Source organism: Eubacterium callanderi (genome assembly GCF_900142645.1).
In the GTDB taxonomy this organism is placed as follows: Bacteria; Bacillota; Clostridia; order Eubacteriales; family Eubacteriaceae; genus Eubacterium; species Eubacterium callanderi.
Window position 1 is genome coordinate 1 of the sequence record NZ_FRBP01000004.1, and the last position, 56866, is coordinate 56866.

General features: G+C 46.3%; 52 protein-coding genes, 8 tRNA genes and 1 riboswitch (1 of these 61 cut by a window edge). Of the genes, 43 read left to right on the forward strand and 17 right to left on the reverse strand.

Annotation, left to right across the window (positions count from 1 at the left end; translation table 11 throughout):
• Nucleotides 1-15 precede the first annotated feature (15 nt).
• The 6 genes from BUC22_RS05635 to BUC22_RS05660 all read left to right on the forward strand — a co-directional run bounded on the left by BUC22_RS05635 (nt 16) and on the right by BUC22_RS05660 (nt 650).
• Nucleotides 16-90, forward strand: a tRNA-Asn gene (locus BUC22_RS05635).
• A gap of 67 nt (nt 91-157) precedes the next feature.
• Nucleotides 158-232 (forward strand) — tRNA-Glu (locus BUC22_RS05640).
• Between the two features lie 17 nt (nt 233-249).
• Nucleotides 250-326, forward strand: a tRNA-Asp gene (locus BUC22_RS05645).
• Between the two features lie 30 nt (nt 327-356).
• Nucleotides 357-432, forward strand: a tRNA-Lys gene (locus BUC22_RS05650).
• A gap of 47 nt (nt 433-479) precedes the next feature.
• Nucleotides 480-555, forward strand: a tRNA-Thr gene (locus BUC22_RS05655).
• Nucleotides 556-565: 10 nt separating this feature from the next.
• A tRNA-Tyr gene (locus BUC22_RS05660) sits at nt 566-650 on the forward strand.
• Between the two features lie 115 nt (nt 651-765).
• Here BUC22_RS05660 and BUC22_RS05665 read toward each other — a convergent pair.
• A complete protein-coding gene (locus BUC22_RS05665) occupies nt 766-1035 on the reverse strand; it encodes a hypothetical protein (RefSeq protein ID WP_013379306.1) in 270 nt (89 codons plus the stop codon).
• A gap of 291 nt (nt 1036-1326) precedes the next feature.
• Between BUC22_RS05665 and fdhF the strand changes: the two genes are divergently transcribed.
• The 5 genes from fdhF (at nt 1327) to BUC22_RS05690 (ending at nt 5964) form a co-directional block, all read left to right on the forward strand.
• Entirely contained in the window at nt 1327-4014 is a 2688-nt protein-coding gene (gene fdhF / locus BUC22_RS05670) for a formate dehydrogenase subunit alpha (RefSeq protein ID WP_013379307.1), read from the forward strand.
• Nucleotides 4015-4078: 64 nt separating this feature from the next.
• Nucleotides 4079-4744: a molybdenum cofactor guanylyltransferase gene (locus BUC22_RS05675; RefSeq protein WP_013379309.1), complete on the forward strand. Its 666-nt coding sequence runs from the start codon at nt 4079-4081 to the stop codon at nt 4742-4744.
• Nucleotides 4683-5450: a formate dehydrogenase accessory sulfurtransferase FdhD gene (gene fdhD / locus BUC22_RS05680; protein ID WP_013379310.1), complete on the forward strand. Its 768-nt coding sequence runs from the start codon at nt 4683-4685 to the stop codon at nt 5448-5450. The genes BUC22_RS05675 and fdhD overlap by 62 nt, the downstream gene beginning before the upstream one ends.
• A 117-nt stretch (nt 5451-5567) precedes the next feature.
• Nucleotides 5568-5652: transfer RNA gene (locus BUC22_RS05685), tRNA-Leu, on the forward strand.
• A 237-nt stretch (nt 5653-5889) separates the two neighbouring features.
• Nucleotides 5890-5964, forward strand: a tRNA-Gly gene (locus BUC22_RS05690).
• Nucleotides 5965-6055: 91 nt separating this feature from the next.
• Here BUC22_RS05690 and BUC22_RS05695 read toward each other — a convergent pair.
• The 3 genes from BUC22_RS05695 to BUC22_RS05705 form a co-directional block, all read right to left on the reverse strand.
• The gene (locus BUC22_RS05695; RefSeq protein ID WP_013379323.1) at nt 6056-6907 is read right to left on the reverse strand and encodes an Mbeg1-like protein; all 852 of its coding nucleotides are present in this window, start codon (nt 6905-6907) and stop codon (nt 6056-6058) included.
• 43 nt (nt 6908-6950) lie between these two features.
• Entirely contained in the window at nt 6951-9140 is a 2190-nt protein-coding gene (locus BUC22_RS05700; protein ID WP_013379324.1) for a DNA topoisomerase III, read from the reverse strand.
• A gap of 83 nt (nt 9141-9223) precedes the next feature.
• Entirely contained in the window at nt 9224-10102 is an 879-nt protein-coding gene (locus BUC22_RS05705; protein WP_013379325.1) for a putative ABC transporter permease, read from the reverse strand.
• 152 nt (nt 10103-10254) lie between these two features.
• Between BUC22_RS05705 and BUC22_RS05710 the strand changes: the two genes are divergently transcribed.
• Complete coding sequence (locus tag BUC22_RS05710) at nt 10255-11148, forward strand: ribokinase (protein WP_013379326.1); 894 nt, start codon at nt 10255-10257, stop codon at nt 11146-11148.
• A gap of 53 nt (nt 11149-11201) precedes the next feature.
• On the opposite strand, the gene BUC22_RS05715 is transcribed toward BUC22_RS05710, so the two are convergent.
• Genes BUC22_RS05715 through BUC22_RS05725 form a run of 3 tightly spaced genes read right to left on the reverse strand, consistent with a single transcriptional unit; the run spans nt 11202 to nt 13274 of the window.
• A complete protein-coding gene (locus tag BUC22_RS05715; protein ID WP_013379327.1) occupies nt 11202-11480 on the reverse strand; it encodes a hypothetical protein in 279 nt (92 codons plus the stop codon).
• Between the two features lie 17 nt (nt 11481-11497).
• Nucleotides 11498-12589, reverse strand: a complete 1092-nt coding sequence (locus BUC22_RS05720) for a 3'-5' exonuclease (RefSeq protein ID WP_041689826.1) — start codon at nt 12587-12589, stop codon at nt 11498-11500.
• A 22-nt stretch (nt 12590-12611) separates the two neighbouring features.
• Complete coding sequence (locus tag BUC22_RS05725; RefSeq protein WP_013379328.1) at nt 12612-13274, reverse strand: TetR/AcrR family transcriptional regulator; 663 nt, start codon at nt 13272-13274, stop codon at nt 12612-12614.
• Nucleotides 13275-13471: 197 nt separating this feature from the next.
• Here BUC22_RS05725 and BUC22_RS05730 point away from each other — a divergent pair, with 197 nt between their 5' ends.
• Genes BUC22_RS05730 through BUC22_RS22045 form a run of 5 tightly spaced genes read left to right on the forward strand, consistent with a single transcriptional unit; the run spans nt 13472 to nt 17531 of the window.
• Complete coding sequence (locus BUC22_RS05730; protein ID WP_013379330.1) at nt 13472-14629, forward strand: uroporphyrinogen decarboxylase family protein; 1158 nt, start codon at nt 13472-13474, stop codon at nt 14627-14629.
• Between the two features lie 10 nt (nt 14630-14639).
• Nucleotides 14640-14786 (forward strand): hypothetical protein, encoded by a 147-nt coding sequence (locus BUC22_RS22040; RefSeq protein WP_013379331.1) that lies wholly within the window; start codon nt 14640-14642, stop codon nt 14784-14786.
• A gap of 29 nt (nt 14787-14815) precedes the next feature.
• On the forward strand, nt 14816-16192 hold the full coding sequence (locus BUC22_RS05735; RefSeq protein ID WP_013379332.1) for an MFS transporter: 1377 nt from the start codon (nt 14816-14818) through the stop codon (nt 16190-16192).
• Between the two features lie 25 nt (nt 16193-16217).
• Complete coding sequence (locus BUC22_RS05740) at nt 16218-17375, forward strand: uroporphyrinogen decarboxylase family protein (RefSeq protein WP_013379333.1); 1158 nt, start codon at nt 16218-16220, stop codon at nt 17373-17375.
• Nucleotides 17376-17384: 9 nt separating this feature from the next.
• Nucleotides 17385-17531 carry a hypothetical protein gene (locus BUC22_RS22045; RefSeq protein WP_013379334.1) on the forward strand — a complete coding sequence of 49 codons (147 nt, stop codon included), beginning with the start codon at nt 17385-17387 and terminating at the stop codon, nt 17529-17531.
• A 35-nt stretch (nt 17532-17566) separates the two neighbouring features.
• Here BUC22_RS22045 and BUC22_RS05745 read toward each other — a convergent pair whose 3' ends face one another.
• Genes BUC22_RS05745 through BUC22_RS05760 form a run of 4 tightly spaced genes read right to left on the reverse strand, consistent with a single transcriptional unit; the run spans nt 17567 to nt 22474 of the window.
• A complete protein-coding gene (locus BUC22_RS05745; protein ID WP_013379335.1) occupies nt 17567-18181 on the reverse strand; it encodes a response regulator transcription factor in 615 nt (204 codons plus the stop codon).
• On the reverse strand, nt 18159-19721 hold the full coding sequence (locus BUC22_RS05750; RefSeq protein ID WP_013379336.1) for a sensor histidine kinase: 1563 nt from the start codon (nt 19719-19721) through the stop codon (nt 18159-18161). Before BUC22_RS05750 ends, BUC22_RS05745 begins: the two co-directional genes overlap by 23 nt.
• A gap of 38 nt (nt 19722-19759) precedes the next feature.
• Nucleotides 19760-21721 (reverse strand): FtsX-like permease family protein, encoded by a 1962-nt coding sequence (locus BUC22_RS05755; RefSeq protein ID WP_013379337.1) that lies wholly within the window; start codon nt 21719-21721, stop codon nt 19760-19762.
• Between the two features lie 9 nt (nt 21722-21730).
• The gene (locus tag BUC22_RS05760) at nt 21731-22474 is read right to left on the reverse strand and encodes an ABC transporter ATP-binding protein (RefSeq protein ID WP_013379338.1); all 744 of its coding nucleotides are present in this window, start codon (nt 22472-22474) and stop codon (nt 21731-21733) included.
• A gap of 178 nt (nt 22475-22652) precedes the next feature.
• On the opposite strand from BUC22_RS05760, the gene proC reads away from it, so the two are divergent.
• From proC to BUC22_RS05820, 12 genes are all read left to right on the forward strand, one after another.
• Nucleotides 22653-23462: a pyrroline-5-carboxylate reductase gene (gene proC / locus BUC22_RS05765; protein ID WP_013379339.1), complete on the forward strand. Its 810-nt coding sequence runs from the start codon at nt 22653-22655 to the stop codon at nt 23460-23462.
• 19 nt (nt 23463-23481) lie between these two features.
• Nucleotides 23482-26103, forward strand: coding sequence for a glycoside hydrolase family 3 C-terminal domain-containing protein (locus BUC22_RS05770; protein WP_013379340.1), 2622 nt, complete (start codon nt 23482-23484; stop codon nt 26101-26103).
• Between the two features lie 83 nt (nt 26104-26186).
• Nucleotides 26187-26573 carry a MerR family transcriptional regulator gene (locus BUC22_RS05775; protein ID WP_013379341.1) on the forward strand — a complete coding sequence of 129 codons (387 nt, stop codon included), beginning with the start codon at nt 26187-26189 and terminating at the stop codon, nt 26571-26573.
• A 138-nt stretch (nt 26574-26711) separates the two neighbouring features.
• Nucleotides 26712-27404: a tRNA (adenosine(37)-N6)-threonylcarbamoyltransferase complex dimerization subunit type 1 TsaB gene (tsaB, locus tag BUC22_RS05780; RefSeq protein ID WP_013379343.1), complete on the forward strand. Its 693-nt coding sequence runs from the start codon at nt 26712-26714 to the stop codon at nt 27402-27404.
• 1 nt (nt 27405) lies between these two features.
• Nucleotides 27406-27849, forward strand: a complete 444-nt coding sequence (rimI, locus tag BUC22_RS05785) for a ribosomal protein S18-alanine N-acetyltransferase (RefSeq protein ID WP_013379344.1) — start codon at nt 27406-27408, stop codon at nt 27847-27849.
• Nucleotides 27842-28549 (forward strand): TIGR01906 family membrane protein, encoded by a 708-nt coding sequence (locus BUC22_RS05790; RefSeq protein WP_013379345.1) that lies wholly within the window; start codon nt 27842-27844, stop codon nt 28547-28549. Before rimI ends, BUC22_RS05790 begins: the two co-directional genes overlap by 8 nt.
• Before the next feature lie 12 nt (nt 28550-28561).
• A complete protein-coding gene (tsaD, locus tag BUC22_RS05795; protein WP_013379346.1) occupies nt 28562-29572 on the forward strand; it encodes a tRNA (adenosine(37)-N6)-threonylcarbamoyltransferase complex transferase subunit TsaD in 1011 nt (336 codons plus the stop codon).
• 110 nt (nt 29573-29682) lie between these two features.
• Nucleotides 29683-30942: an Nramp family divalent metal transporter gene (locus tag BUC22_RS05800; RefSeq protein WP_013379347.1), complete on the forward strand. Its 1260-nt coding sequence runs from the start codon at nt 29683-29685 to the stop codon at nt 30940-30942.
• Between the two features lie 201 nt (nt 30943-31143).
• The gene (locus BUC22_RS05805; RefSeq protein ID WP_013379348.1) at nt 31144-31845 is read left to right on the forward strand and encodes a type 1 glutamine amidotransferase domain-containing protein; all 702 of its coding nucleotides are present in this window, start codon (nt 31144-31146) and stop codon (nt 31843-31845) included.
• A 306-nt stretch (nt 31846-32151) separates the two neighbouring features.
• Nucleotides 32152-32436 (forward strand): co-chaperone GroES, encoded by a 285-nt coding sequence (gene groES, locus BUC22_RS05810; RefSeq protein WP_013379350.1) that lies wholly within the window; start codon nt 32152-32154, stop codon nt 32434-32436.
• A gap of 50 nt (nt 32437-32486) precedes the next feature.
• Complete coding sequence (gene groL, locus BUC22_RS05815; RefSeq protein WP_013379351.1) at nt 32487-34115, forward strand: chaperonin GroEL; 1629 nt, start codon at nt 32487-32489, stop codon at nt 34113-34115.
• A gap of 142 nt (nt 34116-34257) precedes the next feature.
• Nucleotides 34258-34953 carry a response regulator transcription factor gene (locus BUC22_RS05820; protein ID WP_013379352.1) on the forward strand — a complete coding sequence of 232 codons (696 nt, stop codon included), beginning with the start codon at nt 34258-34260 and terminating at the stop codon, nt 34951-34953.
• Nucleotides 34954-34970: 17 nt separating this feature from the next.
• Here the strand turns inward: BUC22_RS05820 and BUC22_RS05825 are convergent, their stop codons facing one another.
• Nucleotides 34971-36701 carry a hypothetical protein gene (locus BUC22_RS05825; protein ID WP_013379353.1) on the reverse strand — a complete coding sequence of 577 codons (1731 nt, stop codon included), beginning with the start codon at nt 36699-36701 and terminating at the stop codon, nt 34971-34973.
• A 38-nt stretch (nt 36702-36739) separates the two neighbouring features.
• On the opposite strand from BUC22_RS05825, the gene BUC22_RS05830 reads away from it, so the two are divergent.
• The 4 genes from BUC22_RS05830 (at nt 36740) to BUC22_RS21730 (ending at nt 41751) form a co-directional block, all read left to right on the forward strand.
• Nucleotides 36740-38752: a sensor histidine kinase gene (locus tag BUC22_RS05830; RefSeq protein ID WP_013379354.1), complete on the forward strand. Its 2013-nt coding sequence runs from the start codon at nt 36740-36742 to the stop codon at nt 38750-38752.
• A gap of 140 nt (nt 38753-38892) precedes the next feature.
• Nucleotides 38893-39807, forward strand: a complete 915-nt coding sequence (locus tag BUC22_RS05835) for a hypothetical protein (RefSeq protein ID WP_013379356.1) — start codon at nt 38893-38895, stop codon at nt 39805-39807.
• A gap of 162 nt (nt 39808-39969) precedes the next feature.
• Nucleotides 39970-41220 (forward strand): Glu/Leu/Phe/Val family dehydrogenase, encoded by a 1251-nt coding sequence (locus BUC22_RS05840; RefSeq protein WP_070081200.1) that lies wholly within the window; start codon nt 39970-39972, stop codon nt 41218-41220.
• 243 nt (nt 41221-41463) lie between these two features.
• Nucleotides 41464-41751: an arsenic metallochaperone ArsD family protein gene (locus BUC22_RS21730; RefSeq protein WP_158308580.1), complete on the forward strand. Its 288-nt coding sequence runs from the start codon at nt 41464-41466 to the stop codon at nt 41749-41751.
• A 45-nt stretch (nt 41752-41796) separates the two neighbouring features.
• On the opposite strand, the gene BUC22_RS05850 is transcribed toward BUC22_RS21730, so the two are convergent.
• Complete coding sequence (locus tag BUC22_RS05850; RefSeq protein WP_038354041.1) at nt 41797-42027, reverse strand: hypothetical protein; 231 nt, start codon at nt 42025-42027, stop codon at nt 41797-41799.
• An 88-nt stretch (nt 42028-42115) separates the two neighbouring features.
• The gene (abc-f, locus tag BUC22_RS05855) at nt 42116-44053 is read right to left on the reverse strand and encodes a ribosomal protection-like ABC-F family protein (protein WP_013379361.1); all 1938 of its coding nucleotides are present in this window, start codon (nt 44051-44053) and stop codon (nt 42116-42118) included.
• A gap of 167 nt (nt 44054-44220) precedes the next feature.
• On the opposite strand from abc-f, the gene BUC22_RS05860 reads away from it, so the two are divergent.
• The 6 genes from BUC22_RS05860 to BUC22_RS05885 all read left to right on the forward strand — a co-directional run bounded on the left by BUC22_RS05860 (nt 44221) and on the right by BUC22_RS05885 (nt 49912).
• Nucleotides 44221-44913 (forward strand): DUF1538 domain-containing protein, encoded by a 693-nt coding sequence (locus tag BUC22_RS05860; protein WP_013379363.1) that lies wholly within the window; start codon nt 44221-44223, stop codon nt 44911-44913.
• On the forward strand, nt 44910-45674 hold the full coding sequence (locus BUC22_RS05865; RefSeq protein WP_013379364.1) for a DUF1538 domain-containing protein: 765 nt from the start codon (nt 44910-44912) through the stop codon (nt 45672-45674). The genes BUC22_RS05860 and BUC22_RS05865 overlap by 4 nt, the downstream gene beginning before the upstream one ends.
• Nucleotides 45675-45741: 67 nt before the next feature.
• Nucleotides 45742-46092, forward strand: a complete 351-nt coding sequence (locus tag BUC22_RS05870) for a P-II family nitrogen regulator (protein ID WP_041689827.1) — start codon at nt 45742-45744, stop codon at nt 46090-46092.
• Nucleotides 46093-46250: 158 nt separating this feature from the next.
• The gene (locus BUC22_RS05875; protein ID WP_013379366.1) at nt 46251-46895 is read left to right on the forward strand and encodes a redox-sensing transcriptional repressor Rex; all 645 of its coding nucleotides are present in this window, start codon (nt 46251-46253) and stop codon (nt 46893-46895) included.
• A gap of 97 nt (nt 46896-46992) precedes the next feature.
• Nucleotides 46993-47079, forward strand: a riboswitch (cyclic di-GMP riboswitch).
• A gap of 16 nt (nt 47080-47095) precedes the next feature.
• Nucleotides 47096-49219, forward strand: a complete 2124-nt coding sequence (locus BUC22_RS05880; RefSeq protein ID WP_013379367.1) for a sensor domain-containing protein — start codon at nt 47096-47098, stop codon at nt 49217-49219.
• Between the two features lie 150 nt (nt 49220-49369).
• Nucleotides 49370-49912: a GNAT family N-acetyltransferase gene (locus BUC22_RS05885; RefSeq protein WP_013379368.1), complete on the forward strand. Its 543-nt coding sequence runs from the start codon at nt 49370-49372 to the stop codon at nt 49910-49912.
• 135 nt (nt 49913-50047) lie between these two features.
• Here the strand turns inward: BUC22_RS05885 and BUC22_RS05890 are convergent, their stop codons facing one another.
• The 3 genes from BUC22_RS05890 to BUC22_RS05900 all read right to left on the reverse strand — a co-directional run bounded on the left by BUC22_RS05890 (nt 50048) and on the right by BUC22_RS05900 (nt 53561).
• A complete protein-coding gene (locus BUC22_RS05890; RefSeq protein ID WP_013379369.1) occupies nt 50048-51022 on the reverse strand; it encodes an EamA family transporter in 975 nt (324 codons plus the stop codon).
• 29 nt (nt 51023-51051) lie between these two features.
• Nucleotides 51052-52077 (reverse strand): EamA family transporter, encoded by a 1026-nt coding sequence (locus BUC22_RS05895; protein WP_013379370.1) that lies wholly within the window; start codon nt 52075-52077, stop codon nt 51052-51054.
• Between the two features lie 74 nt (nt 52078-52151).
• Entirely contained in the window at nt 52152-53561 is a 1410-nt protein-coding gene (locus tag BUC22_RS05900) for a trimethylamine methyltransferase family protein (RefSeq protein ID WP_013379371.1), read from the reverse strand.
• Between the two features lie 282 nt (nt 53562-53843).
• On the opposite strand from BUC22_RS05900, the gene BUC22_RS05905 reads away from it, so the two are divergent.
• From BUC22_RS05905 to BUC22_RS05920, 4 genes are all read left to right on the forward strand, one after another.
• The gene (locus BUC22_RS05905; RefSeq protein ID WP_013379373.1) at nt 53844-54773 is read left to right on the forward strand and encodes a DMT family transporter; all 930 of its coding nucleotides are present in this window, start codon (nt 53844-53846) and stop codon (nt 54771-54773) included.
• 129 nt (nt 54774-54902) lie between these two features.
• Nucleotides 54903-55571 carry a cobalamin B12-binding domain-containing protein gene (locus BUC22_RS05910; protein WP_013379374.1) on the forward strand — a complete coding sequence of 223 codons (669 nt, stop codon included), beginning with the start codon at nt 54903-54905 and terminating at the stop codon, nt 55569-55571.
• Nucleotides 55564-56268, forward strand: coding sequence for a GntR family transcriptional regulator (locus tag BUC22_RS05915; RefSeq protein ID WP_013379375.1), 705 nt, complete (start codon nt 55564-55566; stop codon nt 56266-56268). Before BUC22_RS05910 ends, BUC22_RS05915 begins: the two co-directional genes overlap by 8 nt.
• 11 nt (nt 56269-56279) lie before the next feature.
• Nucleotides 56280-56866, forward strand: the 5' portion of a protein-coding gene (locus BUC22_RS05920; RefSeq protein WP_013379376.1) for a GntR family transcriptional regulator. 112 nt of this gene lie beyond the right edge of the window; the window shows 587 of its 699 coding nt (coding positions 1-587); the start codon lies at nt 56280-56282; its stop codon lies beyond the right edge, outside the window.

Genomic DNA, 56866 nt, shown 5'->3' on the forward strand with positions numbered 1-56866 from the left:
CGGGGTCTTAAATAATCCTCAGTAGCTCAACGGTGGAGCACTCGGCTGTTAACCGATAGGCTGTAGGTTCGAATCCTACCTGGGGAGCCATTTAAAGACAAACGGATATGGAGAAGCAGAAACTTTCCATATCCGTCTTTTTAAGCCAAAGTAATTTGGCCCCTTGGTCAAGCGGTTAAGACACCGCCCTTTCACGGCGGTTACGGGGGTTCGAATCCCCCAGGGGTCACCATTTTTATAACGTCATGCGGCCTGGTAGTTCAGTTGGTTAGAATGCCAGCCTGTCACGCTGGAGGTCGAGAGTTCGAGTCTCTTCCAGGTCGCCATTTTTTTATTTTAATATTACCATTTTATGTGACCCATTAGCTCAGTTGGTAGAGCATCTGACTTTTAATCAGGGTGTCGGGCGTTCAAGTCGCCCATGGGTCACCATTTTTTTATTTGTTTTAGGTTTTATAATTCAATAAGTTTATCATTAAGCTGATGTGGCTCAATTGGCAGAGCAGCTGATTTGTAATCAGCAGGTTGTAGGTTCAAGTCCTATCATCAGCTCCATTTTTATTTTGGGGAGATGCCCGAGTGGCTAAAGGGGGCGGACTGTAAATCCGTTGACGGAGTCTACGATGGTTCGAATCCATCTCTCCCCACCATTATGACGATCGTTGGATCGTTTTTTTATTGCAAAAAATCAACCCGTATCGTTACGATACGGGTTGATTAGAAAAGACCTCTCAATTAAGAGAGGTCCCAAGGTTCATAATATAGTTATCTACCGCCACAGGCTGTTCTATTTGGATGTCTTGTGACAAAACCATTGATATCTTCTTTTGGGTTGTAAACAGAAAGAATCATTGTTCCTTCATTCAGGTCTAATTTGTGCTCAGAATACTCGGGTAATTTTTCGATTTCCAAAACAGCAGCCTTAGCTTCATCAACATTTGTGAATTCTTCCAGTGAAACTGTAGCAATACCATCATCTGAATAATTTGCAGATTCCATCTTTTTCAGTAAGGTTTTTGAAATATCATTTAACATAGTAACCACCTTTAATCCTTTCATCGATTACGTGACCTATTTTGATTATACGATAACTTTGAGATCTTGTCCACAAGATGTCAAAAATTTACTACTAATCAAAATAGGCGGCTTAAATAAAGCCTCTTCTTTATCTTTATATGAAATTATACCCGAAGATTTAAGAAAATAACAAAATCCGGGAAATGTAAGTAAATTTCCCTTCGGGTGATTGACAAAAATGTGAAAAATGAGATACTATAATAAGGATTACAATGTAATTTTGGTAGATTATATTAGGAGATGTTTGAAATGGTAAATTTAACAATTGACAATCAGAAAGTGAGCGTTCCCGAGGGCACTACGATCCTTAACGCCGCTAAAGAAGTAGGGATTGATATCCCGACTTTGTGCTATTTTAAAGGCTTTGATCCTGAAGGAAGCTGCAGGATGTGCCTTGTTGAAGTAGTGGGAGCCAGAAGACTGGAGACCGCTTGTTCAACACCGGTAGGCGAAGGGATGGTCGTCTATACGAATAATGCGGTTGTTCGTAAAGCGCGCCGCTTTGTCTTAAAAATGCTTTTCTCAGATCATACATTTGATTGCTTTACCTGCTACAAATTTGGCACCTGCCGTTTTGTTGATCTTAATGGAAATTGTATCGAGTATGACGAAGTGAAAAGCTTTGGCCAGTCCTTGGAAAAAGGTCAGCCAATCGATGATTCAAGTCCTTTTTATACTTATGATCCCAACAAATGTATTTTATGTAATCGTTGCGTTAAGGTTTGTGAACACCTTCAGTGCAATCATGTTTTAGCAAAATGCGACCGTGGTTACGAAACAAATATTAATCCAGTTTTCGATATGCTGCGCGGCGATAAAAACTCAAACTGTGTAAACTGTGGGAATTGTATTGCTGAATGCCCTACAGGTGCACTGGCGCCGAAAAAGTTCATGCCGCTGCCTTATACCGACACGGTAGAAACAATTTGCCCTTATTGCGGCGTAGGCTGTACTTTGAAATTAAAGGTTCGGGATAACAAGATTACAGATGTCATGAGTGTTCCGGGCAATGTTAACAATAATCTTCTTTGTGTTAAGGGGCGCTTTGCCCATGACTTTGTGGCCAGTGAGGATCGTCTGAAAACGCCGCTTATTCGAAAAAATGGCGTTTTGGAAGAAGCAACCTGGGAAGAAGCTTATGATCTGATTACTCAGAAGCTGAAAGAAGCGATTTCAGAAGGCCCGCAGGCTGTTGCAGGTTTTTCGTCAGCCCGCTGTACCAATGAAGAGAACTATTTATTCCAGAAATTTATTCGATCAGTTGGTAAGACGAACAATGTTGACCATTGTGCGCGACTTTGTCATGCCTCTACCGTTGCTGGGCTGGCTAAATCCTTTGGCAGCGGTGCCATGACAAACAGTATCGAAGAAGTTGACGTGATGGATGTTATTCTCGTCAGTGGTTCAAATACCACCGAGACGCATCCGGTCATTGGTGCTAAGATCAAGCAGCGCGTACAGAAAGGCGCGGCGCTGATCGTGGCGGAACCACGTAAAATTGAACTGGCAAAATATGCCGATGTTTATCTTCAGATCAAACCAGGCACCAACGTTGCTTTGTTTAATGGTTTGATGAAAGCAATTCTGGATGAACATCTGGAAGACCGTGATTTTATTAACGAGCGGACTGAAAATTTCGATACGCTTGAAGAATATTTAAATACAATTACAGTAGAAGAATGCGCTGAGATATGTGGTGTAGATCCCGAAGAAATGCGCAAGGCAGCACGTTTATATGCGACTAAGGATAAAGGCGGCATCTTCTATTCAATGGGGGTGACCCAGCACGCTACCGGAACCGATGGCGTTATGAGTACCGCTAATCTGGCAATGATGACTGGCAAGATTGGACGTGAAGGCTGTGGTGTTAACCCGCTTCGTGGTCAGAATAACGTTCAGGGAGCCTGTGATATGGGTGCACTTCCAGGCGATTTTACGGGCTATCAGAAGACGAATAACCCAGATGTTCTTGCCAAATTTGAACAGGCATGGGGAACAGAGCTGCCGACAAATGCAGGCCATACGATTACGGAAATTGTTGATGATGTGGATAAAAACATCGTGAAGTTTTTATATATCATGGGTGAGAATCCGCTGGTTTCTGATCCCAACACAAATCATGTTAAGGAAGCCTTTGAAAAGGCAAACTTTATCGTACTCCAGGATATTTTCCTGACTGAAACGTCAGAATATGCAGATGTTGTTCTCCCAGCAATGGTTTATGCTGAAAAAGACGGCACATTCACCAATACCGAACGCCGGATACAATTGCTTAGAAAAGCCGTGAAGGCGCCTGGCGTGGCAAAAGAGGACTGGCGAATCATCTGTGAGCTTGCACAGCGTATGGGCGCTGAAGGCTTTAATTTCAGCAGCTCAGCCGAAATTATGGATGAAATCGCATCGGTCACTCCGAGCTACGCCGGTGTGTCACACGAGCGTCTGGAACGCGGCGACCGCATTCAGTGGCCATGTCCTGACAAAGAATCGGAAGGTACTAAATTCCTGCATAAAGGCCAGTTTACACGCGGAAAGGGCATGTTTAATGTTGCGCACTATATTGCGCCGGAAGATCAGCCCGATGAAACCTATCCGATGATTCTGATGACTGGACGTATTCTGCAGCATTATCATACCCGCACGATGACTAAAAGAACAGCGGGGATACAGGAGATCGTAGGAGATCCTTTCTTCGAAATTAATCCCAAAACAGCTGAAGAAAACGGCTTTTCAGAAGGCCAGTTTATTCAGGTAACATCACCAAGAGGCTCTGTAACTGCAAAAGCAGTCTATAATAAAGGAATTCAGGAAAACACCCTGTTTATGCCATTCCATTATGGTGACAAGGGTGCCAATTGTCTGACTGGTGGTAAGGTCGATCCAATCGCTAAAATTCCACCGTTTAAGGTTTGTAAAGTCTTTTTAGAAGAAGCAAAATAAATGTGGGCTCCCTTCATCATGGTTGGTGGTGGAGGGAGTGTTTTCATATTCTGGGAGAAAGACAATGAAAAAGTATAAAACAGCAGCCATCCTGGTTGGTGGAAAAAGCACCAGAATGGGAAAAGATAAAAAAAACCTGGTTATTTCAGGTAAAGCCCTGCTGCAATCCATCATTGACCAGCTGGCCGTCTTGTTTGATGAAATAATCATTGTTGGCTGCAGTGAGGATGAGATTGTTGGTATTCATGGAATTACAGGCGTATATCCGGATATTTTAGATATTTCAGCATCCTTGACAGGAATTTATACCGCTTTGCTTTACAGCCAGTCAGACTATGTTTATATTACAGCCTGTGATATGCCTAATTATGATTTAGTTTTTATTCGGCATATGATGACACTTTTAGAAGAAAATCCTGATAAAAAAGGCTGTGTCACACGTTATAAAGAGTGGATTGAGCCCTTCAATGCCTTTTATTCAAGGGACTTGCTGCCATCAGCAGAGTATTTTTTAAAAAGTGGAAGAAAGAGCGTTTTTCATTATTTAAGCCGGGAAAATATCTATTATATAGCAGAGAAGGATGCCCGGGCTTACACCCCGGATTGGAGCCTTTTTTGTAATTTAAACACCCCTGGCGATTTAACAAAGCACTTAAAAGGAGTTGGCGATGTCAGTGAAGCTGGAAGAAATTGTAAAAATCACGCCGAGAGGCGCCAAAAGGATCTTTGACCCAATGGTTGAGGAGTATCCGGTCACCTTATACCTTAATGGACAGAAAATGATCTCATTGATGAGTACGCCCCAAGATTTAAAAGAGTTGGGCGTCGGCTTTTTTTACCTGAAAGGCCTTATAAAAGATATTCAGCAGGTAAATAAAATAGAAATAGAGCGAAGCACTGTAAAGACAGGAGCGGTTGTTTATATTGACAGCCATGAGAAGACATCAAAAATAAAAGATTTTTTCGAACTGTCTGAGGAGAGTATTCTCACAAGGAATGAAGAAAAAAAGACCTACCCTTTCGAGGCGGATTTTCAAACAGTATTGAGACGATACGGGTTGACCGAAAAGGGCCTTTTTGAAATGATGGAAGGCTTCAGCCAGAAGTCGGAGCTTTTTGTAAAAACTGGCGGAGTGCACAGCATTGGGCTCTACGAAAAGGGTGAGGCCGTACTGTTTTACGATGACGTCAGCCGTTACAATACCTATAATAAGCTGTTTGGCGGTATTTTGCTGAACCGGATTACGCCTGAAAACAAAATGCTTTTAACAACTGGCAGAATTCCAAGCGAGGTAATGACCTGGATTATCCAAAATGGTATCCGCTGTGTTTTATCCATTTCTGCGCCCACAAATGGAAGTGTTCAGCTGGCTAGAAAGCATGGAGTGACCCTGATGGGATTTGTAAGGGGAGAGCGCTTGAATTTATACGCCTGAATGTAAAAAATCAGCAGAAAAAGGTTAAAAAAATCTTGACACTGGTGGCGTCATTTGTTATTATAATTGAGCACGTTACATACAGATGCTTTGCTCGTCTGAGTAACGCTGCATTGTGCGGATGTGGCGGAATTGGCAGACGCGCTAGACTTAGGATCTAGTATCTAATGATGTGGGGGTTCGACTCCCTTCATCCGCACCACTTTTAATATAAAACAAACACATTTATATGAAAAAAGTTAAAAAAGTGCTTGACAAAATAAAGGGAAGCAATTATAATAATATATGTTCGCTGATGAAAATTATTCAAGCGAAGTTAAGCGGAAGTAGCCAGTGGTATAAGCAGAGAACCCAAATCTTCGATTTGGTGTGAATCGCTTAGTCCGGGATGCTTTCAAAAGCCGGAGATGTGGTACGTAAAACAAAATAATAATTCTATGCGGAAGTGGCTCAGTGGTAGAGCATCGCCTTGCCAAGGCGAGGGTCGCGAGTTCAAATCTCGTCTTCCGCTCCATTTTATTTTTTGGCATTTTGTAGCAGCTTTGGCTGTTTTTTTATTTGCGCTAATATGATCTTGCTAATCAAAGTAATAAAAAAATCCTGCTCTATGCAGGATCTTTTTTGTTTTTACGTCTTAAATTTCTTTTGGCCTGAAAGACAGCAAAGGTCATGGCAACGGTAATGCTCTGGATGCTGCTGTAAAGGGGATGTCGTTTCCCCGGAAGGCCGATATGTCCAAGCGTATCAAGAATATGATTAGGCTTATGATTATTTTTAGGTGTTTTTGAGCCGGTTTCAATGACCAGCCGCTTTCCGGCAATACTGGTCAGCAATATATTGACGATATCATAGGCGCCTTCATAGGCAGTGATCTTATTCCTGTTTTTTTGAATTTGCCGATAATATTTGCCGATAAAATCAGCCGAGAAACCAGGGCTGTTAAAACTGACGCATTGATTGATGCACTCGCCGTTTAGAATAGTGATATACTGCGCATCATTGCCGCCTTTAGAATGGCCTGCTAAATCAAAATTTGAAAAGCCAAATTCTTCCTTGCAGTCTTCATAGAAGCGGAAAGCATTTTTCTGTTGGTCTGTTTCTGCGGAAAAAGCGCCTTTATAGTTATCAATCCATCCACCAAGGCCAACGGTTCCCCTGAAGGTGATAATGCCTGTTTCAGGCGAATCTGAGGTAAAACAGAGACCATAAAGCCCAGTTCGGGGTTCATCGGCCTGTCTGAGAATCTGGAGTGACATCAGAGCACTGTCTTCCTGAATAAGCTCCAGAGAATGGCGCCACTCTTTGGAGGTCATGGCTGCGTCGCCTGCCAGTTTTGGATAATGGCGGCGGTGAACAGCCACCATCTCAGAAACAGGGATGGGCAGGTCCTCTGGATGGACTGGAAGAGGGAGGGCTGTCAGCTGGCTTAAAAGATTCAATTGGCTGTGACAAAGCATAAGAGGCATCTCCTTTCTGATAAGTGTCAGAAAGCCTTAAAAACTATTCTGATTCCTTTAGCTTTGCCAGGGCTTCTGCAAAAGGATTGTTGACAGCTTCCTGATTTTCTTTTTTCATTTTGCGCATATAATTCTGAGCTTCGCGTTTACTGTTTTTCCGGTTGCCGTCAAAATGTTTTTTGTTAAAGCTAGAAACCTTTTCTCTGAACCCGCAGCGCTTGCAGAAATAAAGAGCACCGTCGCCTTTGCCGCGTATTTCCAGTTTAACGTGACATTCGGGACAGCGGACATTCGTGTTTTTGCTCACATTTTCTCGATAGCCGCAGGTTCTGTCCTGGCACACGAGCATCATACCGTATTTGCCCTTAACTTCAAGCAGATTTTTCCCGCATTCCGGACATTTTTGTCCGCTTTTATTGTCGTGAACAAATTTTTCGTTACTGTTTTTAACATCATTGACCAGTTCAGTGGTGTAGGTTTTAATGTCCGCGATAAAGGCCTCAGGATCGCTTTTCCCTTTGCTGATCAATTCCAGCTGGCGTTCCCACTTTGCGGTCATGAGCGGCGATTTTAAATCAGCAGGAACCAGGTCGATGAGCTGTTTTCCCTTTGAGGTGGGATAAAGGGAGTTTCCCTTTTTTTCAATAACAAACATCTTATATAACTTTTCAATGATGTCGGCTCTGGTGGCAACGGTTCCGATACCGCCGGTTTCACCAAGGGTTTTGGCAGCTTTAGCGTCAACCTTCACTACTTTTTGAGGATTTTCCATGGCGGACAGCAGCGTAGCTTCTGTAAAACGCGCCGGAGGCTTTGTTTCGAGTTCTTTTAGAGAAATCTGGGAGACAGCAAGAGCGTTCCCTTTTTTCAGTGAAGGCAATTGCTGGTCTTCGTTATCCTCATCGTCGTCCTCCTCGGATTGATTTTCATAGACTTTTTTATAACCAAGTGTTATAATTTCACGCCCTTTTGCAGTCAGCGCTTCTCCGGCAATATCAGCTGTGACTGTTGTCTGCAAATATTCATAGGGGGGCAGAAAAACACTGAGAAAGCGCTTGATGACCAGGTCATAAATTTTTCGCTCATCGGTGCTGAGGTTTGCCAGTATCACGCGCTGTTCGGTGGGAATGATCGCATGATGGTCGGAAACTTTCCTGTCATCAACAAAGCTTTTGTTTGTATGGATGCCGAGCTTGAGGATCTCGCTGACAGCCGCTTTATAAGGACCGATGGAAATTGTTTTGAGCCTCTCCGAGAGCGTTGGCACAATGTCCTGTGTCAGGTATTTTGAATCGGTGCGGGGATAGGTTAAAATTTTATGGCTTTCATAAAGGCGCTGCATGATATTCAGGGTTTCTTTCGGACTCATGCCAAAAAGGCGGTTAGCGTCTCTTTGAAGCTCGGTCAAATCATAAAGGCCTGGGGATGTGCTTTTCTTTGGCTTTTTGCTGATATCCTTGATAACAGCGGATTTGCCCTTCATCTTCTGAAGTATTTTTTCTGCAGTTTCTTTTGAATTGATGTTCTTTCCATGCTGGCCCTGCCAGGTGAGTGTGAATTGTGGTGTTTTAGCCAGGATATTGTAATAAGGCTTTGGTTTGAAATTTTTAATGGCTTCTTCGCGTTCGACGATCATGTTAAGCGTTGCGGACTGAACACGGCCAGCAGAAAGCTGGGCATTGTATTTAACGGTCAGCGCTCTTGTAATATTAAGCCCAACCAGCCAGTCGCCCTCGGCTCGGCATTGTGCGGCGCGGTAGAGATTATTGAATTCAGTGCCGGGTTTTAAATTTTTAAAGCCCTCTGAGATAGCTTTATCCGTTACGGAGGAGATCCACAGGCGTCTGATTGGTTTATGGCAGTGTGCCTTATCCAGAATCCATCGGGCAACAAGCTCACCTTCACGACCGGCATCGGTCGCGATGACAATATCTTTAACCTCGGAGCGGCCCAGGAGGGAGGAAACAATTTTATACTGCTTTCCACTGCCCTTTAAAACAGTGAGCTTCATGTGCTCCGGCAGCATGGGAAGGGATTCCATATTCCAGTTTTGATATTTTTCGCCATAGGCCTCGGGATCGGCCAGTGATACGAGATGGCCAAGAGCCCAGGTGACAATGTAGCGGTCGTTTTCGAGATAACCATTTTGTCCATTTTTGCATTTCAGGACACGGGCAATATCTTTTCCAACAGAAGGTTTTTCTGCGAGAACAAGGGTTTTGTTTTGTGACATAAAAAGTCCTTTCTGTATTAATAAATGTATAAAATAATAAAAGCGGACCAAAAGGGTCCGCTTTTATTATAACATTATTCAAATTATTTTTCCTGAGACTTTTTAGCCTGTTTTTTCGCTTTTTTGTGCAGCTTTCGGATTTTTTTCGTGTGCAGCATTGCCTCACGGTACAGATTCAGAGAATCGGGATCATCCCTGGAAATCATACTTGGGAAAGCATTGATGATGCGGCTGTGTGAATAGCGGCGGAAGGCGGCCTTTTCAGATAGTCGGCCCGTAAACTCATCAACATGCTTCTGAACATCGTCTTTGGCTGTTTCGAGAAGCTCATGTTGTGCATTTCGGACGTCTGTAATCTTTTGGGTGAGCTGTCCCTTTGTCTCCACGCCCTTTTCCTTAAGGTCATCAGTGACACTGGTTGCCAGCTCAGATACGCGGTTAAGCTTGTTCTTAAAGTTGAGGGTTTCCAATGTAGAGGTAACCAGATCGGCAATCATAAGCACGGCAAGAGAGGTCGCCAGGACTTCAAGCCAAAAGGGTGAAAAACGTGAGATGATACGCTCCACAAACGGGTGGACAAGATACATCAGAGTAAGTGCCATCACACCGAAAAGCAATGAGTTTCTGAGACAGACACGGCCATTGATGTTAAATTTACGATTTGAGTAGTCCCACCATTTTGCGTGGAACAGCTTTTCCATGGCCCAGCTCGTAATGTATTCCAGTACAGAGGTCGAGACGACACCTACGAAAAATACGCTGACAGGGTCGTTAATGTATGGTCCTAAAATAGAAACAATGATGATTGCGCCAACCCCATATATCGGGCAGTATGGGCCATTTAAAAAACCTCTGTTAATAAACTTTTTCTTTGGAATAGAGCAGAATACAACTTCGCAGCACCATCCGATAACGGCGTAAAGAAAAAAGTATGTGAAAAGCAGGCATAAGTTATAGTACATTCGGTTTTCCTTTCTATAAAAGTTATTCCCTAGTATTATACCATAATTTTATAATGGCTAACATTAACAGTTTTTCAAGATTTACTCAAGAATAAAATACTGGGAATTTTAAGTGTGACCGGTTATAATGAAGAAAAAAGGAGATGAAAAAGATGATCGTGAATTTTGGCTCTTTAAATATTGATTATGTCTATTCCATGGAAAAAATCGTACGTCCGGGTGAGACGCTATCCTCAAAGGAGCGTTCGGTTTTTCCAGGAGGAAAGGGGCTTAACCAGTCTGTCGCTTTGGCGCACGCCGGGGCTGAGGTACGTCATGCGGGATTCGCCGGGAGCGAGGACGCTCAATTTCTGGTCGATATTATGGAAGCGAGCGGAGTAGGGACAGGGCTGCTTCAGAGGGTTGCGGAGACAAACGGACATGCGGTTATTCAGGTGGATGAGCATGGCGAGAATTGTATTATCTTGTATCGGGGAACCAATGGCATGCCGGACAGTGCTTATGTTGAGAAGGTTGGAAAAACACTTCATGAGGGTGATCTGGTTCTGTTCCAAAACGAGACAAGTGCTATTGCGGAAATGATGCGGACGGCAAAAGAGAAGAGGGCCAGAATTGCATTGAATCCATCTCCGATGGATAATGACTGCCTGAATCTGCCGCTGGAGCTGGTGGATATTTTTCTGCTCAATGAGATTGAGGGAGCGGCACTGACGGGAGAAAAAGAGCCCGATAAAATCCTCTCAGGGCTACTTAAACGTTTCCCAAAAGCAAAAATTGTTTTAACTCTTGGAAGTGAAGGGGCAATGTTTGCGGATTCATATAAAAGTTTTTTCCAGCCCGTGGTGGAATGCGAAAAAGTGGTGGATACGACGGGCGCGGGAGATACGTTTACTGGTTACTATCTGGCTGGAATTGAAGCGGGAATGAGTGATGAAGAGGCAATTTACAGAGCGGCGACTGCCTCATCCATTTGTATTACCCGAATGGGTGCTGCGCCGTCAATCCCTTTGAAAGAAGAGGTGGATACGAAAGCAGGTATACGCTGAAACGACTTATACCGATTATAAGATAACAAAAAAGACCCATTGATGGGTCTTTTTTATGCTTCTACAATTTCAATCCACAGCCCCTTCTGATCCGGGGTTAAATTCAGGTTTTCTAGAGTTGTGGGCTCAGGCAGCGGTTTTTCCAAAATAAAACATTCGTTTATCCATTTTCCAAGAACTTCGGCGGCAATATCGAAAGCCTTTGGAAGGTCGGCCGCTTTTATAGGAATGCCTTCAACGCCGAGATCCGGAAAACCAAAGGTAATACTATCTTCACTTTTAAGTGTAAAAACAGCGGGATAAGCATAGGTCAGCTTTTCTGTGTTGTCCATGAGTCGGTTCCTTTCTTTTAGGGTGTAGCGGCAAGCGGCTCTGACCGCGGGATAAAGATCGTATTGCCGCCGTTGTTTTCAGCAGGTGTCCGCTGTTTGAAACCAGCGGACTTATTGTCAATCATCTCAATATCCTTTCTGAGCACATCCAGCACGAGTTTGCAGTCATCCAGAGCCCGGTGGTTCTGCATATCACAGTCCGCGGCCCTTTGGAGAGCAATCTGGTTGATGTCTTCCACCAACCCCATATGAATTTTTTGTGCACAGCAGAATTTGCAGTTCAGATCGATGCCTGTGGAATCAATGGATTTTCTCAGCAGTACAGAATCATAGTCAATGCCCCAAGACATCAGTGTTTTTCCGGCGATCAGATCATGCAGATCACGCATTACCTGATGGATGGAAGGCTTGTCCATGACCATCTGATTGGTAATGCCGGTAAGTGAGCTGATACGCCAGTTGATTTTGTGGCTGGGCTTTACCAGGCTGTTATACACAGTGGTACCCTTGCAGTCGATGACGGCAATCTCGATAAGCTCATCCGGGCACTGGACTGCCTCGGTATCAAAAATAAAGTACTCGGAGGGCCCTTTCAGATCCTCGCGGATACGTTTGAGATGAGTCTTGGCATAGCGTTTGTTTTCCGCGATGCGGCGTCTGCGCATTTCTTCATGCATTCGCTGGCGCTCTTCATAGGCAAGAATAATGGGGGTCAGCTCATTTTTGCTGGCGTTCAGCTCTTTAGCGATAGCCTCATTGCTTAAACCTTGTCGCCTGAGCGTATTATACCATTTTTTCAGAAAGGAATTGAGCTTGTCATAAGGATAATGCATTTCTTTTGCGATTTGCTTATTTGAATATTTTCTTTGGCGGAGCTCTTTGTACTTTAAAAGCTCAAGCTCCTGTTTTTCCTGACGTTTTCTTTTAATTTCGGCATCGCGCCTTTTTTTGAGCTCTTTAAAAACCGGATGAACAGGGGTGATATTTCCCTGATTAATCCACATTTCAAAAAGTTCAAAAAGCTTTTTTTCGCTGATGTTCATAACTTTGAGAATATGAGGAAGAGGTTTTGTCTGAACTTTTTTAAATTGGCATAGCATAGATTTCATGATAAATGTCCTTAAATATCAATTAGCAGTCTTTTTTAATTAAAAAGCAGATGTCAGAGGTATCGAGAAGTTTGAGAAGTCTGTCCGCTTTTATTAAATTCTTTTCAATAATATTTGTGTCAATACCTGCAAGCCGTACGGTTATGGTTGCCAGGAAGTTGATAAAATCCTTTGATTTTACAGGATCCAAGGTTTCAAAGCAGTCTTTCAGAAGATATTTCCTTGCCCCATACTCAGCGATCATCAGCTTTTGAAACACTTCCTTTTGGATGTGCAAGTCAAACTCTGAAATAACGGCCATCATGGATTCACGCACAAACTGGTGTGTTTCCTTTAAAACCAGATCTTTGGTGAGAAGGAGTTCGTAGAGGCTTTTATTTGCTGGATCTTCAAAAATTTTAATATAAAAAATATGATTGAACAAAATATGCTTTTGAAGATGGTTTTCCAGCTGTGCTGCAAGCTGATCATCAACCATTTCGTTGATCGCGAGTATAAATTCGTGGTAAATACTGCCAACCAGTGCTTCTTTTTTATAATAGTAATTAACCAGTCCGACTGGAATATCGGCCTTTTCAGCGATCATCGCAATGGTCGTCTGGCGGTAGCCATATCTATAAAAAAGCTCCCTTGAAGTTTGTAAAATTTTCTTCTTTGTTTCAATGCCATTTTTATATTGTGCCATAGTATCCTCGATTTTAAACTATTTTAATTATTATAACATAATTGTTTACAAACCGCACGATTTAAAGGATGAAAATGTTATTTTGTAAAAAAAATAAATTTAAGATAAAATACTTGACAAAAAAACGGTCGGAGTATATTATATTGAATATAAAATTGAATATAAAATTTTATATTCAAAAATAGGGAGGGGAAATTATGAGTGATGCGAACGTTATGAAGTTGTGTGAAGAGAGAGAAAAGCGCTACATTCAGGCGGTTAGTCTTGAGCAGCCAGACAGGGTGCCCCATGAAACAAGGTTTGGTGAATACTGGGCCATTGATTACGCTGGATATCCGATTAAGGGTTCGACAGTCGATCCTAAAATCATGGGTGAGGCCATGGAAAAGCTGGCCCGGGATTTTGCAACAGATACAGCGCCGTTTTTATTTTCAAGAAATCCTTTGTTTTACAAATCATTACAATCACAGAGCTTTAATGAAGGGAAAACAGGCATCATGCAGCACCCTGAAGTATGCTGTATGAAAACAGAGGAATACGACGAATTGATTGCAGATCCTTTTAAGTGTATTGTCGACAGGATACTGCCTAGAGTTTACAAGGCTTTAGACCCGGCCAATGGCAGCAGCAGCGTTTCGCTGGTACGGGCCATGAGTATTCAGAATGATATGAATACGCCGATTTTGATGGAAGCAGCCCGGGTGAGCCAGAAATATGGCCTTCCTTTGACCGGTGGAGGACTTGTCGAGGCACCGATGGATTATATCGCCGATATGATCCGCGGGTTCTCTGCCATAACCATGGACATTCGGAGACAGCCTGAGAAGGTGGCAGCAGCAGCGGAAGCGGTGATGCCCTTGATGGACCGGCTGGCAGCGCAGCTCCCGGCAGTACCGGGCAAGCTGGTGAGTATGCCGCTCCATATGCCTGTATTTATGCGGGAAAAGGACTTTGCAAAACTCTGGTGGCCAAGCTTTAAAGAGCTGGTGGAACGGATGGCGGCAAGAGGACAATACATGCGCATTTATTTTGAGGGGGATTGGACGCGTTACTACGACTATCTGCAGGATTTGCCAAAGGGCCGTATCCTTGGTGTTTTTGAATACATGGATCATCAGCTGGCTAAGGACAAGCTTGGAAAGGTGATGTGTATTACCGGCGGTTACGATGTATCGCTTCTGCAGTATGGAACAAGGCAGGCGGTTATCGATGAGGCCAAAAAGCAAATGGATATTCTGGCACCCGGCGGAGGCTATATTTTCACGGTTTCCAAAGGCATTACATACCCCAATGACGGAACACCTGAAAATGTTAAGGCATTGTACGAATTTGTGGAAGAATACGGAAAATATTAGGAGGTCAATCATGAATCAGGAAGTAAACTATCTGGCGAGCTGGGAAGAATACTGTGAGGCCAACGGTCTGGATTATGAGGAAAATGTTTATCTGGAGCCATACTGGCAGGCAACGCAGGAAAAACTGTTCGGATTTATCATCAAGCTTTTGATATGAAAAGATACGGTAGAGAGGGAGAAAAAATAATGAATGATACAAGAGGAAAACTGGGGAATTTTGTAAAATTTTCCTATGGCTTTGCAGATGTTGGATTCCAGATGATGGTAACTCTGTCAAATTCCTATCTGTTGATCTTTTTTACCGATGTAGCTGGTATTTCGGCGGTAACGGCAGGGATCATCATGACTGTAGGGCGGATTATAGACACCATCAGTGTTCCGATTTTAGGGCCGTTTATCGAAAAAAGCCATCTGCCCTGGGGCAAGTACCGGTCGTGGCTGTTTATCGGTGCGATATGTATATTTATCACCAACGCGATTTTATTTGTTAATCTGAGCTTTTTGCCGCAGGCGGCATTGATTGCAGTAGGAGCCATTGTATATGCGGTTTTCTGTATTTCAACGAATGTGGCCTACATTGGCTATACCTCCATGAACTCATCCCTAACCGATGATCCCAAGGAAAAGGTGCAGCTTTCCACCTTCCGTGGCCAGGGGGCTGCCATTGGTAAAATTATTGCCGGCTGGACGCTGATTCCAATGATTTATTTCTTTGGCGGCGCGAACGCTTATACCGAGCAGGGATTCCTGGTGACAGCTGTTTTCGTGGGCCTGATGATCGTCTTTACCTATCTGACTCTTTTCTTTGCAACTAAAGACCGCAAAGTTATGAGCAGTAAGGAAGAAATTAAGGACACTAAAAATAATGGGCCTTCCGTGAAGGATATGCTCAAACAGATTGTGACAACACGGCCGCTGCTGCTGCTTTTCCTGACCGACGTTACCCGGATTCTAGCAAGCCTTTTGGTATTTTCGATGTTCCCATACTTTTTTAAATATGTGGTCAACGATCCGGCCAAGGTTGCTGTATTCTTTGGTTCTGTTAATATTCTTTTGTTCATCGGGGCGACGCTGGTTCCATTTATCACTAAAAAGCTCAGCAAGAGAACGACCTATATGTGCGGCAACGCTGTGATGGCGGTATGTTTTGTACTGATGTTTTTAAACAGCGGAAATCCCACACTGGTTACGATTCTGGCGTCCATCGGGTACCTGGGTTATTCCCTTGGGAATGTTGTGAATACAGCCATGTACGCAGACATTGTTGACTTTGGTGAGTATAGAACCGGTAAAAACGCCAGAGCAGCAATCTTTAGCGTATTCCAGCTGTCCATTAAGGTTGCAGCTGTCTTTTCAACCAGCATCGCTGCCTTCGGGCTGGCATCAACCGGCTTTCAGGCCGGGGTTGAACCAACAGCCCAGGTGGTGAGCGGCATTAACATGATCTCGATGCTGCTGCCGGCAGGATTACTCCTTGTTGGCGTTGTATTTTTGTTTTTCTACAATATCAATGAAAAAGAACTGCCAGAAATGCGTGAAGAGATGATGAACCGGAAAAATTAAGTTCGGGTGGAACAGAGGGAGACAAATGGAGAATAATTTACATAAAATGACAGAGGAACGAAATCAGCTTTATATGGATGTGCGCGCAGGTAAAATACCAAAGCGCGTGCCCATCAACCTGAACATGGATGGCGCGGCGGCCTTGGAATACGCCGGTTATGATCTTAAGACACAGCAGTATGATATAAAATACCTGATCGACGCCATGGAAAAAGCAGCGCAGGACTTTGAGAGCGATAATCTCGGCGTAACAGCCGTCCGTTTTGCCCACTTTTATAAAATTTTGGGGGCAAAGCATTTTGTGATGGGGACAGATGGTTTTCTACAGCACCCTGAGATTGCGGCCATGGAACCCAAAGAATACGACGTTCTGATCGCGGAGCCCTATCAATTTTTATGGGACAGCGTTATCCCAAGACTGTATACTGAGCTGGATAAGCCTTGGCCCTTGTCCTCGGCAGCGCTGGCAAAGGGCTTCCATACCTTTTACAGCACCATGGGGCAGATTGGGGCCTCTAAAAATGAGCTGTGCCTGAAATATGGGAAGTCAAATCTTGGAGGAGCCTTTGCCCAGACCGACGCTCCCTTTGATTTTATCGCTGACCTGCTGAGATCCTTCACGGGCATGATGATGGATATCCGGCGTGTGCCGGACAAAGTGGAGGCTGCCTGCGAAGCGATTCTGCCGTTGATGATCAAGACTGGCGCCAAGGGAACGCCGAAAAAGGCAGGGGGCTGTATGATTCCGCTGCACATGGCGCCTTATATGAAGGAAAAGGATTTTGAACGCTTTTATTGGCCGACCTTTAAAAAGCTGGTGGAGGAGCTGGTAAAAACAAATACGAACGTCTCGATTTTCCTCGAGCATGACTTCACACGCTTTCTTGATTATATTCGTGAGCTGCCCGCAGGATGCCAGCTGATGGCTGAGTTTGGAGATCCGAAGGTCTTTAAGGAAAAACTGGGAGACAAGTTCATACTTACTGGCTTCTATCCGCTGGCAATGCTGAAGACAGGAACACTGAATGAGATTCAGGACAAGGCAAAAGAAATCATTGACATTTTGGCACCTGGAGGGCGCTATATCTTCAGCCTGGATAAATCCATTCTCAGAGTCAGCGATGTGGAAATTGATAAATATCAGGCACTGCTGCGTTTTGTGAAAGAATACGCGGTTTATTAGGAGGCAGGAATGGAGATTAAATCAGAGTATTACAATAATTTAGACGAAAATATGGAAAAGTATGGCATTGCGGAAGAAGATATTCCCATGGCGGAGGACACCTTCCAGGCGCTGGAGGAGCAGATGTTCAGCTTTGCAATGTTTATGCTAATGTGAAATGAAAATAAGCCTGCCCCCATTGTGGGACGGGCTTATTTTTTATGGTAGAAAGGACGGATATAGCCTAATTTTATGCCCTTTGTCACAGCCTCAAGCGAGGAGGAGACATCGAGCTTGTCAAAAATATGCTGAATATGGTTTGAAATTGTGCGCTCACTTGAAAAAAGTATCTCAGCGATGGCTTTGCGCTTATACCCCTCTGATAATAGCTGTAAAATTTTCGTTTCTGTTGCGGTCAGTTCTTCGATATATTCATTTGCCCTGGGAAAGACAGGGACGCCTTTGTTAATCTGGATCAGGCTTTCAAGCAGTCTGTCAGGATCAAGATTTTTGTTTAAAAAACCACAGGCTTCCAGCTTTTCGGCGGCATGGCGGTAAACCGGGAGGTCGTAACCGGTCAGGAAGACAAGCTTCAGGCCGGGGAATTCTTTTTTAAGCCCAGAAGCAAGCGCAATGCCGTCTACATCACTGACTGTGTCGAGATTGATGTCGAGGAGAAGGATATCCGGATGAAGCCGGCGAATGTGCGCGGCAGCCTCTGATGGGTTCTGGAGTGTCGTGAAGCTCTCGATTTCAGGCATATCCGCCAAAACAATTTCAAGGCTTTTGGCAAAAAGAGCGTGGTCATCGATCAATAAAATGTTCATAAGAAGTATCTCCTTTCATGGGGAGGGCTACAGAAGCACAAAGCCCGGAAGGCTCATTGGGCGTAATATTCAGAGCACCTCCGGCTGCTGTGAGGGTTTCCAAAACAGATGCAAGGCCCTTATGCTTGAAAAGATCGGAAGGCAGGGTTGTGAAGCCTGTTCCATTGTCGAGGACAGACAGAAGAACACAACGGTCCTCCACAGACAGGCAGACCCTGATTTCTGACGCGTTGGAATGCTTAAAGGCGTTATTTGCCAGCTCTTTTATTAAACGGAAAACGATGCGGTTATAGGGCTCGATGAGGAAGAGATCATCGGGGCAGTCCAGGCGAACCTGAACTTTTTTTAAGGGATAGGTTTCCGCGATGCCCTCCAGCAGCTTTTCAAAATTTTCCCTCAGCGTCATTGAACTTAAAAGCGCAGGTGAACAGGCCTGCATTTCATCACGGATGGAAGTGTTCAGCCGATTTAAGGTACTGATGATCAAGGTTCTGATCTCGGGGCGGTCTGCCTTTGCTGCCAGGTTTTTCACCGACAGAAGATCCTGCAGAACGGCATCGTGAAGGTAGTTTGAGAACTCTTTTTTCAGACCTTCCTCACGGTTAAGCCAGGTGAGGGGATCGCTGTAGAGAGTATTACTCTTATTAGCCGAAAGCCGGAGCGCTTGATAAGTCGCACCAAAATAGCAAAGCAGAATAAACCAAAGTGCCGTGTGCAGCAAAATAAAAATTGCAATAACAGGCAAGGCAAGGAACCAGCCAAGCGCCGATAAAACAGCCGCACCGAAAAGAGCAATGGGCGATAAAAGGAAAGAGACTGCTGGACGACCACTTTCGGAGGTATTTTGCAGGCTGTTTTTTAAAATTCTGTGAACGCTGACTAGCGGCAGCCCGATGAGAACGTAAAGACCATTGTTGGACAGAAAGACAGGGTTGTACCGGAAGACGAGGCTGTACAGAACAGCAGGAAGGAGAATCAGCAGCAGAGAAATCAGCAGGCTGCGCCCTTCCTGTCTGAAAAAGTACAGGCTTCTTTTTTTATTGGCCAGAAGGATTACGCCAAAGGAGGAAATGCTTACCAGCCACTGAACACCCAGAAGCAGATTAAACAGGTAAGAACTGGGAAAGCTCACCAGTGTCAGCAGTGTGAGTGTCAGCTGAAGGTATAAAATAGGCTTCTTGCCTGAGTAGCCAGATGCCTGGAAAATAAAGCTCAGGAAAAAGCGGGAGAGCACCAGAGGCAGGAGTGCGTAGAGCAGGAGGCCAAGCCCCGAAAAAACCGGGATCTCCAGCCGCAGAAAGAGCATGCACCAGGACACAAAGACCAACACCAGGGTGTAATGTTTTAAAAAGGAATTGGAGCGGTAGTTCTGGAGCTGGATAAAAGCTGCGCCAGAGTCTGTCAGTAAAATGACCGACAGCGGCATCACCGCTTCAGCTTTGAAATCCAGGTGAAGCCAAAATTCGCAGCACAAAAAGACAGTCAGGAGCAATTGATGGAGGATAAGCAGCAGCAGAGAGTGAAGATATTGTCTTTTCATGGCGTTCTCCTTTTTGTGATAGTTTTATTATAGCATAATCAGGCTCTGTCGGCGATATGGCAGCAGGCGTATTGCGTGATGATATAGTACAGTGCGAAAACGAGAAGATACAAAGCGTAGGACAGCATAAAAGGCGGCAGCAGAGCAGTGCTGCTGATGATTTGAGGCATGAGGGCATTGTAGCACTGCAGGGCAAAAAAGCTGTGCAGGCCGCCGAGAATACAGGGAATGCTGAAAAGGATCAGGTTCTGTTTTGCAATGATGCGGTGCAGGGCTTTATTTTGACAGCCCAGCTTTTTTAAAATCTCAAAATCCTTTATGTCATAGCTGGTATCCGAGACGCTTTTGAAATAGAGGATACAGCCCATGGCAATAAAAAATATGAACGCGCCAAAGGCGGTTAAGAGCAGATTTGGACTGCTGGCAATCAGAAATTCATCCCGCTTAAGGCAGGCGCTGGCAAAACGGTAGTCATCCTCGAAAAGTGGTAAGAGGGCTTCGGCTGTGGTGGAGTCCTCTGACAGACTGTCCCCAAAGATACTGACCACTGAGGCCGTTTCAAGGCCCGATTGCACTAGTGAGGAATAGAGGGCGTCTGAAATAACCAGCGTTCCAACGCCTTCGTTGGCAAAGCCGGTAGCGTTGTCCAGAGTGGTTTCTGCGATATGTACACGCTGCGATGTTCCGTCTGGCAATGCGAGGTCATAGGCGGTTCCGGCAGACAGGCTGCTGCCGCTCAGATAGCGCACGAGGACCGCTTCATTTTGCGCGAGAGACGGTGCGGAGGCTTTTTTCATGGCGGACATCCTCTGGTGGTAGTCGGTCTCGCTCATAATGGCAAAATGCGGGCCATTGTTTTTCCTGGTATACTCAAAATCGGGAAGCTCAGGTGAGTCGGAGGCAGCGATCAGCAGGCTGGTTTCAATGACCTGATAATCCTGCGCAGGGTGATGGCGCTGGATAAGGCTGAGGGCCTCCTGCGTTCTTTCCGGATCATCGCCTGGAAACTCAAGGGCAGCGGGGGTGATTCTGGAAAGACCCTGCTCCGAAAAGGAGTAGGTGCAGAGCGTAGAGCCGAGGATACCAAGGGTTGCGGCAGAGAGGAGGGTGAGCAGGATCAGCATTCGCGCGTTGCTGCGGATACGGTGGACAAATTTTGGTAAAACCACGATGGTATCCGGTCTGTAAAACAGTTTTTTATGTCTGCGGATGCTCTGGACGCCAAAGGGCAGAAAGGAGCGGATAAAAAGAACAGTTCCAGCGGTGACCAGAAGAAAGGTCAGCCCGGCCATGGGCAGAAATCCAACACTGACCCAGAGGGAGCGGGTACCTGCGGTAATATTAAAAGCCAGGCAGTAGCCAGAAGCCAGGAATGCTAGTCCAAGAACAGCCGAAGCAGGGTGCGGTTTTAAGGGCTTTTCACTTTTCTTTTCAAGCCTTACCATGGACAGGATACTGGCCTTTTTTAAAAAAAAGCCATTGGACAGGAGAAGAAAAATTAAAGCGGCCGCGACAAACAGGATTGTTTGAGAAAGTGCAGCTGGATTAAAAAGCGGCACTTCGGACAGATTAATTTTTAATTTCAGAAAAACGGCCAGCAGAAGAACCACGCCTTTATGAAAAAAGCTGCCGATGATCAAGCCTGAAAACAGGGCAACAGAAATGATCAGAAGGTTTTCAAAAAAGAGAAGCCTCATTATTTTTGTTTTTCGAAAGCCGAGCAGGGCGTAAATACCCAGCTCTTCCATTCGCCGTTTTGTGAAGAAGCTGTTGGAATAAGCCATATAGAACAGGACAAAAGCCATGAGGAGCACAGAGACCACACTGGTCATTGTCTCAACCCGTCCGTCCTCAGATATTTTCTCCATGACTAAAGTATTCATGGAAAAAGCCTTAAAGCAGCTGTAAACCGCGAGAACAAGGGTAACAGAAAGAAAATACAGCAGGTAGAAGCGATAATTTTTCTTAAGGTTTTTACAGGCAAGGTCAAAGAGTTTCATAAAAGCCTCCTATTGATCTAAGTTTGAGACAGCGTTTAGAATCTGATGATAGAAATGGGAAGAGGTCTCCTCTTTTCGGTGCAGCGCTTTGGTGATGTGTCCATCCTTAAAAATGAGGATACGGCTTGCAAAGCTGGCGGCATAGGCGTCATGGGTCACCATGAGGATGGTGGTTTTGAGCGCTTCATTTACTTCGCTGAGCTTTTTCAGGAGGGCAGCTGCTGAGGCGGAATCCAGTGCGCCTGTGGGTTCGTCGGCAAAGAGGATGTCGGGGCTTTTTATCAGGGCTCTTGCCGCAGCGGTCCTCTGGCGCTGTCCTCCGGAAAGCTGGGCGGGGTATTTGCCTAAAAGGGAAGCGATGCCAAAACGTTCTGCCAGCTTTTGAACCATTGTGTCAATTTTGTGGGATGGAGCGCCAATCAGCGTAAGCGGTACGGCGATGTTTTCCTGAACGGTCAGGCTGTCGAGCAGAAAATATTCCTGAAAGATAAAGCCAAGGCGGTCCCGCCGGAAATCGGCTGCGGCATTGCCGCTGAGCCCTTGTATATCAATCCCGCCGAGGGTGATGCTCCCCTCGGTGGGGGAATCAATGGTGGACAGGACATTGAGCAGGGTGGTTTTCCCAGAGCCAGAGGCGCCCATAATCCCCACAAACTCACCGGAGGATACTTTAAATGAGACATGATCCAGAGCTGGACGCTGGTTTTTTTCATAATATTTGGTCAGATTTTGCGCATTCAGTAAAACAGACATGATTTTATTCTCCTTGTTTTTATTAAGCTTGCTCTTATTATACAGAGGGCCGTAAAATAATGAGTGAGTAAAAAGCGCATAATTTGTTTGTATAAAGGGTGAAAGAGGTTTAAAATAAAGGTGTAATTGAGTTTTGAGGTTTACAATTTAAAAATAATTGAACGGACGGAGGATTAAAATGAAAGATACAATTGGTTTTATTGGATGCGGCAATATGGCTCAGGCCATGATTGGCGGTGTGGTGAGCAGCGGTCTCTTTACAGGGGCGCAAATTATCGCCTACGACCCATCGGAGGCACAGCGCCGGAAGGTGGCTGAAAAATTTGGCATTCGGACGGCCGAATCAAATATCGGTGTCGCCAGTGAAGCGGATTACCTAGTGCTGGCGGTTAAGCCCTTTGTCTATGCCGATGTTCTGCGCGAGATTGCCGGCCATACCAAAAAAGATGTGATTGTGATTGTCATTGCAGTGGGTGTGGAATTCAGTGATGTTAAGGATATTTTGGGTAAGGATACTAAGGTGATCCGGACTCAGCCAAGTACACCTGCTTTTGTCGGTGAATCGGACTCGACGGTTTGTCCGGATGATTTGATGACAGAGCAGGATATTGAAGCGGTTATGACCATATTCAAAAGCTTTGGCAGGGTTGAGATCATAAGCGAAAAGCTGATGAATGTGGTGCCCTCCATCGCGAGCTCCGCACCAGCCTACACCATGCTTCTGATCGAAGCCATGGCTGACGGCGGAGTGCTGCACGGGTTCCCCAGGGACCAGGCTTACCGTCTGGCCGCCCAGTCGGTATATGGCGCGGCGAAGCTGGTGCTGGAAACAGGAGAGCATCCGGCAGTTTTAAAGGACCAGATCTGCACACCCGGCGGCACGACCATCGAGGCAGTGCGGGCATTGGAGGCTTCCGGCTTCCGGAAAGCAGTGATCTCAGCGGTTGACGCGTGCGCACTTAAGTCCATCAGCTTATTGAAGAAATAAATGAAAAGAGGTTTTGAGCATGGATTCTTCTTTAATTACTAAATTGAGAAGAAAACTGAATTTGGAGCAGATGACCTCACTCTGTTCAGGTGAAAATAACTGGGAGACCAAATCCTATGAGGCGCTTGGAATTCCCAAAGTGGTGATGTCAGACGGCCCTCACGGCCTGCGGGTTGAGGCCGAAAAGGAGGAGGGGAAAATTGGCGTGGGTGACAGTCTCCCAGCGACCTGTTTTCCTCCGGCGACTCTTGCGGCCTGCAGCTTTGACGAATCGCTGATCAAGGAGATGGCGTCCGCCATTGCCCGGGAAGCCCGCACGGCAGGCGTCGACCTGATTTTGGGCCCTGGGCTGAACATTAAGCGTTCGCCTCTGTGTGGCCGGAATTTTGAATATTATTCGGAGGACCCCTACCTGTCCGGCCATCTGGCCAAGGCTTTTGTTGAGGGCGCCAGAAAGGAACACATCGGCGCGACCTTAAAGCATTTTCTTGGGAATAATCAGGAAACACGACGGATGACTGTCAATGCACTTATTGACGAACGGGCCCTGCGTGAAATCTATCTAAAGGGATTTGAGATTGCGGTTAAGGAAGCCGGGCCAATGGCAGTTATGTGCTCCTACAACAGTGTAAACGGCGAATTTTTATCCCAGAGCAAGCATTTTCTGACAGAAATTTTGAGAAATGAGTGGGGCTTTGAGGGGATTGTGATGACAGACTGGGGGGCTGTTTATGACCGGGTAAAGGGTGTGAAGGCCGGGCTTGACCTTGAAATGCCGGGAAGCGGCGGCGTCAATGATCACAAAATATTCGACGCCATCAAGGAAGGAAAACTTAAAAAGACAAGGCTCAATGAAATGGCGGAGCGGCTCATTGCCTTTGCCCTTGAGGCAGAGGAAAACCGCCAGGCAGCCGGCACGCCAGAGCCTGTGGACATCAATGAGCAGCACCTGCTGGCGCGCCGCGTTGCGGCTGAGAGTATGGTTTTGCTCAAAAATGAAGACAGTCTGCTGCCCTTAGACAAGGAAAAACTAAAGACCATTGCTGTTATCGGAAAAATGGCCTTTGACCCCAGATACCAGGGCTCAGGAAGTTCGAAGATCAATCCTTACCGGATCGAGGCGCCCTATGACGCCATTGCCGCTGAGACAGCGGACGGGGTGAAGCTGCTGACCGCCCAGGGTTATTCCGACAGCTCTGATGAAAAACACAAAAGAATCGTAAGAGAGGCTGTGGAAACGGCCGGAAAGGCTGATGTGGCAGTGGTATTCGCCGGATTGCCAGACAAGCTGGAATCCGAAGGCTATGACCGCACCACCATTAAGCTGCCCGAAAACCAGCTGGAAATGATCCAGCGTGTCTGTGAGGAACAGCCCAACACCATCGTTGTATTATTCAACGGCGGTGTGGTTGACCTGGAATTTGAAGATCAGCCAAAGGCCGTTCTGGAAGCCTGGCTGGGCGGTCAGGCCGTAGGCGCTGCCGTTTCAGACATTCTTTTTGGCCGCGTCAATCCATCGGGGCGGCTGGCGGAGACCATTCCCATGCGTCTGGAGGACACGCCTGCCTACATCAACTTTCCTGGAACAGAGGACAGTGTAAACTATGGCGAGAGTATTTTTGTAGGATACCGTTATTATGATTATGTGAACCGGCCGGTGCGCTATCCTTTTGGGTTTGGACTCAGCTACACCACCTTTGAGTACAGTGATATGAAGGCCTCAGCGGCGGATGATGGCACCGTGATGGTCAGTTGCCGTGTCAAAAACATCGGAGAGCGCGCTGGAAAAGAAGTGGTTCAGCTGTATACTGGAAAGCCGGATGGAAAAGTCCAGCGTCCCATTCGGGAGCTGAGGGGCTTTACTAAAATTGATCTGGAGCCTGGAGAGGAAAAGGTGGTTGTCTTCGAGCTCTCTAAAGATGACTTTACTTATTTTAACCCGACCAGAAACGCCTGGACGCAGGAGGAAGGACTGCATATGGTTTTAATTGGTGCATCGAGCCGGGATATCCGCCTTGAGGCGGAGGTTGCGCTGCCTGCGCCGCCACTTCCGAAACTCACGCGGCATTCCTATATGGATGACTTCATGGCAAACCCGAGGGGGCGTCAGGTGATCGAGGTGATCATGTCCCAGTTTCAGAGTGTGACAGGGAAAATCATTGATACAGAGGACAACTTTTTTATGACAATGCTGCACGGCACCCCGGTTTCTAAAATTGTCACTTTTACCAATGGGCTGTTGAGCGATAAAAGTGTGGACCGGATTCTGGAATTTGTCAACGGCGAGGATGACAGCGAGACATTTGACATCCGCTGCCTTTTTGAGGACAAGGAAGAAAAGAGGAACTGGTTCCAATCTATGCTGGAGGGTATTTTTGGCAAAAAAGAGGACAATGCCTTTTACACAGTAGACTGCCCTGTCCGCGACCTGATGGCGAACCCTGAAACAAGGGCTGTTCTGGCGAAATACTGCCCGGACGAGTATATGCATGGCGAAATTATGGACATGATCATCAGTATGGGGGTCACCATGCGCAAGGTACAGAAGCTGATCCCTGATGAGTATTACCCCTACAGCCTGCTCACAACCATTGACGAAGAGCTGAGGCTGATTCCAAAAGATAATAAAGAAGAAATATAAATTTTGCTTGACTTGAAGTGGACTCCAGATGTTATGCTGTATAGACACAAATAAAATGAATTTTAATTTGGAGGTAGAGAGGCATGACCATTTCGGAAGTGGCAAAAAAATATAATCTTTCTGCGGATACGATTCGCTATTATGAACGGATTGGGCTGATCCCCCGAGTAAACCGAAGCGCCAGCGGGATTCGGGATTTTACAGAAAATGACTGCGGCTGGGTCGAGTTTATTAAATGTATGCGCGGGGCTGGACTTCCAATTGAGGCCTTGATCGATTATGTTGCCCTTTTTCAGCAGGGGGACATGACTGTCGAAGCCCGCAAGTCCATTCTGGTTGAACAGCGGGATGTGCTGGCTGAGCGTATGAAAGAAATGCAGAACACGCTGGAGCGACTGAACCAGAAGATCGAGCACTATGAGGAGGGAATCCATGCTGCTGAAAAGCGCCTTCAAAAAAGAGAGGACTAGAATTTAAAAGTAAAGTAAGTTAGACAGGTGCGTGCCAAAGCGGCATGCGCCTGTTTTTGCAGTTTAGGCTTTTTTAGTTTTATTTTCAGATCATTTGGGCTATAATAAAAAGTAAAAGAAAGATAAAGAAGGTTAACCATGAAAGTTTTGACAGTTGATACGGCCACAATCGTTGCAACCGCGGCGGTGGTGGATGAAAATAAATTGATTTGTGAGACCATTGTCAATTTTCAGAAAAAACATTCTGAAAAGCTGATGCCCGCTATCGACCATATGCTGAAGGACGCAGGTCTGACCATTCAGGATATGGACGCTTTTGGGATTGTTAACGGGCCAGGCTCTTTTACAGGGCTGCGCATTGGCATGGCCACGGTCAAGGGCTTTGCTCAGGCTCTTGATAAGCCGGTGATCCCGATTTCTACTCTGGAAGCACTGGCCTATAACCTGCCCTATGCAGACGGTGTTGTCTGCCCGATCCTTGACGCCCAGCGGTCACAGGTTTATACGGGCCTGTTCCGCTTTAACGAGGAGGAGGGCATGGTGGCCGAGCTTGAGGATTCCGTCATGGATATCGTGGCGCTTATCGGAATTTTACAGAATTATACCGATGGTCCGATTTATCTGCTGGGAGATGGCGTTCCGCGTTTTTATGAAACAATGGTCGAGGCCCTGCCGGGAATCATTAAGGTGAAGCAGCATTTATCTATGAACCGGGCTTCATCGGCGGGTACTCTGACGGTTGAGCGCGCCCTTAAAAAACAGTGGCAGGATTTCAAAAGCGTCGAGCCGGTTTACATTCGTCCTTCCTATGCTGAAGAGCAGAAAAAGTAGCATGAAAGCAAAAATACGCGAGATGCAGGAGCAGGACGCTCCCCGATTATACGAAATTGGACAGGCCTGCGGCTTGGGTTCATGGTCGCTCGAGTCCTATATCAATGAATATAATAATCCCATTGCAAAATATCTGGTGGTGGAGGCAGAGGGACAGGTGGCCGGCTTTGCGGGAATCTGGTGCGTGGTGGATGAGGCCCAGGTTATGAATGTCGGTATTCTTGAAAAATACCGGCAAAACGGCCTGGGCACCCTGCTCATGGAGGCTTTGCTCAGCACCGCCAGAGCTCGGGGATGCAGTTGTATGACCCTGGAAGTTAAGGAAACCAACACAGCTGCGATTTGCCTTTACAAAAAAATGGGTTTCTCGGCCGCCAGTATTCGTGAGAACTATTACCCGGACCACGTGAACGGCCTTATGATGAGGAGGGGTGATCTTGGATAAAAAATCTTTAGCGACAGCGATTATTGTAGGGATTGTTTTCCCTGTTTTTGTGCTTATAACCTCGATGGAGTTTGCGGTGTTTAACCGCGGCTTTTTTCTGGATCAGCTGGATAAAAATAATGTGTCCCAGACAACCGGTATTGCTTCTAAGGAACTGCCGGCTGTGACCGAGCAAATTTTTGCTTTCCTGAAAGGAGAGCGTGAGGATTTTAATATCTATGCCGAGAAGGAAAATGATCTGTACGTGCCGCTTTTTAATCAGGAGGAGCTGATTCATATGGAGGATGTGCGCGGCCTTTTAAAGGCAGGGGTGATCGTTCAGGCAGTGTGCGGTGTTCTGCTTCTGGCAGGGCTTGTTCTGCTTTTTTTCTGGAACCGGGCTGCGATGGCCAAAGCTGTGTTTGGCGGTTCTGTTTTCGGTCTGGTACTGCTTCTGGCGTCCGGCCTTGCAGCTGTTTTTGATTTTACCGCTGTTTTTCAGGCAGCGCACAGACTGATTTTCACCAACGACTACTGGTATCTGGACCCGAATGAGAGTGTCTTGATCAACATTGTGCCTGAGCCTTATTTTATTGCTTTGGGCTTGAGAATCGTCACTATCGCAGCAGTGGTTTACCTGATCTGCGCAGTGGGCGGCGGCTTTTTCAGCCAGCGTCTTACCCAGAGAAAGTTTATGAAAAATTCAAAAAGAAAATTTTAGAAAGTGAGTTTTATGAAAATATTAAGCATTGAGACATCCTGTGATGAAACCTCGGTGGCAGTGGTCGAGGACGGAAGAAAAGTACTGACCAACCGGATTTACTCACAGATTGATATTCATAAAAAATATGGCGGTGTGGTGCCTGAGATTGCATCCAGAAATCATGTGATGAAACTGCCGTATATTATCGAAGAGGCTCTTGAGGAAAGCGGTCTCAGTTTTTCAGACCTTGACGCCATCGCTGTGACAAACGGCCCGGGGCTGGTAGGCGCTCTGCTAATCGGCGTTTCTGAGGCTAAGGCCTTAGCCTACAGCCTGGGTCTGCCTTTAATCGGCGTCAATCACATTGAAGGGCATATCGCTGCGAATTTTCTCCAGCATCCCGATTTGGAGCCGCCCTTTTTAACCCTGGTGGTGTCCGGCGGCCATAGCCATCTGGTGATGGTACGCGATTACCAGACCTTTGAAATCATCGGAAAAACAAGGGATGACGCAGCAGGAGAAGCCTATGATAAGATTTCGAGGGTTCTGGGGCTGGGATATCCCGGCGGTCCTGCCATCGACAGAGCGGCAAAAAAAGGAAATTCCCATGCGGTGGAGTTCCCAAGGGTATTTTTAGAAAAGGACAGCTACGATTTCAGTTTCAGTGGTTTAAAATCCGCGGTGCTGAATTACCTGAATAGCAAAAAGATGAAGGAAGAGCCCATTGTCGTGGAGGATGTGGCAGCCTCTTTTCAGCTGGCCGTCATTGAGGTACTGGTTGAAAAGGCCATTCACTGCGCGCTGGAGCAAAAGGTGGATAAAATCTGTATGGCAGGCGGTGTTTCGGCCAACAGCCTGCTGCGGGAAATGATGCAGGAAAAGGCAAAGGAAAACGGTCTTGCGCTTTATTACCCGGCACCCATATTGTGTACTGACAATGCGGCAATGATCGGTTCTATGGCTTATTATAACTATATCAATGGTGTAAAAAGCGACTTGTATTTAAACGCTGTGCCGGGACTGAAAATCGGCAGCAGATAAACGATATACAAGCGTTTTGTGATTGATTTGAACAGAAGCATAATATACATCGGTTTACGTCGAAACAGCGTATGCCGATTTTAATGTAACTGAAAAGAGGTGCATCCGATTTGAATCGAATCAGGCAATGGCTTCAGGGCGGCCCTCATAGTGAGCATAAAGGTGGTCTTGAAATCTTAAAATACATTGGCCCAGGATTGCTGGTTACAGTGGGCTTTATTGACCCTGGCAACTGGGCTTCCAATGTGGCGGCTGGGGCAGAGTATGGCTATTCGTTGCTGTGGATGGTAACACTGTCGACCATTATGCTCATTATTTTACAGCACAACGCCGCCCATCTGGGGATTGCGACAGGCTACTGCATGTCGGAGGCGGCCAGCCAGTATCTGCCCAAATGGCTCAGCGTACCAGTTTTATCGACCGCAGTTTTGGCAACCGTCGCCACTGTTATGGCGGAGGTGCTGGGCGGCGCCATTGCGCTGGAAATGCTTTTTTCGATCCCCATAAAAATTGGCTCGATTCTGGTAACTGCCCTGGCACTCTTTCTGCTTTTAAGCAACTCTTATAAAAAGCTGGAGCGCTGGATTATCGGGTTTGTGTCATTAATCGGCGTTTCTTTTCTAATCGAAATACTCATGGTCCATGTCGACTGGGGCGCTGCTGCTGTTTCCTGGGTTAAGCCCTCAACACCGCCGGGTTCCATGCTGGTCATCATGAGTGTGCTGGGCGCGGTGGTAATGCCGCACAACCTTTTTCTTCACTCTGAAATTATCCAGAGCCGCCAATGGAACACGAAGGAAGAATCTGTTATTAAAAATCAGCTGAAATTTGAGTTTACAGATACGCTGGTTTCCATGATTATCGGATGGGCCATCAACAGCGCCATGATCCTTATGGCGGCAGCGACCTTTTATAAAGCGGGTTTTCAGGTCACAGAGCTCTCGCAGGCCGCGGATATGCTCAAGCCGCTGGTGGGCTCGGGTGCGTCGCTTCTCTTTGCTTTCGCCCTTCTGCTGGCAGGAATCAGCTCATCCGTCACCGCGGGAATGGCGGGCGGCACCATTGTTGCGGGGATGTTCAGGGAGCCCTACGATATTCATGACCGCCACAGCCAGCTGGGGATTATTGGCATCTTTCTGGCATCGCTGGTCATTATCTTCTTTGTCACCGACCCTTTTATGGGTCTGGTCTACAGCCAGATGCTTCTGTCCATACAACTGCCCATCACGATTTTCCTGCAGATTTACCTGACAACCTCCAGGAAAATTATGGGGAAATTTGCCAATGGCAAGATCGACTTTACGATCCTACTGATCGTCGGGCTGCTGGTTACAGCGCTTAATATTATGCTGCTGGTGAGTAGCTTTTAGTGGAATTTGGATTATAAAATAAATCATAATGTGTGGCGGCATACGTTGTTTTAACGTATGCCTTTTTTATGTTTATGGCAGGCGTAATCTGAAAAGTGTTCTGTTGTCTGCAGGTGGAAGAATTAATGGTTAGATTTTATCTGAAACGGTATATAAGTTGTAGTGATCAATCAGAACTTTTGATATGAAATGGAGATAAAGATGAAAAAAATATTAGTGATTTTGACCAATACTGCGAAATATGGAACGAAAAATGAGGCGACAGGTCTCTGGCTGTCCGAAGCGACTGAGTTTGTGAAGGAATTGATACAGGCTGGTTATGTGCTTGATTATGTCAGTCCCAGGGGCGGTTATGTGCCGATTGACCCTCGGAGCCTGAAGAACGCTTATGTTAATGAGGAAGTATTTGCTCTTTATGGCTCAGAGGATTTCCAAAACAGAGCATTGGCAAATTCCCTTAAACCATCGGATATAAACGCTTCCGATTATTTGGCGGTCTATTATACAGGCGGCCATGGTGTGGTCTGGGATTTTCCGGACAACAAAGCTTTGCAGGCAATCAGCCGAGAGATTTATGAGCAGGGAGGTTATGTGACATCGGTATGCCACGGATTGGCAGGGCTTTTGAATATAAAAACATCAGATGGGAGCTATCTTATATCTGGTAAAACACTCACAGGCTTTACAGAAACAGAAGAAATTCTGAGCGGAAAAAAACGCTTAGTACCTTTCGGTACAGAGAAAGAAGCTAGGAATCGGGGAGCAAAATTTGTGAAAAAACGCGCTTTTAGTTCTTTTGCGGTACAGGATGGGCATTTGATAACAGGGCAGAATCCCATGTCTGGACAGGCGGTGGCAAAATGTTTGCTGAAAAATTTGAAGGGGAGCCTGTCCTGTTTATGATGGGACGATTTATAGTGAGGATACAGATTACTTTGACGAAGGAAGATGTACAAATACTCGATTGATATTTGCAGGCATTTACGCTTTTTTAAAGTGTAAGAGAAATGACAAGGCCAGAAATCGCCCTAAAGAGGGCCTTTCATGGAAAAACATTAAGTAAACCTGAAAAAAGTCATTAAATTTATTAAAAAGGTCTTGCAAATTTTGAGAGAATGGTTTAATATAATGTTAGCACTCGGAGGTAATGAGTGCTAACAAGAAGAAAATAATAAAAATCATAAATCATTAAAAATGGAGGAATCAAAAATGAGTTTAAAACCATTGGGAGACAAGGTTGTAATCAAAGTTAAAGAAGAAGAAGTAACGACTTCTAGCGGTATTGTATTACCAGGTTCTGCACAGGAAAAACCACAGCAGGGAACCGTTGTTGCTGTAGGTTCCGGTGAAATCGTTGATGGCAAAAAAGTGCCGCTGGATGTAAAGGAAGGCGATGAAGTTATCTATTCTAAATACGCTGGCTCTGAAGTAAAAGTCGGTGAAGAAGAATTCTTGATTTTGAAACAGTCTGACATCTTAGCAATTGTTGAATAATTCAGAAAACCACATTTAATAGATTATAAATTTTCAGGAGGAAGATTAAAATGGCAAAAGATATTAAATTCAGTGCAGACGCCAGAGAATCACTGATCGCTGGCGTAGATAAACTGGCAGACGCTGTCAAAGTAACCTTAGGACCAAAAGGAAGAAACGTTATCTTAGCAAAGAGCTACGGTGCTCCGACCATTACAAACGATGGTGTTACCATTGCTAAAGAAATTGAACTGGAAGACGCCTTTGAAAACATGGGCGCTCAGCTGGTTAAAGAAGTTGCTACCAAAACAAACGATGTAGCTGGTGATGGTACTACTACCGCTACCTTATTAGCTCAGGCTATTGTAAGAGAAGGTAACAGAAATGTTGTAGCCGGCGCGAATCCAATGGTTCTGAAAAAAGGGATCGAAAAGGCTGTGGAAGTTGTTGTTGACGAACTGAAAGCGAACAGCAAACCAGTAGAAACCAGAGAAGCAAAAGCTCAGGTTGCCTCTATTTCTGCCGCTGATACTGAAATCGGCGATTTAATCGCAGAAGCCATGACTAAAGTCGGCGACGACGGTGTTATCACTGTTGAAGAAGGCAAGGGCATGGGGACTGAACTGGAATTTACCGAAGGTATGCAGTTTGACAGAGGATACTTATCCGGCTACATGGTAACCGATACTGAAAAGATGGTTGCAGAATTAGACAACCCATATATCTTAATTACAGACAAGAAAATCACAAATATCCAGGAATTACTCCCAGTGCTGGAACAGATTGTACAGCAGGGCGCTAAGCTCTTAATCATTGCTGAAGATGTTGAAGGCGAAGCTTTAACAACCTTAGTACTGAACAAATTAAGAGGAACCTTCAATTGTGTTGCTGTTAAAGCTCCTGGCTTTGGTGACAGAAGAAAAGCCATGTTACAGGATATCGCTGCTTTAACAGGAGGTCAGGTAATCTCCGAAGAAGTTGGCCTGGAACTGAAAAATGCCGATATGTCTATGTTAGGGCGCGCGCGTCAGGTTAAGGTTGACAAGGACAACACCATTGTTGTTGACGGCCAGGGTGACCGTGCAGTTGTTGAAGAAAGAGTTGCTCAGATCAAGGCTCAGATCCCTGAAACCACATCTGATTATGATAAAGAAAAATTACAGGAACGTCTGGCTAAACTGGCTGGCGGCGTAGCTGTAATTCAGGTTGGTGCTGCTACCGAAGTAGAACTGAAAGAACGCAAATACCGCATCGAGGACGCATTGAACGCGACAAGAGCTGGTGTTGAAGAAGGTATGGTACCTGGTGGTGGATCTGCATTCATCGAAACCTTAGACAAGGTAGACGCTTTAATCGAAACACTGGAAGGTGACGAAAAAATCGGTGCCACAATCATCCGCCGTGCCATTGAAGAACCCGTTCGTCAGATTGCTGAAAACGCTGGTCTTGAAGGCTCTGTTATCGTCAATGAACTGCGCAAGAAAGACACTGGTGTTGGTTTCAATGCTGCTACAGGCGAGTTTGTAAACATGATTGAAGCTGGTATCATCGACCCAACTAAGGTAACCCGTACAGCGATTCAGAATGCAGCCAGCATCTGCGCTATGTTCTTAACCACCGAAGTTGCTGTTGCTGATTTGCCAGAAGAAGCAGCTCCTGCAATGCCACCAATGGGCGGCGGCGGAATGCCAATGATGTAATAAAAGCCAATATAAATAAAGTGATATGATTTTATAGTAGGCAGGATATTAAGTGAAAGCTTAATATCCTGCTTTTTTAGTTTTCAAAATGGGCATTTTTATGTATAATGACTTTATTGGAGCTTAGGTAGGAGAGAGCAAAATGTATAATTTATTGATTGTAGACGACGATGCTTCGATACTGGAAGTAACAAGGATTTATTTTACCAGCCGCGGCTATAAGGTATACACGGCCCAGAACGCGGGGGAGTGCCTGAAGACCTCAGAGCATATGCCCCTGGACTGTATTGTGCTGGATGTGGCGCTGCCAGATATGGATGGTTTTGAGGTATGTGAAGAAGTAAAAAAGAAGACGAATGTCCCGATTATTTTTGTGTCAAATTATGCTGAAGAGGACAAGCGGATCAACGGTTTTGTTTCTGGCGGCGATGATTATGTCATCAAGCCCTTTAGCCTGAGAGAGCTTGAGTTGCGCATCTGCGCACGTATACGCCAACAGGAGGGAAAGACTAAATGCAGTGAAACACTGGATTTTGGAAAACTGAGTATCAACAAAGCGGCAAGGAGCGTAGCCTATAAGGAGGATATGATTTCTTTAACCGCGGCGGAATTTGATATTCTGTTTTTTCTGGCAAATCATGAAAATCAGGTGTTTTCCCAGAAAGATATTTTTGAAAGGGTGTGGAAGCTGCCGGATTTGGGAAACGCGCACACTGTTCAGGTCCATGTGGCGCAGATCAGGAGAAAGCTCAATTCCTTTTCTGAGGATCATCAGTACATCCAGACGGTTTGGGGAAAGGGCTATAAATTTGTTGCAGATAAAAAAGCTGAGGCGTAAATGCCTCAGCTTTAAAACTATTTTTTGAAAAAACGGGAGCGAAAGGCCGGGTTCAGCCAGAGAACCGCACCGATAAAAAACAGGATAACAAACAACAGACCCAATCTAGACCAGACATTGTAGGTGTCTGTGGCGGCCTGAGGATTGTTTTGATCTTTGGAGGAAATCACTGTGCTGCTATCTGATGAAGGCGTGTTTTTCCGAAGCTTGCCAGCATCATTTTGAGAAAGCGGCGAATTGCTTTTATTATCTCCGGAAGAGAAGCGTTTCGCTGCAGAAGAGCGGTTCGTAGCGTTGCCGAAAGGTGAGTATTCAAGCATATTCTCAAAGATATTGCTGTCCGTATTCCGATCAGGCTCATTTCTTCCGCCGCCGCCCCGGGTGCCGTCGATATCTTCAGGATCATCTCCGGTGAGAGGTAAAGATTTAAAGGTGCAGGTAACCGTATTGGAGTAACCTGCGAAGGAAGAGCCAGTTACCTTCAGTCGGTAGAGGGCTATGCCGGGTTCTTTCAGGATTTCTTCGTATAGGGCTTGGCCATCGTCATTTTGGCTGTAGGCCTGAGTGATATCCTCGCTGGTCCAACTGCTGCCACCATCGACTGATTTTTGAAGCTTTACAGAGGAGGCACCCGAAGGTGGGGTAAAGTTAAAGACGAGTCTGCATATTTTGACATCAGGCGTGGTGGTAACGCTCAGGTCGTCGATGGGCGTAGCTGTTTTAAAAGAAATATACGCTGTAGGTGTCTGGTTACTATCATTGAGGATATTCTCCTGCGTTTCCAGGGCTCCGGTGAGGGTAAAGGGTTCGTTTTTTTCAAGCCCCGCATCATAGACGATCCGGTCCCAGGTGACAGCCAAAGCAATGTAGCGGGTGTCATATGGGTTTTCGCTGTTTACGAGTTTTACAGTCATGTAGTTTGGCAATCCGCTCTCATTATATACAGTGAAAGGCGGCAACACAAAATTCAGCTCGTCGATTTCAGTGATGATCCACCGCGTGCCGTCATCGGAAAACTGGGGAGCTTTGGGTGTGAGCCGGCACAGGGTTCCTGTAACCCTGCCGTTTTGTGAAACGACAGAAACGGCTCCTTCGCCTTCAGCTGTAATGCGGCAGTTGCTCATGGAAATATCAGAGACCGTTGAAACACAGGCGCTGCCCGAGCCATCTGCTTTGACGAAGGTGTTGGACAAATAAAGCGGGTCGGGCTGTTCACAGACGATACCGCGTGCGTTGTCGCCGAAAGCCTGGATAAAGGTTGGTGCGTGCAGCGTGCCGCCCACATCAATGGACCAGCTTGTGGGCTCGCCGCCCTCGTAAAAGAGCCCGGTGCCATTTTTTGCCGTAATGCTGCACTCCGCAAAGATCAGGGTTCCCATGCTTGAGGTACGGATCAGCCCCTCTGTGCCGCCGTCTCCAGTAATGGTGATGTTGGAGCCGATGAGCTCAAGCAGAGCGGTATCCTCAACATAAATATGGTAAGGGCCGGCCTCAATGGTGATAGGCGCGTCGGGCATATAGATGCTCAGAGAGTCCGTAATGATAAGATCCCCTCTGAGAACATAGGTACCGCCAATGTCCTGGTTCTCATCCAGCCATGCCTGAATAGCGTCGCAGCTGGGGGATGCCTCGGCCGGTGGGACTGGCGGGCCAATGACCATGGCACTTGCTTTTCCGGGAAGGATTCCGGCGCCTAAAAGGAGGATCATAAACAAAATAAAGTATTTTACTGAACGAATTGCTAACATACGGTTCTCCTTATAAATAATCGAAATGGAATGATGAGATGAAAAAGAAATTAAATGCTATTACAACCGGGCTGATTGTTTTAATCGTTTCTGCGGCCCTGTGCCTGGTGTTGATACAGCAGCTTTACCGGGTGGATAATAAGTATACCCAGACGACGCCGCAGGCAAAAGAAGGCGTTTTGACCCTGACAGCGGATGCTTTTTCAAGAGATAAGCTTTTTTGCCTGGTGGACGGATGGGCTTTTTACCAGGGAAAACAGATGAATCCAGAGGATTTTGCTGCGGATGGATCTGAGCAGCCTGAACCGACAGAATACATTTATATCGGCGATTACCCTGATTTTTCTATGCGCAATTTTCAGGTTTCCCCCTATGGGACCGGCGCCTATTACCTGAAAATCATCAACGAAGGCGAGCCTGTTATTTTGAGCATGGCCTTTCAGGAGATATTTTCAAGCGCGGCTATCTGGGTAAACGGTGAGCAGGTGGAAGCTCTGGGAAACATAGATCCTCAGCAGTATGAACCTTATATTAAAAACGCAGTCGTCAGCTTTGAGGCGGGGGCGGAAACGGATATTCTCATCAATACTGCCAATTTTAGCCATTACTACAGCGGAATATATTATCCGCCGGTGTTGGGAGAGGCGAATGAAGTCAGCCATCTGATTTTTGTAAATCAGCTGTTTTACGCATTTCTGTGTATCTCCAGCCTGGTCATCGCTGTTTTTACATTGGTGGTCTGGATGTCTCCAGGGAGAGACAGGCTCTTTTTTTACTATGGACTCATGACGCTGTCCTTTGGACTGCATGTGGCTTATCAGCCGCTGCGCTGGATGGGAATTCCGCTGGCAGAATCCCTCTATGCGCTGGAGGACTGTACCAGCTATATTATGCTGTTATGCGTTATTGTTATCAGCAGTATTATATCACAGGTGGATCGGAAAAGCATCTACCGGACTTTTATTTTGCCGCTTTCTGCCACCATGTGCATGGTTTCAGTGGTGGTGCCGCTCCTGGTGCTGCCGGGCGCGCCCTGGCTGATCAACGCCTATGGCGGCTTCCTGGATTTTTATCAGCTTCTGGTCTTTGTTTACCTGATGACCGCCGCGGTTCTGGCCCTTAAAAGAAGGGAGACAAAGGCTTATTTCCTGATGGCTGCCAACGCCGTGTTTGGCATCAGCCTGCTGGTCCAGATTACCAGCAGCAACGCCTTTGAGCCTATTTATACTGGCTGGCAGAGCGAGTACTGCGGTTTTATTCTGGTACTGATCTTCGGTGGGATGATGGTATTTTACTACCGGCAGGTTTTGAGTGAAAACAGACGGCTCACAAAACATCTTGAGGAGGAAGTGGCTGTACGTACCAGAGAACTGACAACCCTGATGAACGAGCGTAAAAAATTTCTCTCTGATCTGGCCCATGATCTCAAAGCGCCGGTAACAGCCATCCAGGGGTTCATTGAGCTGGTAAAGTATGGCGATGTGCAGGTGGATGAGGAAGTTCAGCGCTATCTCGAGGTGATTAACCAGAAATCCAACGAAGTACAGACAAAGGTTCGCAGCCTCCAGGAGTTTACCAGCCAGGACGAGGCTGTCATGAAAAAGGAAAGAATGGATATTGGCGGGCTGCTGGATGACTTTTATGAAAACAACCGTCCGGATGCGGAGGCTAACGGCATAAGTTTCAGCATCATCAAGCCCGGGAAGCCCATTGAAATTCTGGGAAATCCAGAGCTTATTTACCGGGTATTTGAAAACCTGTTTTACAATGCCATGAGCTTCACACCCATGAACGGCAGGATCGTGGTTGAGGTTACGCTGGAGGAGGGCTGGGTGGTGATCCGGTTTTCCGATAACGGTGCGGGCATACCGCCGGATATTCTGCCAAAAATTTTCGACCGGTTTTATACCACCCGCGGTGAGAAAAATGACTCTCAGGGACTTGGGCTTTTCATTGTCCGCTACACTATAAAGGCTCACGGCGGCACTATCGAGGTAGTGTCGGAGATGGGGGAAGGGACGACCTTTACTATCCGGCTTAAAACCCTCTAAGCATGTTTAAGAAAGCTTCAAATAGCAGGGCGGTGTTCCCTTGTTTTCCAGAAGAAGGATAGTCTTAAACGACTTTTCAAAGAAACAGGCTTGTGATATAATGACTAAGAATTTTAAAAAGGAAAAAGATAGGAGGAGCAATGAACAGTATTAAGAAGATGTTATTTGTCTTGACTGGCTTACTGGTATTCGTTTGCCTCCCTGTTTTGGCAGAGGAGACAACGCCAAAGCAAACGACCTTGACAACAGAACCGTCGACGACGGTTGAATCTCAGACAACACCCTCTGCAGAGGAACCGCTGGCGATGCCGGATGAGGCTGTGACAGTAAGCCCGGAGGCAGAGGTACAGGAGGAAAATACCGAAGCGGTTACACCAGAGCAGACAGAGGAACAAGCGCCAGCGCCAGAAACTACGGTTCGGCAGCCGGAAGATAAAGCGGCTGTTCCAGAAATACCGAAAAATCTGGCAGAAGTCTTTGTGGATTCCAATGCCCTGAACAGCACTATCAGTATAGAGCTGAACGATGAAATTGTCAGCGGGCCTGGCAATAAAGTGCTGGCTGTCATACCGGCGGGTGCCAACTTCCGCGTGATTACAGAGCCGGCAGAGGGCAGCGAGCGTATGGCAGTCAACATGATGGTCAAAACCAAAGATGGCGCGGTGGCGTCCATCGAACCCTTAAGCGATGAAGGCAATGTGCAGGATTACCAGATGCCGGAGAATGCTGAGGGGATTTCAGGCGCTGTTTTTTTTGGCAACAGCGAAGAAAACACCAGCGATGAGGCTCGGAACTTTACTGTCTCGACTGCGTCGGACAATATTAATAAGCAGACCATTGTAAACAGTGAGGAAAAGCTGGAGTCTGCGGCAGGCAGCCTACAGACAGCGGACAATATCATGGGTGAGCAGGCCGGAGAAGCACAGCCAGAGATCTCAGAGGTCTCCGAAGCGCCATCCACTGGCGTTGAGGATAACATTGACTTTATCCCTCTGTTTTTATGTACACTGATGATCGCAGGTGTAACCCTGTGGTCCAGAAGAGTGTTAAATTAAAAATTCTTAAGACCGAATCCGATCCGGATTCGGTCTTTTGCTTTAGTGTATTAAAAAAAAGCCAAAGAATAGCAAAAAAATATTGTCTAATGTATACATTAATATTATAATATTTATTAAGGAAGCAACAATTTAATACAATACGTAGGAGGAACACGTAAAATGATGAGTGAATTTGAAATGTACCGACAGCAGTTGCGCAATGCAATTGATGAAATGGAACTGGATAATAAGGAAGCCGTATACGATCTTTTGAGCGAGGTTAACCGCTTTTACGAAGTATCTTTCCCAGTCCAGATGGACGATGGAACAAAGAAAGTCTTTAAGGGCTACCGTTCACAGCATAATTCCGCACTTGGACCAACAAAAGGTGGCTTAAGATTTCATCCAGGGGTTGACGAAGGCGAAGTAAAAGCATTATCTGCATGGATGTCAATGAAGTGTGCTGTAGCCGGTATCCCTTATGGCGGCGGTAAAGGCGGTATCACCGTTGATCCTAAGAAGCTTTCTGAACGTGAGCTTGAAAATCTAACAAGAGGCTTTGTGAAGGCAATGCATCCGGCGTTCGGTGAAAAGTTTGATATTCCGGCTCCAGACGTTAACACAAATGGCCAGATCATGTCCTGGATGATTGATGAATACAACGCCATCACCAGAAGCCAGAACATCGGCGTATTCACCGGTAAACCACTGGAACTGGGCGGTTCTCTGGGCAGAACCGAGGCCACCGGCTACGGTGTAGGCTTTACTGTGCGTGAAGCGGCTGCTAAAATTGGTCTGGACCTGAAGGGCGCGCGCGTTGTGCTCCAGGGCTTTGGCAATGTCGGAAGCTTTGCGGCGGAATGGCTCTACAAACAGGGCTGCAAGATTATCGCCATTGCTAACAGCCGTAATGGTCTTTATGACGCAGAAGGCATGAACATTCCTGCCTTAATGAAATATTACGAAGAAAACGGCAATGACCTGGCAGGCTATCCAGACGCAAAACCATTTGACAAAGACGAAATTTTCTCAATCGAATGTGATATCCTCCTGCCATGTGGTCTGGGCGGAGCCATCACCAAGGACAACGCGGATAAAATCAATACAAAGATCATCAGCGAAGGCGCCAACGGACCGTTAACACCGGAAGCCGATGAGATTTTAATTAAAAAAGGCGTGTTTATTGTGCCGGATATCTTGGCAAACAGCGGCGGGGTTACCGTATCTTACTTTGAATGGGTTCAGAACCTTCAGGGCTACTACTGGAGCAAGGAAGAAGTTTTTGAAAAAGAAGAAGACCTGATCGTTAAAGCCTTCAACGGCGTATACGATGTACTGGTCAATGAAAAAGCCTCCAATATGCGTACAGCGGCATTCAATTACGCTATTAAGAAGATTGCAAAAGCCATGAAGCTTAAAGGCTGGTACTAATTTTGGCGTCAAAAACACCCGAACTGCTGCGTTGCAGCGTTTTTATAGCCAGAATGGGAGAGATGGTATATATAGCGTAAAAAAATGCAAAAAGCATATAAAAACAACAATATATTGCGGTATACGTCAAAACGGCGTATACCGTTTTTTCTATTTTTTTCTATTGAAGGACAGATATTGCCATTAACTGGGGCGGGCGGACTGTGGTATAATAATGAAAACGAAAGAAAGCAGGTTTTGGGGATGGCAGAAATTAATATTTATGAAACGACACTCAATCATAACGGTGAGCAGGGAATCATTGATTTTGATGTGCTCCTGAAGGCTTTCCAGAATGCCGGGATCACCATTAATGTATTTAATATCTGGGATAATCCGAGCTTGATGACAGAGGTCCGTCCGGTGGAGCAGGTACTGCTGCAGGAGGGCGTTGAAGCAATGCCCATTACCGTTGTTGGCGGCGAAATCTGGAAAAAGGGCGCCTACCCGGATTATAATGAGCTCATGAAATGGAGCGCTAAAACAGAGTAATAAAAAAGCTGTATGACCTGTGCAAGGCCATGCAGCTTTTCTTTTCTAAACCTCGTAGGGAATGCCGGCGAATACCTCCTGCATTTCCTCAGGCTCTGCGTTGTAAATTTTTAAGATGAGCCCGTTGACCAGCGTGATGATCTCCTGTGAATCCACAGTGCCGTCGTTGGCAGGCTTGGCGGCATAAAGCGCGCAGAGCATCTCGTTCCGGGTCGTTCCTGTAATGCCGCTGAACAGACTGTTCAGAACTCTTTTTTCCTGTTCGTTTAATTTCATATTTTTATCCCCTTGATTTCTGGTTTTAGATTATTATAACAATTATCCCATGACAATCAAGAGATTATCTGGCGGGATAAGAAGAATATTATTGTTCCTCCCACTCCTCGATTTCGAGCAGTAGCTCCTCCCAGCGCTCTGTCAGGCTGGCTACAGCCTCCCTGGCGGTATTATAGGCTGCGGTTACAGCATTTACATTGTTCAGGTCGTCATAAAAATCATTTTGGCACATCTGGGCTTCATAATCTGCGATTTCGTTTTCCAGGTGCTCAATATCGGCTTCCACGGCTTTCAGTTCTTTCTTTTTACCGCGAAATGCGGCCTCCTGCTCCTTCTGCTTTTTACGGTCTGCCTTCTGTCTGGTTTTGGTGATCACCGTCCGGTTTTTCTCTGCCTCCAGGGTCTCCCGGAGGGCGGCCTCGTCCTTGTAATGGATATAGTCGTCGTAATTGCCAAGGGTGACCTCAATGCCGGTGGGGGTGAAGTTATAGATTTTGGTCGCCACCCGGTTGAGGAAGTAACGGTCATGAGAGATGAACAGGAGCGTTCCCTGATAGGCGATCAGAGCGTTCTCGAGAATCTCCTTTGTGCGCATATCAATGTGGTTGGTGGGCTCGTCCATGAGCAGGAAATTGGACTGGGACAGCATCAGGCGTGCCAGAAGAAGCCGGGCCTTTTCGCCGCCGGACAGAGAGCTCACAGCCTTAAACACATCGTCGCCGGTAAAAAGAAAGGCGGCCAGGATGCTCCGCAGCTCGCCCTCGGTAAAATGCATGTCAATGTCCCAGAGGGCCTCCAGGAGGTTTTTGTCATAAAACTGCTTTAAGTCATTGTTTTCCTGGTCATAATAGCCAATGTGGACCTTGTGGCCGTACTCGATAACGCCGCTGTCCCGCGACACCTTGTCCTGGATGATGCGGAACAGGGTGGTCTTGCCGATGCCGTTGGCGCCGATGATGCCCACCTTGTCGCCGCGGTGGATGTCAAAGGAAATATTTTCAAAAAGGGGCTGCCCATCAAAGGATTTTGACACATCGCGGACGGTCAGGACATCCTTGCCGCTCTGGATGCGGGGCTTAAAGTTGAAATGGGCGTCGGATTCTGTCTGAACCTTTTCCACCACCTCCATTTTTGCCAGAGCCTTTTCACGGCTGGCAGCGCGTTTGGAGCTGTGGACAGAGTTGTAACGGCGGAACCGGGCGATCATTTCCTGCTGACGCTTAATCTCGCGCATCTGCTGAGCATACTGGTGATCCAGATCCATGAGCAGCTTTTCTTTCTTTTCGACATAGGTGGTGTAGTTTCCGCTGTAGCTGTCCAGGGAATGGCGTGAGACCTCCAAAATACGGCCGCAGACCTTATCCAGAAAGTAGCGGTCATGGGAGATGATGACAAAGGCGCCGTCATAGGCCTTCAGAAACTGCTCCAGCCATTGGAGGGAGTCGATGTCCAGGTAGTTGGTGGGCTCGTCGAGGAGCAGAAGCTCAGGCTCCTGAAGCAGGTTGCGCCCCAGGGCGGCCCGGGTTTTTTCGCCGCCTGACAGGACGCCAAAGGGCTTTGCCATATCCTCATCGGTAAAGCCGAGTCCCTTGGCAATACCCCGGATGCGGCTGGGATATTCATAGCCCTTCTGCTCTGCAAAGCGGTCCTGCAGCTCGCCGTAGGTTTTCATGACCTTTTCCTGCTCTGCGCCGTCTGTTTCGCCGATCTGGTGCTCCAGCTCACGCAGACGCTCCTCCATTTTGATGAGAGGCTCAAAGACAGAGAGGAAGAGGGCGTCCAGCGTGGTGTCCGCGGGAAAATCGGCTTCCTGGGCCAGATAACCGATGGTCAGGTTGGATTTTTTGCTGATGACGCCGCTGTCGGGGGTAAGCTGGCCGGCCAAGAGCTTGAGAAAGGTGGATTTGCCTGAGCCGTTGCGCCCCACCAGGCCGATCATTTCCTTTTCTTGTATGGAGAGGCTCAGCTGGTTAAAAATTTCATTGATGCCGTAACTAAAACTAAGATTTTCAATGTTGATAAGCATAAGGTTTTCTGCCTGTTCTTTCCATAGTATTCCTTATATATGATACCAAAAAAGAGGGTGTATGTCGACTGCGGACAGGGGCAGGGAAAAGAAATTTGCAAAATGATGAATATTTTGCATCTAAGTGGGTATAAAAAGAATGTATTCCAAAATGAGGAGGAGGTTTGATGAAAAAACTGCTTAATAGCTTTAAAGAAGTTCTTGTATCAATTTTGCCAATGACGGTTCTGATTATGATCATCAGTGGTATCTGGGCGCCCTTTACGTCTGAAATGCTTGTGTCCTTTATCGGCGGTGCCATCATGATGATGATCGGCATGGCGCTTTTTTTGTTTGGTGCGGATATCTCCATGATGGAGGTCGGCGAACGTGTGGGAAGCTTTCTGGTCTCCCGGAGAAGCCTGAAAATTTTGATTGCCGCCGGTTTTTTTGTGGGCATGTTCGTGACCATTGCCGAGCCGGATGTGCAGGTACTGGCCGGCCAGGTGGCCGCAGTCTCGGATGGAACGATCAATCGGACAATGCTTATCGCTGTGGTCGGGGTCGGGGTCGGTATTTTCCTGGTCATCGCCCTGCTGCGGTTTGTTTTCCAGATGAAGCTGTACCATATCCTGATCGTCGGATATATTGCTGTTTTTGCCCTGTCCTTTTTTACCAACCCTGAGATGGCGCCAGTAGCCTTTGATTCCGGCGGCGTTACCACTGGTCCCATCACAGTGCCCTTTATACTGAGTCTGGGCAGTGGGATTACCAGCGGCGTAAGAACCAGCAGGGAAGGAACAGACAGTTTTGGGATGGTCGCCCTGTCCTCACTCGGGCCGGTGTTGGCCGTCATGATTTTGGGGGTGATCTTCCGATGAATCAGATATATCATTTATTTCACGGCATGGCAGAGGTGGCATGGGAGGTTTTTCTGGCCATTTTGCCCATTGTGTTGATTTTCCTGTTTTTAAACGCCATTGCACTGCGGCTGCGGGCGCCTATCATCAAGCGGATTATGGGTGGCTTTGTGGTGACCTATCTGGGGCTGGTATTGTTTCTCCAGGGTGTAAATATTGCCTTTGTGCCCGCAGGTGAGTTTCTGGGAACAGCGCTCGCAGAGCTTGAGTACAGCTGGATTCTCATTCCGCTGGGCTTTGCCATTGGCTTTCTTGTCGCCTTTGCCGAGCCGGCCGTCCAGGTCATGGTTAAGCAGGTTGAGGAAATGACCAGCGGCGCCATCAAGGCGCGGGTTATGCTGCTGGCCATCTCACTGGGGGTAGCGTTGGCGGTTATGACAGCCATGATCCGGCTGCTGGCCGGTATCTCCCTCTGGTGGATTCTGGTTCCCGGCTATATACTGGCCTTTATTCTCGGCCGTTTTGTGGAGCCGAATTTTCTGGCTATGGCCTTTGATAACGGCGGCGTGGCTACTGGTCCAATGTGCTCGACCTTTATTCTGTCCCTCTCAGTAGCTGTGGCAGGCGCGACACCGGGTCGTAATCCGCTGCTGGACGGCTTTGGCGTCGTGGCTCTAATTGCTCTCGCACCGATCCTGACAACCCTGTTCCTGGGCTTTTTTTACAAGCAGAAAGAAGCCTATAGAAAAAGGCAGTGCAAAAAACAGTCCAGTGATTCTTAACCGGTATTGACAGAAGATTTTAATCATATATAATATGTAGATTACTTAGCGAATGATGGAGGAAAAAATGGAAGACAGAAATAAAATTAAGACCGAACTGATTGTGGTGATTGTGGAAAAGGATATGTCCGGCGAGGTCATTGACGCAGCCAAACAAGGCGGTGCTGACGGAGCGACTGTTATGTACGGCCGCGGATCCGGGATTCATGAGAACGCGCGGTTTTTCGGTATTACCATAGAGCCGGAGAAGGAGATTGTTTTGATTCTTGTGGACGCGGCCATAAGGAACGCGGTGCTCTGCTCAATCCAGAAAAAAATCGAAATTGACAGGCCGGGTATGGGTATCGCTTTTGTGCTGGATGTCGCTAAGGTGATCGGCAGCCCGCATCTTAACCTGATGTCAGATATTACAGATTAATTGCTTTTAAAGACACACCGAAGGCGCATATTGCTTGGTTTCTGAAAGATTCAAAAAACTTTGACACTTTTTTGATTAATTCGGTCATAAAAATTGACGTTTTTTTAACAACTTGATATAATAAAAAGGATAAGTACGACGCAGGAGGGGAGTGCAGAATGCAAACTTTTTCAAAAAGGGTATCGATGACAGTTGTTAAGCGTCTGCCCAAGTATTACCAGTATTTAACCGATTTACAGGATCAACATATTGAAAAAATCTCGTCTAAGGAGCTGGCGGCAATGATGGGGCTGACGGCTTCACAAATCCGGCAGGATTTGAATTCTTTTGGTGCTTACGGGCAGCAGGGATATGGCTATAAGGTAAAAGAGCTGAAGGAGGCCATTCGCAAAATTCTGGGGCTTGATCTCCAGTATAACTGCATTATTATTGGTTCTGGAAACCTGGGGCACGCCATTGTCAATTATGAGCGTTTTAAGGAAGAAGGCATCCATTTCAAGGCCATGTTTGATGTGGACCCGGATCAGATCGGCAAGAAGGTCGGCAATGTAACAGTCTACCATATGGATGATCTTGACGCCTTTGTCGCGCACCACAAAATTGATATCTGTATCCTGAGTGTGCCGCAGAAGGTTGGGCAGGAAACCACTGATCGTGTTGTAGAACTGGGCATCAAGGCGATTCTGAACTTTGTTCCTCTGGACCTGACAGTGCCCGATGACGTGGTGGTAGAGAGTGTAAATATCACCGACAGCCTTTTCACGCTGACCTATCTGATTAACGAAGAGGACGACGACGAATAAATGTATAAAGCAGGCTTTAAGCCTGTTTTTTTTGTAAAAAATAGGAGTTGTGTTTCAAAAAAATCTATTATATAATAGAAGCTGATTATAAATAGAATTAATATCAGGGCAAATCTGTTGAAAGACAGAGACGCAAAGCTAAAGGGCCTAAACAACCACTATCAACTGGGCTGCAGTTAAACCACAATAGGAGCTGTAAAATGGCAGAAGAGAAGATGAATAAAAACATTGAAAAGAATATTTACGATGTGGCTTTGCGCAATATTTACGACGAGCTCTATGAACTGAACGTTACAAGAAACCGTTATCGCATTATCTACCATGTGGAGAATAAGTATGTGACACCGCCGGAAGAAGGCATACTATCGGAGGCTGTTGCCGATGTGGCCGAACACATGATCCACCCGGAGGATTCGAAACGGTTTTTGGAATTTTTTGATCTCGATAAAGTATACGCGACTCTGGAATCCGGAAAGGGCAGCGTTATCGGCGAGTTCCGTAAGTTATGGGTAGATGGGGATTTTCACTGGGCTTCGTTGACGGTTTTTCCGGCAGTCTCTGGCGGTGGTGAGGATGAGATACTGCTCTGCTTTATCATGGATATCGGTTACAAGAAGCAGCTGGAAGACATTGAAAAAGAAAACGAGAGTCTCCAGAAAAAGCAGATGGACGATGAGCGTTACCGTCTGGTCATCGAGCAGACGAATACCCTGGTATTTGAATGGATTATTGGGACAAGCCAGCGCTACTATGCGCCCAAATTCTCTGAAATATTCATGGGTAGCTATGACGGACGGGATATCAAGGAAATATGGCTTGACGACGAGGTGGTCCACCCCAAGGATATTGATGTATTAAAGCAGAAAATGAGTATGGAGGCCATCAGTAACGGGCAGGTGGAGATGGAGATACGCCTTTGCAACAAAGAAGGACGCTACATCTGGTGCAAAGTGGTCTTCAATGTGCTTTATAATGAGGATGGCAGCATCAAGCGGGTGGTCGGTACCCTGAACAATATCGACGAATCCAAGCGCGTCCACGAAACTCTGAAGTATAGGGCAGAGTTTGATTTGCTGACCGGTATCTACAATATCAACACCTTTTACGCCCAGGCTGAGAGGTTGGTCAGGGAGCATCCATGCCAGAAATTTGCCGTGGTGCGTCTGGATGTCAACCGTTTTAAATTTATTAACGACCTGTACGGGCGTGAGGAGGGCAATCGCCTGCTCCGCTTTATGGCGACGGTTATCTCGGCCAACATGGGGACTATGGATGCCTTTGGGCGGATGAACAGTGATGTGTTTTGCCTTTGTATGTCCTATGCTTCAGGCGATCCTCTGCTCGTGCGCATAAAAAAGATTTTAAAAGAGATCAACCAGTTTTCGGAGAGCTATCAGGTCATGCCCTCCTGTGGAATTTGTATTGTGAAAGACCGCGATATCCAGATGAGTATTCTCTGCGACTGGGCAAATCTGGCCCAGAAAACCATAAAGGGAAGCCTGATCAAGCAGTGGGCCTTTTATGATAAAAAGCTTAGAGCCAAGCAGCTTGATGAGCGGCGCATTGAAAATGAAATGGACGAGGCCCTTAACAAACGCCAGTTCAAGGTATACCTCCAGCCCAAGCACAACGTGCAGAACGGCTCGGTGATCGGCGCCGAGGCGCTGGTGCGGTGGGACCACCCCGAGAGGGGGTTCCTGACCCCCGACAGGTTCATTCCGCTCTTTGAGCGCAACGGTTTTATCATCAAGCTGGACGAATATGTCTGGGAAGAGACCTGCCGGATCATCAAATCCTGGCTGGACAGGGGGATGGTGGCAGTTCCAGTATCAGTCAATGTGTCCAGAGTACAGGTGTACAACCCGAATTTTTATAAAAAGCTGCTGAACATTATTCGAAGGTACGATATTCCCAAAAAGTTTTTGGAGGTCGAGCTGACCGAGAGCAGCTTTGTGGAGAACACTGTAGACCTGTACCGCGGCATGGAGCGCTTGAGAGAGGAGGGAATCGCCTTTTCAATGGACGATTTTGGGTCAGGCTACTCCTCACTCAATATGCTTAAAAATGTTCCGGTCAACACCATCAAGCTGGATCGTGAATTCTTTAACGAGAGTGTGGCGACCCAGAAGGGCAAGACCATCATTGAGCATACCATTGGCATGATCAATGATCTGAAGCTTCAGGTCATTGCCGAGGGTGTGGAGACCAACGAGCAGGCAGCCTTCCTGAATGACTGCGGATGTCTGGCGGCCCAGGGCTATTATTATTCCAGACCCATGCCGGTAGATGAGTTCGAAAAACAATTTTTAAAAGAGAATATCTAAAAAAGAGCTGAGTGGCACAGCTCTTTTTTGACGCGTTAACTTTATGACCTGCCTTGTAGCAATGGTGTTTTTAAGGATCAGGGTTTATAAATCGTTTTGAAAAAATATAGGTGCAGTCTTTATTTTAAGAGCGGCAAGGAGTACAGCTTTATGCAGATAGAATTAAATGAGATATTGATCAGGGATTTTCGTCGAAAAGATGCCGAGCCTCTTCATAGCATTGTGCGCGAAAGTGCAATTGTCAAGTTTATGAAAGATTGGTCTGAGAATGCCAAAAATCCTGAAGATTTTTATGGATTTATAGATTGGCTGCAAACAAAGAAAGCATCAACGGATATTTTTGAAAACAAACGATATGCTATTGTGTTAAAAAAAACAGACGAACTAATTGGAATGGTTGGTATGGGACTTGAAGATACATTAAACGAAGTTGAGGTTGCATACTTCATGAGCGAGAAGTATCAACACAGAGGCTATACAAAAAAGGCAGTAACTGCTCTTGTTAACTGGTGTTTTCAAGTGTCAGATGTTCCCTATTTAATTTTAACGATCGATTGTATAAATACACCTTCCTGCAAGCTGGCAGATAGCTGTGGTTTTGAATTATTTGAAAAAAGGACCCCTATTGGACATATTCAACCTAATATGGGAAGTGACAGCTATTATTACTATCGTATATACAGGAAAGGCTGAAATACCATAATTTAAAGAATTTCTGCAAAAGATTGTAAAAAAGTTATGAAGCGATTTTACCTTTAAAATCAAAAAATGGCAGCCTATACCTCAATCGGTACGGCTGCCATTTTTTTCTTTTCATTTCCAGATTTATCACTCGTTTTGAACCGCTTTTTTCTTTTCATTCCGTTTTGCCTGGGCTTCATCGGCCTTGTCACCAGTATACTGCATATAGACAATGGCGCACACAGCAATGACCATCCCGACGATTTGGAGGGAGCCGAGATGCTGGCTCAGGACGAGAAAGCCCAAAAGCGCGGCTGTGGTGGGTTCAAGGACAAAGGTCAGGGAAGCCGTCGAGGCTTCGATATAATTGTAAGAAACGGCGATGGTCCCATAGGAGATGACCAGAACGGCAAAGTAGCCGAACAGCATGAGCCACATGGTCAGGCCGCCTGAAGGGGCAGCGGCCGCGAATTCCCGGAACACCTCGGCTGGCGTGGTCTTAAAGGAAAAAACGATGAGGCCCATAGCGTTGGAATAGACCAGATAGGCCAGATAAGAAACGCCGTTTGAAATGTGAAAATAATCAAAAAGGTAGGCGAAAGCTAAGCTGAAACAGTTGGCCAGCCCCCAGAAAATACCAATGGTTGTAATATCGCTGACATGAGTGCCGAAAAGATTGAGTACCAGCACCATTCCAAAAACGGCAATGACACAGGCGATCACCTTTTCTTTGGTAATCTTCGATTTAAAAAAGATGCGCATCAGAAAAACCAGAACAATGGCGTTCGAGAAATCCAACAGCGAGGCGACAGCGATGGGCAGCGTGTTAAAAGACCGGATCGAGGTATAAATATAAATAGGCGATGCGATCATTCCACTGCACACAATGAGGGTAAAATAGAACAGCTTCCTGGGCAGCTTGAGAACCTTTGGATGTGTGACAAGTGTGTAGATAAGGTAAAAAGATAAGACAGCCAGCGGCGTAAAAGTCGACATGGCGTTTTCGGAAATGCCAAGGCTGTCAAAATAGTTCAGAAACACACCAAAGGTACCGGTAGCCACCGCGGAGGAAGCGGCCAGCAGGACGCCGTAGGCGGCGCCTTTATGCCTGAAAAGAGACATTATCTTTCACACTCCTTTGGACATAAAGGCTATTCGACGTCAACTTCAGGATTGGCATTTGCAGAATCCTGGTTGAGATTTGTGGCTTTGGCCTGGGCGGCAAGCTCGGCCTTTTCACGTTTGCCCTCGGAGTATTGCATATAAACAATGGCGCAAACCGCAATGGCGATCCCCAGCATCTGGAGCGGCGTCAGCGTTTCGTGCAGTATAATAAAGCCAAGAATGGCCGCGACACTGGGTTCCAGAACAAAAGTGAGCGCGCCGTAGGAGGCGTCGATATAGTTATAACAGGCCGTAATAGAATAGTAAGACCACATGAGCACCGCACAGTAAACAAGGGCAACCACAATGACGATGGCGCCGTTTGCGGAAACAGATTCCATGATGTTCTGGCCGACCGCCGCTGGATTAGAGGTGATCAGCAGGATGATGGAGCTGCACAGGCAGGCATAAATCTGAGTGGTGATAACCGGCACATCATGGCTGATGTGGAAATAGTCAATGGAATAAACAAACGCCAGGGCACAGGCAACCGCCACGCCCCAGAAGATTCCCATGCTCGTGATTGGGACACTGTCATCCGGCGCTACAGCGCCGAAGGTAATAACCTGAAGCACCAGCATAATACCGACAATGGCCAGCACACAGCAGATCAGTTTTTCCTTAGTGATCTTCTGCTTAAACAGAATCCGCATCAAAAACACCAAAACGATGGAATTTGAGAAGTGGAACAGGGAAGCGATGGCCATGGGCAGATTGGCGAATACACGTACATAAGTAAAATTATACAGCGGATACAAAACAAAACCGCTGACCACAATCATTGTAAAATAATACAGCTTTTTCGGCGCTAGGAGCAGCCTGCGGTCCTTGATGAGCGCGATCAGTAAAAAAGCAATAAACATAAATACCGGGCCGATGAGGGTAACCGTATCATCGCTGAGCCCAAAGGCCGACAGGTAGTGCAGAAAGATGCCAAAGGTACCAGTCGCAACCGCGGAGCTACACGCCAGAAAGATACCAAACCCGACGCCTTTTCTTTTCTTTGCGTCCATTTTTTTCTCCTTTATAAGAACTTAAAAACCAGTGGGAGCAGGGAGACCCCTTTTGCAGGGTCTCCTTAAAATGCTTAGTCTATATATTTTTCAAAGATTTCTTTCATTTTGACTTTTTTGTCTTCTGGAATTTCAGGCGCAACGTAAGAATCCATCCGTTTCTTTAGCTGATCGTCGATGCGCTGTGTGATATCCTTGTTTTCGATGACATATTCCTCGTAGGTGCTACGGACACCGAAATCCGGAAAGCTGTGTTCCTTGCGGTAGTTACGCAGCGTGTTTTTATGTTTGACATAGGTACCGTGCTGCCCAACCTCGGTGATCAGGTCAACGGTTTTATCAATATTCATATCCTTGGCCGGCTTAATATAAGCCTGAACATGCTTGATGATTTCTTCATCCAGAATAAATTTGCGGTAGTTGGCGCTGTTGAAGCTGTCGAGGCTGCCCAGCATAAACATGGCGATATCCAGCTTAGCAGCAAAGGCGTTCATGATGGCAGTTGTCGATTCGAGGGCAGCCTGGACGTCGCAATTTTTGGCGTCGGTGCTGCCGGACGGCATATCAAAGGGCACTTCATAGTATCCGGCCATCTGGCGGGCCATGGCGCACATCTTAATGCTTTCAGAAGCGCCGGTACAGAGCTGAAGGGTACGCATGTCAGTAATGCAGGTATAGGTGGAATAAACCACTGGCAGGCCCGGATTGATGAGCTGGATCAATGTGAACATGGCCACGTTTTCTGCGTTGGTCAGAACCACGTTGTCGATGCCGGTAATCGGTCCGGTCAGGCCGGCTGCAGAGCAAGGGGTAACCTCCATGACCTGATTCTTTTCAGCCGCGTAGAACAAGCCGTCCAAGAGTTCTTCGTCAAAGCGGAGCGGAGAAATAGGAGACAGAGACGCGAACAGGGGATAGCCGCCTTCCTTTTCTGTGAGCAGGTGCATCATTTCCATGGTCATGTCAATGGTGTTGCGGTCAACAGAGCACAGGTTCATGGGTTTGTCCATGTGCAGGAAGTATTCATAGATGGCGGTGATAACGCCTTCCTTGTAGGTGCAGTTGTCTGTCGGGAATACGATCAGCTGCCCGCCGATATCGACACAGCTGCTGCTCTGAGACAGCTTGAAGAAATTGCGCATGTCATCAAAATTGACCTTGCGGCGTTTGAACTCTTCGTCAATGATAAAGGGAGAGGTAGCGTTCGGAGCGATGAGGGGACGGTCCGTTGCGCCGATGTTGACGGAGCGGTCTGGGTTGGCCGCATCCAGTATGAAGGATCTCGGAGCAAGCTTCATACAATCTTCAACAACCTTTGGTGGAATCTTGATGATATTGCCTTCAACTGTCGCGCCGTGTTTTTTGAAAATTTCATGGGCACGTTCGTCGCACATTTCAACGCCGCATTTTTCCAGCACATCCAGGGTAGCCTGATGGACGTCTTCGATCTGTTTTTTAGTCAAGGGTTCGTAAGTAAAATTCATTTTTCTTTCCTCCTAATTTTGTGCATATTGTGTTATACACTGTATTTGTATTGTAATACGATCCTGAAGGCTTGTCAAGAAAAATCTTAAAAAAAATATATTTACAAATAAAAAGCTAAGAAAACCTTTAAAACAGGTGGATTTAACCCATGAAAAACTTTTTGTTGTGATTGAAACTAAAAACGTGTTATAATAAATAAAATTTGAAAAAGCGGAATCAACCAAAAATGTATTTTGAACATATAATATTATGCACAGAAGCTGTGCGGATAAGGTGAGGAAATGAAGCTTTTTAAAAACAGGAAACCAATGCTGGGGATTCTTTTGGGCTGTGCCGGCGCTGTTACTACTGGCATCTTCGGTATCTTTTTTAACTATTTTGATTTCATTGGTCTCAGTGAGAGCGGCAGGACGATTTTAACGCCCTTCTTTGTATTTGTATGTTTTTTTTCAGTGACACTGGCCAAGAATCCTAAAAGCCTGATCCTAAAAAATAAGCTTTTATACCTGACAACCATCTGCCTGAGTGGCGGGCTCTTGTACTCCACTTACAATTATACTTATGTAAAAGCCATCGAAAGCCTGCCCCTGGCCATCACCTCACTGTTTAATTTTTCCAACGCTGTGGTGCTGGTACTTCTGATGCGTTTGCTTTTTAAAGAAAAAATTACCGTTAAAAAGGTCATCTGCTGTCTGATCAGTCTGGTTGGAATCCTGTTTGTCCTTGAAATATTCTCAGGAGGAGACGGCGATATTACGACCATCGGCATTTTCTGGGGTGTCTCAGTGACGGTGAGCCTGGCTTTTGCCTATACTATCGACTATTTTCATATACAGAAAGAGATCCCCTTTTATGTGGTCCAGACCTACACCTGTCTGGGAGCCATAATCGTCTATTCCTTCAATTATTCGGTTTGGGATCTTTTTAAGGAGCTGGGCAGTATTACCATCCAGCACGGCGCTATGCTGTGGCTTGTGCTGCTGCTGTACTTTGTCAATGTTGCCATTTCTTATGGCGCCACCACAGCGTCCTATAATTTCATAGACGCGTCTTATACCTCCATGACCTATGTTCTGGAGCCGACCGTCGCGGCCACTGCGGGGTTCTTTCTCTATGCGCAGAGGCTTTCAGCCGTTCAGATCATCGGGATGGTCATATCCGTCAGCGCCATTGTCTATATGCAGTATATTGAGAGCAAAGGCGAAGGATAAAACAGGAAAATGATGCTGATAAAGGTGGGAGAAGGCTTTGCAGTGTCAATGAATTCTAAATTATGATATAATCAGTAAAAATAAAGAACAAGTTTGAGCATATAATTATGATATACAGGAGGCAAGCGAATGAACTTAACAGCATTGACCGAAAAAGTCGTAGAGCTGGAAGATGAAATGGTGACCCGCATTGTAGAGCGGGCGCTGGATCTTGGGGCTGCCCCTATGGAAATTGTCAATGCCGTCAACGACGGCCTGGACAAGGTGGGACTGCTTTACGAGCGCGGAGAATACAGCATCTCGGACCTGATGATGGCTGGCGTTATCTTTGAGGATATACTGAACATGGAGGGAATGCAGTTTCCGGCAAGCCAGCAGGAGGAGGTTTTTGCAGACACGATCCTTCTGGGAACCATTGAAGGCGATATCCATGATATCGGAAAGACGATCTTCCATTCTTTGGCCGTTTCAGTCGGTTTTAACGTAATCGATCTGGGAGTGGACGTGCCAGCCAAGCGTTTTGTGGAGGAGGCGAGGCGCTGCCACCCCAGCATTATTGGTATCAGCGCAGTTCTGACTAACACTGTGGGCGCCATTCAGCGGGCCATTGACCTGATTAAGAGTGATCCCGTAACAAAGGACATTACCACCATTATCGGCGGCGCTATGGTCAATATCGACATTGCAGCCATTTCCGGTGCCGATGCATTTGCCAAGACAGCCAAGGATGGCGTTACAGAGTGTATCCGTCTGAAAAAGCTGTTTAACGAAAAAAGACAGGATAAAAGCAATGAGTAATTCTAAATTCAAATACGAAGAAATCATTGAAAATATCAAGCATAAAATTTACACCAATGTTTATAAAGACAACGACCCTCTGCCCTCAGAGACATGCCTCTGCTCTGAATACGGCGCCAGCCGGATAACCGTCCGAAAAGCTATCTCAGTACTTCTATCAGAGGGGTATCTTTACTCCATTCAGGGGAAGGGTAACTACATCAAAAATGTCAAGAAAAATAAGTTTTCCATGCGTTACAGCTGTAAAACTATTTTTAACAATGGTTATGACGAAGCCAAGCTGATCTCATCCAGTCTGGTAACACCGGATGTTTACATGGTTTACAATCTGAACATCGCACCCAATGAAAGGGTTGTGGCCTTAAAATGGCTGATTTATGAGGATGGGCTGCCCATCGCCTATGACGAAAAATATCTGCCCTACTTTGCCGGGATCAATATTTCAGAGAAAAGTCTGAAATACAAAGATTTCTCAGAGCTGGTTAAAAACAAGATTTCTGTTTATGAGATGTACCAGGACCTGCGGATCAAAGGTGTCAATGCCGATGCGGATGTGGCCGAAAAGCTCAGGATTCCAGTGGGCAGTATCCTCATGCTCGTCGAGCTTAATGTCTATGACCAGAGCGGTTTGCCCTTTGGATGGGGCAAGCTTTATATCCTGCCGGATAAAACACGGTTTTTTGCCAAAACAGAGTAGGAGGGATCGTTGTGAAAGAATATGAAAACATCGTAGAGGACATAAAGAATAAGATCATCAATAATAAACTGGTCGCCGGGGATAAGCTGCCCTCCATCAAGGAAATGACCAAAATCTATAACGTGAGCAGCATTACTGTGCGTAACAGCCTGTCCATCCTGTCTAATGAAGGTTATATCGAGACCCGGGAGCGTTCCGGCTGCTATGTTAAGGAGAGCGAAAACGATCTGTTCCATATGTTTTTTAATGAGATCACCAATATTAAGGAGACCATTCTGGACACCAAAATCCTGAGTATCTCTCAAATTTTTGACTTCAATGGCCTGGAGGAATTTGACAGCCAGAGCAGCGAGCAGATCCAGACCATTAAAATCCGCCGAACCTTCAATTCCTATCTGGACGCGCCGGTATCCTATGATATTAAATACCTTCTGCACCACTTCAGCGGTGACACTAAGAAAATGTTTTATTACGACAACCTGCGCCGGATCGACTATTTTCTGGAAAAGGAAATTAACAAGACTCTTGAAATCCGTATGATCCGTCCAACCCAGGACATCATAAACGCCTTGAGTATCTCTGAGAACACCCCGGTGTT

Excerpts from the sequence above, each read along its gene's own strand:
- BUC22_RS05755 (WP_013379337.1), bottom strand. The coding sequence starts at position 21,721 with ATGAAACTCTTTGACCTTGCCTGTAAAAACCTTAAGAAAAATTATCGC.
- BUC22_RS05830 (WP_013379354.1), top strand. The coding sequence starts at position 36,740 with ATGAAAAAGAAATTAAATGCTATTACAACCGGGCTGATTGTTTTAATC.
- BUC22_RS05720 (WP_041689826.1), bottom strand. The coding sequence starts at position 12,589 with ATGAAATCTATGCTATGCCAATTTAAAAAAGTTCAGACAAAACCTCTT.
- BUC22_RS22045 (WP_013379334.1), top strand. The coding sequence starts at position 17,385 with ATGGAGATTAAATCAGAGTATTACAATAATTTAGACGAAAATATGGAA.
- BUC22_RS05710 (WP_013379326.1), top strand. The coding sequence starts at position 10,255 with ATGATCGTGAATTTTGGCTCTTTAAATATTGATTATGTCTATTCCATG.
- tsaD (WP_013379346.1), top strand. The coding sequence starts at position 28,562 with ATGAAAATATTAAGCATTGAGACATCCTGTGATGAAACCTCGGTGGCA.
- BUC22_RS05705 (WP_013379325.1), bottom strand. The coding sequence starts at position 10,102 with ATGTACTATAACTTATGCCTGCTTTTCACATACTTTTTTCTTTACGCC.
- BUC22_RS05905 (WP_013379373.1), top strand. The coding sequence starts at position 53,844 with ATGAAGCTTTTTAAAAACAGGAAACCAATGCTGGGGATTCTTTTGGGC.
- proC (WP_013379339.1), top strand. The coding sequence starts at position 22,653 with ATGAAAGATACAATTGGTTTTATTGGATGCGGCAATATGGCTCAGGCC.
- BUC22_RS05890 (WP_013379369.1), bottom strand. The coding sequence starts at position 51,022 with ATGTCTCTTTTCAGGCATAAAGGCGCCGCCTACGGCGTCCTGCTGGCC.
- BUC22_RS05870 (WP_041689827.1), top strand. The coding sequence starts at position 45,742 with ATGGAAGACAGAAATAAAATTAAGACCGAACTGATTGTGGTGATTGTG.
- BUC22_RS05760 (WP_013379338.1), bottom strand. The coding sequence starts at position 22,474 with ATGTCTGTTTTACTGAATGCGCAAAATCTGACCAAATATTATGAAAAA.
- BUC22_RS05840 (WP_070081200.1), top strand. The coding sequence starts at position 39,970 with ATGATGAGTGAATTTGAAATGTACCGACAGCAGTTGCGCAATGCAATT.
- BUC22_RS05735 (WP_013379332.1), top strand. The coding sequence starts at position 14,816 with ATGAATGATACAAGAGGAAAACTGGGGAATTTTGTAAAATTTTCCTAT.
- BUC22_RS05880 (WP_013379367.1), top strand. The coding sequence starts at position 47,096 with ATGGCAGAAGAGAAGATGAATAAAAACATTGAAAAGAATATTTACGAT.
- BUC22_RS05900 (WP_013379371.1), bottom strand. The coding sequence starts at position 53,561 with ATGAATTTTACTTACGAACCCTTGACTAAAAAACAGATCGAAGACGTC.
- groES (WP_013379350.1), top strand. The coding sequence starts at position 32,152 with ATGAGTTTAAAACCATTGGGAGACAAGGTTGTAATCAAAGTTAAAGAA.
- BUC22_RS22040 (WP_013379331.1), top strand. The coding sequence starts at position 14,640 with ATGAATCAGGAAGTAAACTATCTGGCGAGCTGGGAAGAATACTGTGAG.
- BUC22_RS05695 (WP_013379323.1), bottom strand. The coding sequence starts at position 6,907 with ATGCTTTGTCACAGCCAATTGAATCTTTTAAGCCAGCTGACAGCCCTC.
- BUC22_RS05910 (WP_013379374.1), top strand. The coding sequence starts at position 54,903 with ATGAACTTAACAGCATTGACCGAAAAAGTCGTAGAGCTGGAAGATGAA.
- BUC22_RS05865 (WP_013379364.1), top strand. The coding sequence starts at position 44,910 with ATGAATCAGATATATCATTTATTTCACGGCATGGCAGAGGTGGCATGG.
- BUC22_RS05895 (WP_013379370.1), bottom strand. The coding sequence starts at position 52,077 with ATGGACGCAAAGAAAAGAAAAGGCGTCGGGTTTGGTATCTTTCTGGCG.
- BUC22_RS05745 (WP_013379335.1), bottom strand. The coding sequence starts at position 18,181 with ATGAACATTTTATTGATCGATGACCACGCTCTTTTTGCCAAAAGCCTT.
- BUC22_RS05825 (WP_013379353.1), bottom strand. The coding sequence starts at position 36,701 with ATGTTAGCAATTCGTTCAGTAAAATACTTTATTTTGTTTATGATCCTC.
- BUC22_RS05915 (WP_013379375.1), top strand. The coding sequence starts at position 55,564 with ATGAGTAATTCTAAATTCAAATACGAAGAAATCATTGAAAATATCAAG.
- BUC22_RS05675 (WP_013379309.1), top strand. The coding sequence starts at position 4,079 with ATGAAAAAGTATAAAACAGCAGCCATCCTGGTTGGTGGAAAAAGCACC.
- BUC22_RS05805 (WP_013379348.1), top strand. The coding sequence starts at position 31,144 with ATGAAAAAAATATTAGTGATTTTGACCAATACTGCGAAATATGGAACG.
- BUC22_RS05740 (WP_013379333.1), top strand. The coding sequence starts at position 16,218 with ATGGAGAATAATTTACATAAAATGACAGAGGAACGAAATCAGCTTTAT.
- BUC22_RS05750 (WP_013379336.1), bottom strand. The coding sequence starts at position 19,721 with ATGAAAAGACAATATCTTCACTCTCTGCTGCTGCTTATCCTCCATCAA.
- BUC22_RS05770 (WP_013379340.1), top strand. The coding sequence starts at position 23,482 with ATGGATTCTTCTTTAATTACTAAATTGAGAAGAAAACTGAATTTGGAG.
- BUC22_RS05725 (WP_013379328.1), bottom strand. The coding sequence starts at position 13,274 with ATGGCACAATATAAAAATGGCATTGAAACAAAGAAGAAAATTTTACAA.
- BUC22_RS05775 (WP_013379341.1), top strand. The coding sequence starts at position 26,187 with ATGACCATTTCGGAAGTGGCAAAAAAATATAATCTTTCTGCGGATACG.
- BUC22_RS05730 (WP_013379330.1), top strand. The coding sequence starts at position 13,472 with ATGAGTGATGCGAACGTTATGAAGTTGTGTGAAGAGAGAGAAAAGCGC.
- groL (WP_013379351.1), top strand. The coding sequence starts at position 32,487 with ATGGCAAAAGATATTAAATTCAGTGCAGACGCCAGAGAATCACTGATC.
- abc-f (WP_013379361.1), bottom strand. The coding sequence starts at position 44,053 with ATGCTTATCAACATTGAAAATCTTAGTTTTAGTTACGGCATCAATGAA.
- tsaB (WP_013379343.1), top strand. The coding sequence starts at position 26,712 with ATGAAAGTTTTGACAGTTGATACGGCCACAATCGTTGCAACCGCGGCG.
- BUC22_RS21730 (WP_158308580.1), top strand. The coding sequence starts at position 41,464 with ATGGCAGAAATTAATATTTATGAAACGACACTCAATCATAACGGTGAG.
- fdhF (WP_013379307.1), top strand. The coding sequence starts at position 1,327 with ATGGTAAATTTAACAATTGACAATCAGAAAGTGAGCGTTCCCGAGGGC.
- BUC22_RS05860 (WP_013379363.1), top strand. The coding sequence starts at position 44,221 with ATGAAAAAACTGCTTAATAGCTTTAAAGAAGTTCTTGTATCAATTTTG.
- BUC22_RS05665 (WP_013379306.1), bottom strand. The coding sequence starts at position 1,035 with ATGTTAAATGATATTTCAAAAACCTTACTGAAAAAGATGGAATCTGCA.
- rimI (WP_013379344.1), top strand. The coding sequence starts at position 27,406 with ATGAAAGCAAAAATACGCGAGATGCAGGAGCAGGACGCTCCCCGATTA.
- BUC22_RS05700 (WP_013379324.1), bottom strand. The coding sequence starts at position 9,140 with ATGTCACAAAACAAAACCCTTGTTCTCGCAGAAAAACCTTCTGTTGGA.
- fdhD (WP_013379310.1), top strand. The coding sequence starts at position 4,683 with ATGTCAGTGAAGCTGGAAGAAATTGTAAAAATCACGCCGAGAGGCGCC.
- BUC22_RS05820 (WP_013379352.1), top strand. The coding sequence starts at position 34,258 with ATGTATAATTTATTGATTGTAGACGACGATGCTTCGATACTGGAAGTA.
- BUC22_RS05835 (WP_013379356.1), top strand. The coding sequence starts at position 38,893 with ATGAACAGTATTAAGAAGATGTTATTTGTCTTGACTGGCTTACTGGTA.
- BUC22_RS05885 (WP_013379368.1), top strand. The coding sequence starts at position 49,370 with ATGCAGATAGAATTAAATGAGATATTGATCAGGGATTTTCGTCGAAAA.
- BUC22_RS05850 (WP_038354041.1), bottom strand. The coding sequence starts at position 42,027 with ATGAAATTAAACGAACAGGAAAAAAGAGTTCTGAACAGTCTGTTCAGC.
- BUC22_RS05875 (WP_013379366.1), top strand. The coding sequence starts at position 46,251 with ATGCAAACTTTTTCAAAAAGGGTATCGATGACAGTTGTTAAGCGTCTG.
- BUC22_RS05715 (WP_013379327.1), bottom strand. The coding sequence starts at position 11,480 with ATGGACAACACAGAAAAGCTGACCTATGCTTATCCCGCTGTTTTTACA.